At 32.5% G+C, this 57671-nt stretch carries 31 protein-coding genes, 5 tRNA genes and 1 pseudogene (2 of these 37 cut by a window edge); 33 read left to right on the plus strand and 4 right to left on the minus strand.

Going from position 1 to position 57671, the window contains the following annotated elements; all coding sequences use genetic code 4:
* The 30 genes and pseudogenes from D2833_RS01050 to D2833_RS01205 form a co-directional block, all read left to right on the plus strand.
* Window positions 1-265, plus strand: partial view of a cytadherence protein B gene (locus D2833_RS01050; protein ID WP_011113414.1) — the 3' end only. 2501 nt of this gene lie to the left of the window's left edge; the window shows 265 of its 2766 coding nt (coding positions 2502-2766); the start codon falls outside the window, past its left edge; it ends in the stop codon at window positions 263-265.
* 6 nt (window positions 266-271) lie between these two features.
* Window positions 272-2833: a hypothetical protein gene (locus D2833_RS01055; RefSeq protein WP_011113415.1), complete on the plus strand. Its 2562-nt coding sequence runs from the start codon at window positions 272-274 to the stop codon at window positions 2831-2833.
* Window positions 2834-2911: 78 nt separating this feature from the next.
* Complete coding sequence (gene hisS, locus D2833_RS01060; RefSeq protein ID WP_027333204.1) at window positions 2912-4171, plus strand: histidine--tRNA ligase; 1260 nt, start codon at window positions 2912-2914, stop codon at window positions 4169-4171.
* A 9-nt stretch (window positions 4172-4180) separates the two neighbouring features.
* Entirely contained in the window at window positions 4181-5929 is a 1749-nt protein-coding gene (gene aspS, locus D2833_RS01065) for an aspartate--tRNA ligase (RefSeq protein ID WP_027333205.1), read from the plus strand.
* 13 nt (window positions 5930-5942) lie between these two features.
* Entirely contained in the window at window positions 5943-8111 is a 2169-nt protein-coding gene (locus D2833_RS01070) for a RelA/SpoT family protein (RefSeq protein ID WP_011113418.1), read from the plus strand.
* 7 nt (window positions 8112-8118) lie between these two features.
* Window positions 8119-9741, plus strand: a complete 1623-nt coding sequence (locus D2833_RS01075) for a CTP synthase (RefSeq protein WP_011113419.1) — start codon at window positions 8119-8121, stop codon at window positions 9739-9741.
* Window positions 9742-9751: 10 nt separating this feature from the next.
* On the plus strand, window positions 9752-12682 hold the full coding sequence (locus D2833_RS01080; RefSeq protein ID WP_011113420.1) for an MPN396 family protein: 2931 nt from the start codon (window positions 9752-9754) through the stop codon (window positions 12680-12682).
* Window positions 12683-12685: 3 nt separating this feature from the next.
* Window positions 12686-13222, plus strand: a complete 537-nt coding sequence (locus D2833_RS01085; protein ID WP_011113421.1) for an adenine phosphoribosyltransferase — start codon at window positions 12686-12688, stop codon at window positions 13220-13222.
* Window positions 13223-13305: 83 nt separating this feature from the next.
* Window positions 13306-14088 (plus strand): hypothetical protein, encoded by a 783-nt coding sequence (locus D2833_RS01090; protein WP_011113422.1) that lies wholly within the window; start codon window positions 13306-13308, stop codon window positions 14086-14088.
* A 60-nt stretch (window positions 14089-14148) separates the two neighbouring features.
* Entirely contained in the window at window positions 14149-14676 is a 528-nt protein-coding gene (locus D2833_RS01095; RefSeq protein WP_027333206.1) for an MG319/MPN454 family protein, read from the plus strand.
* 18 nt (window positions 14677-14694) lie between these two features.
* Window positions 14695-15174 (plus strand): transcription elongation factor GreA, encoded by a 480-nt coding sequence (gene greA / locus D2833_RS01100; protein ID WP_011113424.1) that lies wholly within the window; start codon window positions 14695-14697, stop codon window positions 15172-15174.
* Window positions 15175-15264: 90 nt separating this feature from the next.
* Window positions 15265-15350 (plus strand) — tRNA-Tyr (locus tag D2833_RS01105).
* Window positions 15351-15353: 3 nt separating this feature from the next.
* A tRNA-Gln gene (locus tag D2833_RS01110) sits at window positions 15354-15428 on the plus strand.
* Window positions 15429-15433: 5 nt separating this feature from the next.
* Window positions 15434-15508: transfer RNA gene (locus D2833_RS01115), tRNA-Lys, on the plus strand.
* Window positions 15509-15517: 9 nt separating this feature from the next.
* A tRNA-Leu gene (locus tag D2833_RS01120) sits at window positions 15518-15603 on the plus strand.
* A 4-nt stretch (window positions 15604-15607) separates the two neighbouring features.
* Window positions 15608-15681, plus strand: a tRNA-Gly gene (locus tag D2833_RS01125).
* A gap of 383 nt (window positions 15682-16064) precedes the next feature.
* A complete protein-coding gene (locus D2833_RS01130) occupies window positions 16065-17459 on the plus strand; it encodes an APC family permease (protein ID WP_011113425.1) in 1395 nt (464 codons plus the stop codon).
* Between the two features lie 143 nt (window positions 17460-17602).
* Window positions 17603-18025 carry a Dps family protein gene (locus D2833_RS01135; RefSeq protein WP_011113426.1) on the plus strand — a complete coding sequence of 141 codons (423 nt, stop codon included), beginning with the start codon at window positions 17603-17605 and terminating at the stop codon, window positions 18023-18025.
* Between the two features lie 361 nt (window positions 18026-18386).
* Window positions 18387-20312 carry an FIVAR domain-containing protein gene (locus D2833_RS01140; RefSeq protein WP_027333207.1) on the plus strand — a complete coding sequence of 642 codons (1926 nt, stop codon included), beginning with the start codon at window positions 18387-18389 and terminating at the stop codon, window positions 20310-20312.
* A gap of 317 nt (window positions 20313-20629) precedes the next feature.
* Window positions 20630-22885: a GA module-containing protein gene (locus D2833_RS01145; RefSeq protein ID WP_011113428.1), complete on the plus strand. Its 2256-nt coding sequence runs from the start codon at window positions 20630-20632 to the stop codon at window positions 22883-22885.
* Between the two features lie 511 nt (window positions 22886-23396).
* Window positions 23397-25422: pseudogene (locus tag D2833_RS01150) on the plus strand (hypothetical protein).
* Window positions 25423-25745: 323 nt separating this feature from the next.
* Window positions 25746-27767, plus strand: coding sequence for an FIVAR domain-containing protein (locus D2833_RS01155; RefSeq protein ID WP_117273949.1), 2022 nt, complete (start codon window positions 25746-25748; stop codon window positions 27765-27767).
* Window positions 27768-27917: 150 nt separating this feature from the next.
* Window positions 27918-28127, plus strand: a complete 210-nt coding sequence (locus D2833_RS04070; RefSeq protein ID WP_117273951.1) for a hypothetical protein — start codon at window positions 27918-27920, stop codon at window positions 28125-28127.
* Entirely contained in the window at window positions 28106-30319 is a 2214-nt protein-coding gene (locus D2833_RS01165) for an FIVAR domain-containing protein (RefSeq protein ID WP_117273953.1), read from the plus strand. Before D2833_RS04070 ends, D2833_RS01165 begins: the two co-directional genes overlap by 22 nt.
* Window positions 30320-30684: 365 nt before the next feature.
* Window positions 30685-32763 carry an FIVAR domain-containing protein gene (locus D2833_RS01170; protein ID WP_117273956.1) on the plus strand — a complete coding sequence of 693 codons (2079 nt, stop codon included), beginning with the start codon at window positions 30685-30687 and terminating at the stop codon, window positions 32761-32763.
* Window positions 32764-33042: 279 nt separating this feature from the next.
* Entirely contained in the window at window positions 33043-35151 is a 2109-nt protein-coding gene (locus D2833_RS01175) for an FIVAR domain-containing protein (protein WP_117273959.1), read from the plus strand.
* Window positions 35152-35476: 325 nt separating this feature from the next.
* Window positions 35477-37864, plus strand: a complete 2388-nt coding sequence (locus D2833_RS01180) for a GA module-containing protein (RefSeq protein WP_117273963.1) — start codon at window positions 35477-35479, stop codon at window positions 37862-37864.
* A gap of 403 nt (window positions 37865-38267) precedes the next feature.
* Window positions 38268-40373: an FIVAR domain-containing protein gene (locus tag D2833_RS01185; RefSeq protein ID WP_011113443.1), complete on the plus strand. Its 2106-nt coding sequence runs from the start codon at window positions 38268-38270 to the stop codon at window positions 40371-40373.
* Between the two features lie 1961 nt (window positions 40374-42334).
* A complete protein-coding gene (locus D2833_RS01200) occupies window positions 42335-44203 on the plus strand; it encodes a P68 family surface lipoprotein (RefSeq protein WP_011113445.1) in 1869 nt (622 codons plus the stop codon).
* A 460-nt stretch (window positions 44204-44663) separates the two neighbouring features.
* Window positions 44664-45107: a dUTP diphosphatase gene (locus D2833_RS01205; protein ID WP_011113446.1), complete on the plus strand. Its 444-nt coding sequence runs from the start codon at window positions 44664-44666 to the stop codon at window positions 45105-45107.
* Between the two features lie 71 nt (window positions 45108-45178).
* Here the strand turns inward: D2833_RS01205 and tsaB are convergent, their stop codons facing one another.
* From tsaB to D2833_RS01220, 3 genes are read right to left on the minus strand one after another with little or no spacing between them, the layout of a single operon-like run.
* Window positions 45179-45754, minus strand: coding sequence for a tRNA (adenosine(37)-N6)-threonylcarbamoyltransferase complex dimerization subunit type 1 TsaB (gene tsaB / locus D2833_RS01210; RefSeq protein WP_011113447.1), 576 nt, complete (start codon window positions 45752-45754; stop codon window positions 45179-45181).
* Between the two features lie 5 nt (window positions 45755-45759).
* Window positions 45760-46695 (minus strand): RluA family pseudouridine synthase, encoded by a 936-nt coding sequence (locus tag D2833_RS01215; protein ID WP_011113448.1) that lies wholly within the window; start codon window positions 46693-46695, stop codon window positions 45760-45762.
* Window positions 46688-47602 carry a signal peptidase II gene (locus D2833_RS01220; RefSeq protein ID WP_011113449.1) on the minus strand — a complete coding sequence of 305 codons (915 nt, stop codon included), beginning with the start codon at window positions 47600-47602 and terminating at the stop codon, window positions 46688-46690. Before D2833_RS01220 ends, D2833_RS01215 begins: the two co-directional genes overlap by 8 nt.
* A 131-nt stretch (window positions 47603-47733) precedes the next feature.
* Here D2833_RS01220 and D2833_RS01225 point away from each other — a divergent pair, with 131 nt between their 5' ends.
* Complete coding sequence (locus D2833_RS01225; RefSeq protein ID WP_011113450.1) at window positions 47734-48315, plus strand: DJ-1/PfpI family protein; 582 nt, start codon at window positions 47734-47736, stop codon at window positions 48313-48315.
* Between the two features lie 1098 nt (window positions 48316-49413).
* Here D2833_RS01225 and D2833_RS01240 read toward each other — a convergent pair.
* The gene (locus tag D2833_RS01240; protein WP_011113453.1) at window positions 49414-50244 is read right to left on the minus strand and encodes an alpha/beta fold hydrolase; all 831 of its coding nucleotides are present in this window, start codon (window positions 50242-50244) and stop codon (window positions 49414-49416) included.
* Window positions 50245-50361: 117 nt separating this feature from the next.
* Here D2833_RS01240 and rpoB point away from each other — a divergent pair, with 117 nt between their 5' ends.
* Together rpoB and rpoC are read left to right on the plus strand one after the other, a co-directional pair.
* Window positions 50362-54534 carry a DNA-directed RNA polymerase subunit beta gene (gene rpoB, locus D2833_RS01245; protein ID WP_117273966.1) on the plus strand — a complete coding sequence of 1391 codons (4173 nt, stop codon included), beginning with the start codon at window positions 50362-50364 and terminating at the stop codon, window positions 54532-54534.
* A gap of 23 nt (window positions 54535-54557) precedes the next feature.
* Window positions 54558-57671: the 5' portion of a DNA-directed RNA polymerase subunit beta' gene (gene rpoC, locus D2833_RS01250; RefSeq protein ID WP_027333219.1), read on the plus strand. The gene runs 756 nt beyond the window's last position; the window shows 3114 of its 3870 coding nt (coding positions 1-3114); it begins with the start codon at window positions 54558-54560; its stop codon lies beyond the right edge, outside the window.

A 57671-nucleotide genomic window follows, 5' to 3' on the forward strand; every position in this document is an offset into this window, starting at 1 on the left:
TTTAGTTTTATCAATCGGTTCAGTCTTTAAATCATTAATTCATTCTTCTAAACGGTTTAAGAGATTATTATCTAATGATAAGAATGAAAAAGAACAAAAACAGATGATGCAAAAGATTTTGAATAAAACAGCCTCAATTAATGATAAGCAAAGCACTAATTATTCTAATCAATCATTTAATCAAGATGATCGTTCACGGGTTAATTTCTCTAACTTAAGAGAATATAAAGCTAAAACCAAAATGATTAGTGAAAATAAATACTAATTAGCAATGATTAAAAAACAACTAAGACAAGTTCAGATCAATTCTCTAGTTAAGATTGTTATCAGTCTTATCTTATCGTTGTTTTTATTTTTAGGTTTCACTCAAACCTTTAATCATTCTTCTAGATCAGATAAATTAGTTAACCAAGCACAGTTAGTTGCTGATAATAATCAGGATTATCAGCAACTAAAAACCGAACAAAATCATTATGTAACTAATAGTAATAACGATTATTTTGTTCTCACCAAAACTGGTGTTGTTAAACTTGATGTTTTTGGCAATGTTTATTATAACTACAGTTTTGCGACCAACTTCATTAATTATCAAACCGTTGATTTTGTTGCTGATAGTTTAAGAGCTGATTATTATTACTTATTGATCAAAAACCCGATTGTTAGTATTAATGGGAACGACTTAAACTCATTAAGTGTCAGTTCACCCGCTTATGTGTTGCAACTAAAAGATGAGAATAAAACTTTAAATGTGCTTAAGACGTTCCAATTAAGTTCTTATCGGTTCTCAAGAAATATTGCGACCTTATACAATCGGATTGCGTTTGAATCAACTTCAAGTAGTTCAAACCTATCAGGGCTATTAGATAAACCAACTAATAGCACGTTATTAAATAATATTTCAGCATATTATGATCATGCGATTAGTAAATTAGTGTTTATTAATAATCGCTTAGGGGTGTTCGGTAGTAATGATCAATTATCCTTATGGTTTTATCTATTTAATATTAATCAAACCAACGACTTTAGTACGAATAACGACTTAAATTTGGTCACAATCTTTCCCCAATTATATGGGACAACCAACCTTAATTGAGCGTTAAATAATATTAGTAATGTTAATCAAGCAACTACAGCACAGTTTGTGATTAACAACATTCGTTTATACACCCCAGCTTACTTCGTAATTGGGGCAAATGTTGTGAAGCAAAATTTAGTTAATCCTAACGGATTATTAAACGCCCAACAAACTGCGATCTATTCATTACATTTAGGGTTAGTGCCAGCACCTATTAGTGCGATTACTAATAACAATCAATTCGGTTATAAGATTAGTGCTAACTACTACAATAGTGATAATCTTAATTATTCCAACCTATTTGTTAGTGGGGTGATCAGTCAAACTAAAGTTGCCCAGATCACTAATAATGTTAATCTTTTTAATGAGTTCTTTAGTGCTTCTCACACAACAAGACTTAATCTATCTAAGATTAATTCTAAGACCCGAACCGCTTATCACTATTCAGTTCAAGAAGATCGTTTTAGTCAAACAAACAATAGTTATCCCAACCTAGTTGGGATCTTAATCATTAAAGATGAGATGTTGGGGTTTTTATACTCAGCTGATAGTTATAATCTGCTCTCACAGATTAACTATTATCTGATTAGTGATGATATCAGTATGGCTGGGTTTGATCTATTAACAACTATCGCACTAAAAGATGGGAAATGATACCTAAGTTTCTTTGATCCAAGACAATCAATTAGTTGGACTAATCAGATTAGTCCAACAATTAGTCAACTTAATAATGGGACATTAGCAATTAACTATACTAAACTGTATCAAGTTAACCAACAAGGATCGATCTTCTTAACCCTAATTTTGGGTGAGCAAGCTTTTTATACTTTAGTAACTCAAAATAATAGAGTAGATCTCAACCTAGTCTTTTATGATCAGAAAACCCAAAGTTTTTCTGATGCCACCTTCTTTAATAACGGTGTGCCTAGTTTTGATAATATCCCAAACTCAGATGGGTCAAAATTATGGGGGATGATTAGTTTTAAACCATCTTCATATTTAGTTAATCAAGATCTAAACACAACTAGTGCAATGAGATTAAGCAATAATAATTTATTGCTTAATAACTTATATGATTACACTCCTGGTGAGATCGATTGAAAACCTAGAGTAGAAGCTATTGCACTAAACGATTCAACCTTAAGATTATCAATCCAATTTCCTTATTTTGATGGGAACTATTACAGTCCCAACCAAAAGTTGGTAAACTTAGCATTCCCAACAATTATCTATGATAATCTTAATGCTTATCCCGTTTATGTTGTGCCAACGATCGTTGTCTCAGCGATCGTGGTGTTTATCTTAGTTGTGGCATTTATCTTCTTGATTGTGTTGCAGATCTTAAAAACCAAAAAGGTTTCATTAGATCTATTTCAGAATGCTAACCGTAAGGTTGATAAACTTAATGATTCAGTTAACATTATCTATGAAAAGATTGAGACCAAATTATACAGCCCTCAATCTGAACCTAAGAAAATAGTTAACAATCAAACCAGACAGATTAATCCACCGTTTAATAACCAAACCGTGCAAATTAATCCCACTAATACGTTTAATCCTAATCAACAACCAAGAAGATATTATCCCCAACACCCTAATCAAACAAGAACTTATCCTTACCAACAAACGACTTTTATTCCCCCACACCAAAGACCCGGATTTAATCAACCAAGAAAAGTTCATCCAAGACCTCAAGCAAATAGTGAACCAACAACTCAATTTGGTTTTTATGATCGAACTAAACAACCCAATCAATAGATTTAATTGAACTAAATAGTAATTTAGTTCTTTTTTTTATAATTATAAAAACCACCGTGTGGTTTTATTCTTAAATTAATGAGTAATAAGCAGATAACCGCTGTAAGGGGAACGACTGATTGGTTTGATCAAGCGATGATTTTATTTAATGCGATTAGTTATAAAATCATCGCTTTATCAGATCTTTATACTTTTCAAAGGATCAAAACTCCGGTTTTTGAACATGCTGAGTTATTTAGTCGTAATCTAGAACACTCTGATATTGTTAAAAAAGAATTGTACCAATTGATTGATCGTTCTGAACGTAAACTAGCCCTAAGACCAGAAGGGACTGCTAGTATTATTCGTGCAGTTAATGAACATAAATTGTTAGATCAAAACCCTTGACCGTTAAAACTTTATTATCTCGAACCAATGTTTCGTTATGAGCGTCCGCAAAAAGGACGGATGCGTGAGTTTTATCAGTACGGGATTGAGTTGGTTGGAGAATTAGATCAACTTGATTATTTGCAAACAATCTTGTTTGCCAAAAAGATCTTAGATACTTTTAACTTTGATTGTGTGTTAAACATTAATTGGTTGGGTAATTTTGCTTCACGCAAGTGTTGAGTTGAACAATTAAATCAGTATTTTAAGCAATACCAAGATCAATTAAGTGAACTGTCAGTTTCACGCTTAGATTCTTATGGGGTGTTAAGAATCTTAGATGATAAAAATGAGAGTAAAAAGGATTTTGTTAGATCAGCACCCACAATTGATCAGTTTATCTCTTTAGAAGAACAAACCCAGTTTAAGCAATTGTTAGAACAATTAGATCAATTGGGGATTAAATACAAATATAATAGTTCTTTAGTAAGGGGATTGGATTATTATTCTGAACTAGTTTTTGAGTTTATTTTAGCTAACAACGACCAAGCTCAAAGCACGTTAATTGGTGGTGGTTGCTATCAAAACTTAATAGCTGAACTAACAAATAAACCACTCAAAGCAATTGGTTTTGCTTTAAGTATTGAACGGTTTATCAGTTATCTAGATGATAAAACCAAAGATTCATTAATCAACCAAGATCAAAAACCAAGATACTTATTAATTAATTTAGTACCCAATAAAGAATTAGCTACACTTAATTTATCCCAAGAACTAATTAATCATAACTATCAAGTTTATTACCAGCACAAGCTTAATAAAGTTGATAAGGCAATTAAGTATGCTTTAAGAGCTAAATTCACCCACCTAATCATTATGGGTAATGATGAATGGAGTAAGCAAACAATGACGATCAAAGATTTAAGTAGTCAAACTCAACAAACAATTAAGTACAAGGAATTTATTAAATAACGATCTGATATGTTAAAACCTTTAGACTTTACTAATCGTAAACCAATTATTGAACTAAAACAAGATCAGTTAATCAACCAAGATGTTGAAATCGTTGGTTGAGTTAAAAACGTTCGCAAGTTAGGTAATTTTAACTTTATTGAAGTGGCTGATAAATCAGCTTTGATCCAAGTGTTTGATCAAAAGAATCAGTATGCCAACCTATCAAGAGAAGATCTTGTTTTTATTAAAGGTAAGTTGCAACTAAAAAAAGTAGCTAACCCCAATCTTGAACTAGGTGATCGTGAACTGTTAATTGATCAATTAACATTGATCTCAAAATCAAAAACGCCACCGTTTTTAATTGAAGATAATACTGATGCACTTGAAGAAGTGCGATTAAAATATCGTTATCTCGATCTAAGAAGACCGGTGTTACAAAAAAATATGAAGCTGCGTTCAGATTTTTTTCTGATCGTAAGAAACTTCTTAACCAGTCAAGGTTTTATTGAGATTGAAACCCCAATCTTATCTAAAACCACCCCAGAAGGAGCAAGAGACTACGTAGTACCTTCACGATTAGGCCCCAATATGTTTTATGCACTTCCCCAATCAGCCCAGATCTATAAACAATTATTAATGATCAGTGGGTTTGAACGGTATTTCCAAATCTCACGGTGTTTTAGGGATGAAGACTTAAGAAAAGACCGTCAACCTGAACACGTTCAGATTGATATGGAAGTTTCGTTTATGTCTAAAGAACAGTTCTTTAAACTGGTCGAAGCAATGTTTATCCATATCTTTGATCGGTTAATGAACGTTAAGATTGAACCCAACTTCATGCGCATGAGTTATGATGAAGCAATGAACCGGTTTGGCACAGACAAACCCGATCTTCGGTTTGGTTGTGAACTAGTTGATGTTGGTGCTGCTTTTGTTGATCATGAGTTTAGCGTGTTCAAACAGTTTGCACTGAAAAACCGACTAAAAGCAATCGTTTTAGATGAAATCTTAATTTCATATAAAGAACATAAAGTGTTGGAAAAATACGCTAAAGATAACTATGCTAAAGGATTAAGTTGGTTTAGTTATGATCAAAACCAAATTATTGATGGGTCAATCAAACGATTTATTAGTAGTGATGATCTAAAAAACTTAGGTTTATTAAATAAAAAAGGCACGATCTTTTTTGTTGGTGATGATGATCTTAATGTGATTAATAAATCATTAGGTGCAGTAAGAAGTCAATTAAATGAACTATACCAATTAGCCAACGAAGATGAGTACAAATTCTTATGGATCGTTGATTGACCATTATATGAATGGGATGATAAGACAAACTCTTATCAATCAGCACACAACTTGTTTACAGCTCCAGAAGCTAAGTATCTATCAACCTTTAATGAAGATAAAGCTAATGCTAAAGCAGCTTCATACGATCTAGTCTTAAATGGTTTTGAACTAGGTAGTGGTGCGATTCGGATTACTGATCCATCACTGCAAAAAGCAGTGATGAGTTCATTAGGTTTATCTGAAGCTGAGATGAATGATAAGTTTGGTTTCTTATTAGATGCTTATCAATACGGTGCGCCCCAACACTGTGGGATTGGACTTGGTTCTGATCGATTATTAATGATCTTAACCAAATCCAAATCGATCAGGGATGTGATTGCTTTTCCTAAAAACAATCAAGGATTTGATCTGATGAACAATTCACCTTCTGAAGCAATTAACCAACAATTCTTAGATGAATTGTATTTAGCCATCAAAGAAAAATAAGAGATCATAAATAATGGATTTTCAATCAGTTAATAACCGCTTAGAAGATTTTAAACAGATCTTAATTAAGAATAATTATTCTGAAGCAAGTATCAAGAAGTTTCTTTCTGCTTTTGAGTTTGCTAAATTCTGACACGCAGATCAAAAGCGTAAAAGTGGAGAACCTTACATCATCCATCCCCTTGAAACCTCAATTAAGTTAGCTGAATGAAAAATGGATGATGATACGATCATTGCTGGGTTATTACATGATTTATTAGAAGATACTAGTGTTGATAAACGTTTGATCTCATCAACGTTTAATAATAACGTACTTGATCTAGTTAAAGCTGTTACTAAGATCTCATCTGAAGCCAAGAAAAACCGTGAGGGCTTATTATTACATAAGAACGAACTAGATTATACGATTAGAGTTTTTAGTTCGATCTCAAAAGATCTAAGACCGATCATCATTAAGATTGCTGATCGGTTTCATAACCTATCAACGATCCAATATCTTAAAAGCGATCGCCAAAAGATTATTGCCCAAGAAACATTTGATATCTACGCCCAAATCGCGGGTAGATTGGGAATGTATTGGATTAAAACCCAATTACTAGACATAACTTTCAAGATCATCAACCCCACCGCGTTTGATGATACGCAATCATTAATTAATGCGCATAAACTGATTAATTCATTAAAATGAATTAATTTCGAACAACAGATTAAAAAGATCTTAGATGGCAACCATCTCAATTATGAACTAACCTCAAGAATTAAGAGCGTTTATTCAACCTACCAAAAGCTTAACTATCGACATAATAGTCAAAATATTAAAAATATCCATGATATTTATGCGCTAAGAATTATCGTCGAAAACGAATTTGATGTTTATCAAGTTCTAGGGTTAGTTCATCTAAACTTTAAATATATCCCTAGATTATTTAAAGATTATATCTGTGCGCCTAAAAATAATCTGTACCAATCAATCCACACAACTGTGTTGGTTGATGGGACTCTAATCGAAGTTCAGATTCGCACCAAAAGTATGGACCGGAATTCGAACTTAGGTTTAGCTTCGCATTGGGCTTACAAACTTAATATTGATATCAGTGAAACTGATGAATATAAAACTGAAGTGCTTAACCGGTTTCAAGTTGATATTTTTAATGAAAAGCGTGCGCGTGATCTTACCTTAATTAAAGATCTAACCAAGGGATCTTTAATTGATGTGTTGGTATCAAATAATAATAAGAACTATTCATTATCTTCTTCAGTTACCGCATTAGAGTTAGCTTACCGGGTTGATCCTAAACAGTTTATCTTCTTAGATAAGATTATGTGCTCAAATGATAATATCTTATTTGATAAGTTATTAGAAGATGGGGATGTCGTTAGTTTTGAATACAGTAATGAGATCAAGATTAATGAAAGCTGGTTAAAGCGGATTAAAAACCCCGCGATTAAAAAAGAATTAATCGCGATTATTGAACAACTCAACCAGTATGAAGATTCTGAAAAAGAGTTCTTAGAGAAATTAAGAAAACATCTCAAGAAGAATGTCATTTCACAAAACGACATTCTAGAACGCGTTAAGATATTAGGCTTTAAACGGTTAAGTGATTATGTTAAATACGTCAATAAGACGAACTTTACTGATAATGAACAATATGATTTTTTTTCAAAAAACTATAACTGAAAAAAGATCTTAAAAAAACTGAAGGTTCACAAACCCAAGTGGTTATTTCTTAACTCTTATTTTAAAGAGATCCCAGGGATCAATTTTGCTAGTATCAAGATTAGTACTTGTTGTTCGATCTTACCTTATATTCCCTCAGCGGGACTGATTCAAAAGAATATTCTTAATGTTCATTCACCAAATTGCAAGAACATTAATAAATTAAATAATGAAAAGATTATAGCACTACATTGAAGCGAAGAAAAGTTAGCTGCTAGACCAAGATTGTTTAGAAGTTATGTCAAACTTCAAGGCGCTTGAAGTGGAAATGTGGTTAATGATATCTTGTTGATCATTATTAACAATAATGCCAAACTATTCTCACTTAATGTCACTAAAGATAAGAAGAACAACACGTTTATGGCAGATCTTGGGATCTATGTCCAAGATATGCGTCATCTAAATTTCATCATGGATGAAATTACCCTAAAAGATATGTCGTTTAATTGAAACTTATTATAATTAACCAATGACTAGTAAAAAGACTAAATATATCTTTGTTTCTGGAGGAGTTTATTCTTCAGTGGGCAAGGGGTTGATCGTTGCTTCGATTGCAAGTATTTTCAAACACCAGAACTTTAAGATCAATATCTTAAAGCTTGATCCCTATCTTAATGTCGATTCGGGAACAATGTCACCATATGAACATGGTGAGGTGTTTGTTACTTCAGATGGAACAGAGACTGATTTAGATCTTGGTTATTACGAACGTTTCTTAGTTCAAGATCTAAATGAACGTTCATCAATCACATCAGGTAAAGTTTATTTTAGTGTGATTAATAAAGAACGCAAGGGTGAGTATTTGGGTAAAACAGTCCAATTAATCCCCCATGTTACTAACGAAATTAAAAGACGGATTGCTCTAGCAGCCACTGATGAGAACAATCAACCTTACGATTTAGTTTTTTGTGAGATCGGTGGGACGATTGGTGATTTAGAATCATTGCCTTTTATTGAAGCAATCAAGCAGATCATTCGCGAAAATGATAAGCACGACACAGCTTTCATCCATGTCGTGCCCATCATTAGTTTATTTAACGGCGAACAGAAAACCAAACCATTACAACACTCTTTAAAAGAGTTAAACAACCTTGGGATTAACCCTGATTTTTTAGTAATTAGATCTAAAGAAAGTTTAGATTTAAAAACCAAGCATAAGATTGCTAGTGCAACCTATCTAGATAAAGATCATATCTTTAACTCTGTTGATTTAAATAATACTTACTTCTTACCAGATTATTTAAATCAACAAAAGATCCATGAAAAGATTGCTAACAAATTACAGATCACGATCGATCCTAAGATCAAATTATCAGCTTGAGATGATCTAGCTAAGAAGATTAATAATCAAAATAACTTAGTAAGAAAGATCGCGATTATTGGGAAATATACCCAATTTAAAGATGCATATCTGTCTTTAATTGAATCGCTTAATTTAGCTGGTTATCATAACCACGTTAAGTTAGAGATCGATTGGATCGAATCATCATTATATGATGATGCATCTTTAGAAGAAGTTAATCATAAACTCAAAGATGTTCACGGGATCATTGTCCCTGGTGGGTTTGGTTCTAGGGGTGTTGAAGGTAAGATTAAGTTTATTCAGGTTGCTAGAACTAAAAAGATTCCATTCCTTGGGATCTGTTTGGGGATGCAATTAGCTTGTGTTGAGTATGCTAGAAATGTGTTGGGGATGACTGATGCTAACTCAAGTGAGTTTAATTCACAAACTACTTATCCGATCTTTAAGATAATGAACCCAGATGATCTTAATTATGGTGGGAGTTTGAGATTGGGTGATTATTTAGTTAGTTTAAAAGATCAAACTTTAACTAAAGCTATTTATCAGCAAGATAGTATTAAAAGAAGGCATCGTCATCGTTATGAGTTTAATAACGATTATCTAAACCAGTTTAATGACGGTGAATTCATTGTTTCAGGGATCTATCTTCAAGAAAACTTAGTCGAAACAATCGAACTAAAAAACCATCCGTTTTTTATTGGTTGTCAGTATCACCCAGAGTTTTCATCAAAGATTACAGCGGCTGAAACGTTGTTTGATTCACTAGTTAAAAAAATCAAAATGTTATAATTTATTAGTTATGAAAGTAAGTTTTGACTATCTCTTAAAAAGCTTTATTATCTCTGTTCTCTTGGTCTTGTCGATCGTTGGGATCACCTTTGGTAGTATAAAAACTGCCGAACTAACCCCAAAGGGTCGTTTTTATAATGGTGATATTAATACCACGATCTATTTTTCACCATATGAGTTGAAAACTGACGAAAATCAAAATAATGGGGTTCAACTTAACCAAACGTTTGATTTTAGTCAGCCAAGAAATGCTGAACAAACAGAATTAATTCCCCAACAAGCTTGAACTAATTTAGCTAATAGTTATAGTCAAAAACTGTTTGCATTAGGGTTTTCTGAAATCAATGTTGCTTTCAACGATAATATCCCCTTACCAGCAAACAACCAAGTTGATCGTTCTTGATTAAATAGTAATAATACCTTACCAGCGTTGGTGATTTCAGTGAATAAAACACTAGAAAAAACTCCAAATGAACGCGAAAGAATCTTTGATGAACGACTAAAAAGAACGATCCAAACTACACTTAATAATCAGTACAACTTAACCCTTGAAACTACTGATGGTTATGTTTTATTAGACAATAATGAGATCATCAAAGATTCGATCAGAGTGATCCAACCAAGTGCAAGTAGTACTAACTCTGGATTAAGTTTTGAAGTTAAGTTAAAAAACAACCAAAAGTTTTCTTCAAATTCAGATAACAGTAATCAAGTTTTAGATTACTTTGTTAATCTGATTCCCAAAAGTTCAGATTATTTCACTTCAAACGGGCAAGGTAGTGTTGAAGATATTAGAAACCGATTGTTCGTTTCAAATAACACAACCGATGTTTTGGGAAATCGAAACCTAGTCTTATGAAATGATAAGTTAGGTGCGCTGAATTATGTTCGTAATATCTTTAATGTTGTGCAAAACTCAAACCAGTGGTTTGCACTAAATAATACTGAACAAGCATTATGAAACTTCTTACATGCTACTGGGGGATATGAGCCTAGTGCTAATGTTAAAAATTTAGTTGCGCCATTCAAGTCAGCTCAAGATATCCAACTAAACGACCTTTATTATATTTATGCTGAACCTAAAGCATATGTGGCTGCAGCTGCTGATGCTAAAGATAAACCAGAAGAGATCACAACCCCACAAGGTTCAAGAAACCCAAGAAGTTCAACGCCAACTGATTTTAGTGGGTTGTTTTCACCGTTCATCTTATATGAACTAAGAACCACTAAAGTTGATGGTTCAGAATCACAACTACTAAATAGTTTATTCCCAACTAATATCACGATTAATAATAATGGTGATGCAGTCTTGAGTTTAACTCAAAGACTAAATAGTTCGGCTACTTATATGAACTTTGATTATAACCAAGCTAATAGTTTGGCCACTCTAATCAGAGAAAGTAGTCCTAATAATACCTTTTATGTTGTTGATAACAGTTCAACAATTAATCAACCATTAGTTAATAAAACATTTATTAATCTAAGCCAATACCAATCAGGGTTCTTAGCGGTTGGGATCATCCTTTTATTCTTATCATTAATCATGATTGTTGGCTTTAAGGTTCAAGGGTTCTTTGGGATCTTTGGTTTGATCTTATCAGCTGTGATCACCTTCTTGATCTATTCAAGATTTAACGCGTTTGTTGATCTATTTAGTTTCATTGGTTTAATTGGGGTGATCATCTTTAACTTCTTGGTGCAGTTATTTATCAATCTCAATTTCAAGCGCAACGTTAGTAATAAGATCTCCTTGCTTGAGTCGTGAAGATTAACCCACAACAAGACCTTTTTAAAAGCAGTCGATCTTTATCTGATCTTATTAGTTATCGGGTTATTCATGTCGTTTATCTCTAAATATGAGTCGCAATCAATTGGGATCTTATTGATCATCTCAAGTCTGATCGGGTTCTTTATTAACTACGGGTTAAGCGTCTTATTAGTCAAGATCTTTAATTCGATTAATAATTTCTCACCAAAATTCTACTTGTACAAACACACTTATAAAAACCTAGAATCAATCTCAGGGAACTTATCAAAAGATGCGATGGCATTTAATGATTTAGTAATCACGATTGATGAACAAGTTGATAAGACCTTTAGTAAGAACTACAAGTATCAGATTATGGACAAACGTTCGTTAGTTGCTTTATTACTTTTTGTTGGTCTGATCATCTTGGGTGGTTTTGCTTTATCTAACTTTATTAACCGTTCATTCTTTATTAATAGCGATAGTTTATATGATTCACTAAACACGATTTTGATCGCTTTAGGATCAACAACCCTAATTGGTTTAGCTTACTTCTTATTAAGATATCAATGAATCGTGATTATTGGTTATCTCTTTTATGGATTAGTTAATTTTGGAATTATCTTAGGTGTGTTATTCTTATCTAGAAATATCGTAAGTAGTGAGTTTGGTTATCTATTCTTATTAATTAGCTTATTTAGTTATATCTATTCGTTAGCCAACTTTGTCTTTGTCACAACTAATTTATATAGTTATTTTAATCTCCAAGAGATCTACCAACCACAATCTGTGAAAAAGATCGTTAATAATACAGCAGTAGCAACAATTGATCTATACTTATATTCAACGATCATCTCAACGGCTGTTTATTTCATCTTCTACGGTTTAAACTATGGTGGTGGGGGACTTAATTTAAATGATGAGTTTAACCAACAATTAGTTTACTTTGGTGTATTTAGTTTATTTAATGTTTCATTAATTAATATTAATGCGATCTTCTTACTTAACCCTTTAATTGGGTTATTGATGATTAAAAAATCAAATACGAACTCAATTTATTGATCAAAAATTTCATTAAAAACCAAACAAGAAGAAAAGAATCTTGATCTGATCGATGAACAACTAGTTGAAGGAATCAACTTGCACAAACGTGCAATTAGAATCGTTTATCAAGAACTTAAAGCCGATAATTAAGATATGAAAACAGAACTTATTGCCCAATTAAAAAAAACAATTATCACCGTTAAGGATTTCCCCAAACCCGGAATCTTGTTTTATGATATCACCCCGATCTTATTAGATCCCAAACTATTTGATCAGGTGATTAGTGTGATGGCTGAAGTGGCTAAGAAATCAAATGCTGATATGATTGCTTCACCAGAATCACGTGGTTTCTTATTTGGTGTGCCATTAGCCAACAAACTTAAATTACCGTTTGTTTTAGTAAGAAAACAAAACAAACTTCCCCGAGCAACTTTTAGTGCTTCTTATGATCTTGAGTATGGTAAGAATAACGTTATTGAGATCCACCAGGATGCGATTAAACCTAATTCAAAGGTGATGATCGTTGATGATTTATTAGCAACTGCTGGAACAGTTGATGCAATCTCAAGACTGGTGAAACAAGCTAAATCTGAAGTGGTTTCATACAGTTTTTTAATCCGTTTAAAAGATCTTGGTGGGATCGATAAATTAGATCAAACTAAACCAATTGATTACATCTTAGAATACTAGATTAACTTATCATGCTAAGCTGATCTAAAACTATTGGAATAAATAATCTGATATAATGAAAAAATAGTTATTAAAGACAAAATATGTTAAATCGACAGTTCATTCCCAACTCCTTCTTACAACAAGAAGTTAGCTTTGTTAAGAAAGCGTTTTTAAAATCCCACCTGTATGCTGGGATCGCTTTCTTATTATCTTTTTTTGCTGCACTAATCATTACCACGATCGCCCAACGAACCGGATTAACTAACTCACTTGGTTTTTTAATCGCTTCAAGTGTGAGCTTAACAGTTGGGTTTTTAATCGTGATTATCTCATCGTTCTGACTGAACGTTTATCGTTCGATGAGGACATTAGTTAGTATCTATCTCTTTTCTTGAGTCTTTCTTACCTTTGGTTTAAGCGGGGTCTTATTATCAGTTGACAATTATAATATCAGAGAGCTAGAAGGAATTGATCTAACCCAAATTAATACCGCGTTATTAATCGTTGGTTTAGTTTATATTGTTACTTCATTATTAGGTTATAAGATGAGTAATAAAGTTGGATTTAGATTAGCTAAATTCTTATTTGTTCTATTTATTGTTAGTACGATCATTATCTTAGTGGTAAATATCGTATTCATCTTTGGGATTAATGAAGGTGTGTTTAGTCTTTATTTCTTATTAATCACAATCTTTAGTTTAGTCTTCTCAGTGCTATCACTAATCTTGTCATCATTTATGACAAGAAAAGTGGCTGAATCAATCCAATTAAGTGATAATGAACAGTTAATTAATAATTTCATTGCTTACACTTCATTCATCTTATTCTTTAGATTATTCATCTTATTCATTGATATCTTAAGAATTATGAGCTATCGCAGATAGAAAATTATCGTTCATTAATTAATCCGAGATAATATAATTTATAAGAATATTGATTAACTTATGAGTAATCACAAACCACCGATTCTAAAAAGATTTTTAGTGAGTTTAGCTTTCTTTGTATTCTTTTTAGTATTACTATTTGGCTTCATTTACTTATTCTTTAGCTTATTGTGATACGACAAAGAATTTAACCCAGTTAAGTTGTATGAAAATTTCTTTTCTAACCAAGCACTAACCTGATTTAAGCGTGATGGGACTTATGAATGGGGTAGGGCTAGTTATCGCGAATTTGCAACGATGTTACCTGACCCAGAAAGCCCGTTTGGTAAGATTAAAAACTTCATCCCGGTTTTATATAATGCTGATAGCTTTCTAGGGACTGATAATAACCAATTAAAAGCTGGCTTTTTTGGTTATTTCATTCCGTTAGGCATTAGTTTTGTAAGCTCATTATTTGTTAGCTTAATCATCTATGCGATCGTAAGAGCGATTGTGCGTTCAATTGTTAAAAGAAATCAAAGAGCACAAAAATTAAAAGCAAAAAAAGCAGTTCAAGCTCAACGACAAGAAGTTAATCCTAATACTTAATTACGAATATAATAGTTTATGGCAAAAACAAAAAAACACTTATTAACCCAAGAAGGGTTAAAGAAATTGCAAGCAGAACTAAGACTTTTAGTTGATGTTAAACGTGCAGATGTAATTAAATTAATTCAAGAAGCACGTGAGCAAGGTGACTTATCTGAAAATGCTGATTATGATTCAGCTAAAGCAACTCAAAGTGAGATCGAAAGTCGGATTACTGAGATTCAAGATATCTTAAATCACTATGAGATCATCAAAGAAGTTGATACGAAAAACAAACGAGTAATCGTTGGTGCTAAAGTAACGATCCACGATCATTCAGATGAATGTAATTATACGTATGAGATTGTTGGTCCCATTGAAAGTGATCCAGCTGAAAATAAGATCTCACACGAATCACCTGTAGCTAAAGCGATCATGGATAAAAAAGAAGGTGAATCGGCTGAAGTGATCGGGATTGAACACCCTTATAAAGTAACGATTAAAAAGATCGTGCTTTAGATTCATTTATTAAGATAAAAAACCAACAGATCCATAAAGTTCTAATCATAGATTTCACAATTTTTATGTTATAATTTTATGGGTAATAATGGGTAGGTAGCGAAGTGGCTAAACGCTTCTGACTGTAAATCAGACACCTTTTGGTTTCGGCGGTTCGAATCCGTCCCTGCCCACCATATTGGAATGTAGCCAAGCGGAAAGGCAATAGACTTTGACTCTATCATGCGATGGTTCGATCCCATCCATTCCAGCCATTTATGACTCACTAGCTCAGCGGTAGAGCATTTGACTTTTAATCAAAGGGTCCCGGGTTCGATCCCCGGGTGGGTCACCATTTTTTATCGCCCAAGTGACGGAATGGTAGACGTACAGGACTTAAAATCCTGGGGTAGCGATACCGTGCCGGTTCAAGTCCGGCTTTGGGCACCATTAAGCGGGTGTAGTTCAATGGTAGAACTGCAGCCTTCCAAGCTGTTAATGTGGGTTCGATTCCCATCACCCGCTCCATTATTGAATCATTTTATGATTATCTTTTAAAACGATTCAATAATTCATATTCCTAAAATTCAAGAGCCAGCACTAAGATTATGTGCTGTCTTTTCTTTATATTAGATAAATTTCAGTTTATTTATTCTTGATTTTTGGTTAAAAAAGCTTGAATAAATAAACTCAAATTTTGAGTAAGTTTATTATTTTAATCGCGTAGGTTGTTAGATGTTTTAACCTAATGTTTTGATTATTTTAGGTCTAGATTGTTTCAGTCAAAAATCTGTCAAACCTACTTAAGGTTTGACATTTTAGTTAACTTAATTAATCTATGATTAATTACTTGTTAAAAATAGTGCGTGTAGATTTTCCCGCTTTTTTCGTTTTTTTAATACAATGCTTTTATGACTAAAAAAACATTTAATGATCGGACGTTTGCCTTACTAACAATTAATTACGTTGTTGGCTTTGGTTTTATTGCCACAATCGTTGATATTGTTAATATTGGCTACTGAGCGATTCTGATCTTATTTTTAACTTCATTTATTGCGACAGCAACTGCGTTTGCTTTTTCAAGATTGATCAGCGCATTTCCAAATGAAACAGGTGGATCAATCTCTTATGCTAAAAAAACTAATTACAAGTTTTTAACCTGTTTTACAGGTTTTAACCAATATGTTCAAGTGCCATTGTTTGCAGCGACTGGACCTTTATTCTTAGTTAGAATTGCAGAAGTACTAACTGCTAATGAAACAACACTTTGGATCGTTCGGGGAGTTTCAATTGTTTTTTATATCAGTTTAGTTTTACTTGTTGTTTTACGAGTAAGAGTATCAAAATGATTTATCTTTGCCACAGCAATTATTAAATGAATCTCTCTAGGGATCGGGATCATTGGTTTGGTTATCTTAGTAGCTAGAAATGCTTCTAATCTTGTTGAGAACTTTAAGAATGTTAAAGATGTTAATGCTTATTTAATTTTCTCAACGATCATCACGTTTATGTTTGCTTTTGGTGGGGTGGAAACAACACCTAATATTGCTAACAACGTACAATTTAATAAGTTCTCTAAAGCTTTAATTATTGCGATCGTAACGATCATTGGTTTTTATACGATAGCTTATATCTTATTCTTAAATTTAAACCTAAATTTAATTAGTGATGGGTTTATTCAAGTTTATAAAACAGTACTAGGAACAACTGGTTTAGTAATCTTTTCAATCTACTTACTATTTTATAATATCTCAAGTACGATGACTAGTACTTTAGCTAATCCAAAAGTATTAGTATCAGCAGCTCAGATCGGGTTTTTACCAAGCTTTTTAACTAGAACTAACCGCTTTAACCAACACCGTAATGCGATTATTACTAATGCGGTGTTAATTATCGTGTCGATGTTTATCTTTACGTTGTTGCCGATGTTCTTAAAGCTCAATACCAATTTCTTTAGAAACGTAATTAATATGGGTACGATTGCTTTCTTATTACAATACGTCCTATCATTCATTACGATCTTTGTTTTGGTTAAACAAAAAAAGATAACCAACATTAGATGGTGAGAACTATTATTCTATGGTCTGGCTGTATTATTTATTCTAGTGCCATCATTAATCTACTTATTCCCATTCTTAGTGGGTCAAAGTTGAACAGTTGAAAACACAATTACAATCGTTACTTATGCCATCTTCTTTCTTGTCTTCTTAATTTACTTCTTTATTGCTAAGCACAAAAACAAGATTAATTTAGAGGCAAAAATCGAAGAACCACAAGAAGATGAGAAGGTTGTAATTAACCAATAAAACCAACAATTAAATGAAAATAAAGGTACGGTTTAGTACCTTTATTTTTTCTTAAAGTTAAGCTTGTAATATGACCGTTGTAGTGGGGTTGGTGCTAGTTAATTTTGTGATAAAATTATACCATCCTAAAAAGGGAAAATAATATGCAAGAGAATGTAAAAGATTTATTAACTCTACAAGCTTCATTGTTTGTATTGGAAACTAAAGTAAGAAACTTTCACTGAAATATCAAAGGTGATGATTTCTTTCCAGTTCACGAAGAGTTAGGTAAACTTTACGAAGAAGCTGCTGATAAAGTCGATTTAGTTGCAGAAAAGATCGTAATGCTAGAAAATACTGCTTATGGCAGTTACAAAGAAGCTTTGAAAAACTCTCTACTTAAAGAAGAAAGCGCTAAGCCAATTTCATCTAAAGAACTGTTTAAGGTGTTACAAAAAGATCTTAAAACGATCTTAGAATTTATTGGTAAGATGCAAAAGATCTCTTATCGTGTTCAACCAATCTTAGATGAAATTATCTTGTTCTTAGATATGTGGTTGTGAAAAGTGACCAAATCATTAGCATAAAAAAAATCAAAATCTTGTTAGGGAATAACAAGATTTTTTTATCTGTTTGTGAGAATAGTTTTGATTATAGCGACGGGTTAGTGCGCTTAAGATTAATTAGGCTTTTTTTGATATTTAAGGGGTTTGAGCATTTTGTTTTCGAAGTAGATCTTGGATTTTGAATTAGCAAAAAATATTGCTCAAACCCTTTGTTTTTCAAAGAAAAAAAGAAAAAGAAAAATAAAAGAAGAAGTTCTTAGGAGTTCTGAGGTTTGGGGTTGGTTTGATCGGCGAAAATAAACGCGATTTATTCCTTAATTGAACTTTATATATTCTTTCTTAATGAATTTGGGTACGTGCAAATTCATTAATTTAACTTTAAGTGAGAAGAAAAAATATTTTAAAGTTTGTTAGTTTATTAGGTATTAGTTCGTTTGTGATGTTGGCAGCAGCTAGTTGTACTTCAACACCAACACCAACACCAAACCCAAATCCTGGTGATGAAGCTGCTGCTAGAGAGTTAACAGCTGCAAGAGCGTCTTTAACAAGTTTATTAAATAGCAAAAACACCAACGTTGAAATGTATGCAGATTATGCAAAAATTCAAAACGCTTTAAAGTCTGCATATACAACAGCTGAACAAACTTCTCAAAATTCATCAGCAACTCTAGAACAAGTTAAATCTGCTACATCAAACTTACAAACAGCAATTGATAAAGCAGCTACTGATAAAAAGAATTTTGATCAATCACATAACGAGCTATTAATGGCTTACAGAAATTTAAAAACTACTGTAAGCCAAAAATCAGCTACTGTAAGTTCATTAGGATTAAGTAATCCTCAATATAGTGCAATCTTAAAAAAAGTTAATGCTTCATATCAAGCAGCTGAAAAAATTCTTAGTGCTAGTCTAGATCCAATTAGTGGTTCTGCTCCTACTCCTAAATCAATTGCACAAGCTAGCAACAGTATTTCAACAGAAACTAATCCAGAAACACTTAAACCATTCAAGACTAATGCAGATATGTTCAATAGCTATCAATTTTATAAATTAGATAGCACAAAATTAACTGATGTTCAGAGCAAAAACACGATGCCTAGCAACTATAGTTTTGTAGGTTATAGTGTTGGTTTAGATAATGCTAATTGAAGCTTTGCTCAAAGAACGGTTTGAACAAATGGTAGTGACACAGGTTCAACTACAAGACTTCCTAATCAATCTGCTGATTCAGTTCAAGCCACTCAACCAGAAGGAGCATCAAACCCAGAAGCTACTGCTACAAAACCTTTAACAGATGTATCATGAATCTATAGTTTAACTGGAACAAATGCTAAATACACATTAAAATTCACTTATTATGGACCAGAAACTGGTTATCTATATTTCCCTTATAAGTTAATTAAACAAGCAGATAGTAATAATCTTGGCTTACAATACAAATTAAATACTGCAGCTCAACCAACACCTATTACTTTTGGTACTCAAGCAAATGCAAGTGGTCCTGCTGCAACAGTTGATAGTATTAATATAGCCAAGGTTATGATTCCTGGTTTAGCTTTTGGTGAGAACACTATTGAATTAAGTGTTCCAGCTACTAAAGTAGCTCCAATGATTGGTAATATGTATTTCACTTCTAATGCAAATAGTGAAAGAACTATTTATAATCAGATTTTTGGAAATACAGAAAGTAATGAATCAAACTCAACAGTTGTTAGTGTTAATCTATTAAAAGGTTATGGTTTGGCAGCTGATTGATCAACATATATTGCTGAATACAGTGGTGCAGGTTTAACATTAAATAATGAAAATAAAGCAGATGAAAAGTATTATTTAATTGGTTTTGTTGGTGGAACAAGTGAACGTAGAATTTATTCTATTACAGAAAACGTTCAGAAATTGCCATCATCAGTAACGAATCAAAATAGTCGTACCTACACCTTTTATGTAAATGCTCCAAAAGCAGGTGCTTATTATATTAAAGGAGTGTTCACTTCAGGGATTAGTAGAGATCTTAAATTCAGTACCGGAGATATGTCTTCTAATAATAATGTAACTGTAAAACAATTGTCTACAGGTAATTATTCTACTATTACATTAAGAACCTTTGATACCTCTGCAACAAAAGGACCTACCCAAGTTACAACTGATTCTACTGGTAGAAAGACATTAACTCTAGTAGAAGGATTAAATAAAATAGTAGTTAGTGGAGCTACTGAAAATATGGGTAATGCTCCAAATTTTGGATATTTAGAATTTATTCTTAATGAAACCCAACCTGAAACTACTAATGTTTCAAATCCATCTTAGTAATAGAAAATATATGTAATCAAGTTCAGTTAGTTAGGTATTTTATATAAGTTATTTTGCTTGTCATTTAACATCAAAATCAATTCGAATTTTGATGTTTTTTTATATTGGGAATTTTTTTAAAAAACATTTCTCTGAATTTGTTATAAAAATTATTAAAACTTTTTATTTTCGAAGAAGAAGAAGTTCTTAGGAGTTCTGGGGTTTGGGAATCCTGTGATCTGCGAAAATTAAGCGGATTTATTACTTACTGAACTTTATATATTCTTAATTGGTGAATTTTTTAATTTTTTAAAAATTTATCAGATCGACTTTAAGTGAAAAGAAAAAACATTTTAAAGTTTGTTAGTTTATTAGGTATTGGTTCGTTTGTAATGTTGGCAGCTGCAAGCTGTACTTCAGCAACTACACCAACTCGAAACCCTGAACCAAAACCAGATCCAATGCCAAACCCTCCTAGTGGTGGTATGAATGGTGGAAATACTAATCCAGGGAATGGCGGAGGAACGGACAATGCTGCACAACAATTAGCAGCTGCTAAAACAGAAGCTAAAGCTGTTATCGATGCTTCGGCGGAATTATCAGATTCAGTTAAAGAAGCATTAAAAAGACAAGTTGATGCAACTACAACAGGACCTGCAGCCAGAGATTTAAAAACTAAAGCAGAAACTCTTGTTTCAACTGTAAAAGCATTAAGCGAATCGGTTACTGCTGCTAAAGCAGTTAAAGAAGATGCACAATACAATAGTTTTGACCCAACTCTTAAAACTACTTTAGAAGAAAAATACAAAACAGCAGTTGGTTTTCTAACAGAAGATTCAAAACTTAAAAATCTAGATGCTTCAAGTAATTTAGACACAACAAAAGCTTCATTAGAATCTTCAAAAACAGATCTTGATGCAGCAGTTGCAGCAGTTAAACCAGAGCTTACTTTTGCTAAAACTAAAGCTAGCGCTGTTAAAACAGCTTCAGAATTAAGACCTCTTGTAAATGAAGCGTTTCTTGCTGAGCTTCAAAAACAAGCAAATGATTTACCTAAAAATGATCAAAGTAAAGCTGATAAATTAGATTCAGAATTAAAATCATTAAAAGCTTCTCTAACATCACTTCAAGATCTAGTTTCTAAAGGCCTTGCAATGCAAGTGGATTATCCACAAAAATACTACGATGCTGACAATAAAGAAGCATTCGATGCAGCTTTACTAAAAGCTTCATCAGTATTTCCAGCATTCCAATGAACAGCTGAATCAATTATGGTTCCTGCTCCAACAGATGGTGCTTTACCAAACCCTAGAGCTTGAACCAAAGCTAGAGAAAAATCAGAATTTGTACTACAAAACTTCGTAATGGCTCCAGCTCAAGCAGCTGCACCAACACCAACAGAACCTGCAGCAGCTGAATCAGCTTCAGTTAGAGTTGCAAATGGTGAAGCTGCTTCACCAGATGGCGCAGCATCAAGAGAAGCACAAAGAACTCCTGCACCAGCTCCAATGGCTGATTTAGCATCAACAGTTTCTTATCTAAAATCATTAAATGACAGCTTAAAAGCTGAAACCGATAAGTTAAATGGTGATACTACAACTAATAAGACAGCATACTACAAACTAGTTGAGGGTCGTACACTATATTGAGACGGGTTTATGCCTAAAATTGTGCTAGATAATTTTGATTCAAGTTGAACAAATGCAAATAATTCAGACAACCAAAATAAAATTAAAGCTTGATTTGGTCACGCAGCAAACTGAGAAGGTTTATCTGATCAACTAACTAAAAAGCTTGGAGCAGAAAGATTTAAAAACGTAAAGCTTACTTTCAAAGAAGCTAGCTTTAGTAGTGATAATATTAAAACTCCAACTGTAACATTTACAGTTGCAGCAAAAGAAGGCTACACTTTAGCTGAAGGACAAGACGCTTCAGCTCAAGAGATAAGTCTTGTGGTTAGAGTTTTATATAACCGTGATGATGAAAGCACAATCCAGCTTCCTACACAAGGAGCTTCATCTTCAGCAGCGCCAAATAATACAATGAAACCAAATGATGATGAGGTTATAAAAAAGGTTAATGTATATCTTAACTACACCGGGCCAAATATTGAGTTAGATGCAGATCTACCAACAGTAGGCGGAAAAGAAAATACTTCAATTAATGGTACTTCAAATGTTGAAGGAACCTTTAATGATAAATTCAAAGAACTATTAGTCGATAATAATCGAATACCAAGAGAATTTCTTAGCACAGTTATAAACTATGTTAATAAATTTGACCATAAATTTAGAGCTCAACTTGTAACAGATAAAAACGGAGTTGCTATAGCTAGCGTTCAAAACGACAAACAACTTAGAATAGGAAATTTAAACGATTTACTATACAATGAAAAAGTATTCTTACAGCAAATCCAAGGAGATACAAAAGCAGTATATTTTGCAGTTAACGGTGTAGGTGATAACAAGTGATTAAATACGTTCCTAATTAGAATTCCATTAACAAAATTTGTTAAGCCTTTAACTACATTTACTGCAACCCCAGCTTCTGCACCAGCTCAAACAGGTTTAGGAACAGGAACAACACAATAAGCTCAAAGCTCACCAATAACTGGCACAACCAAAACAGATGGTAATTCAACTATTAAAACAACAGATTATGGAACAAAAGATGATTAAAGTCAAAGCTCTAATACTGTAATAAAGAAGGAAGTAGAGATTCAAGTGAAAATGGAGAAACTCACTCAACAACCTCTAGAAAGCAATCAAACGACTAGTGAACAAGTTGAGCCTAGTTCTGCAACTGCAAAAATAATATATAAGCGCTAAGTTAGTTACATAAAATTATTAGTCCAGAATCGTTAAAGCGGTTCTGGTGTTTTTTTTGTTCTGTTTAAGTAAGCAATTTAGTTGTTGTATTCACTATATAAAATGGCTAAAAATCTTTAAACATCGAAGAAGAAGAAGAAGAAGAAGAAGAAGTTCTTAGAAGTTTTAAGGCCGTATTTATGGGCGACAATTATGCCGATTTATTACTTACTGAACTTTATATATTCTTTCTTGATGAATATCTTTTTATCTAAGTTCATCAATTTAACTTTAAGTGAAAAGAAAAAACATTTTAAAGTTTGTTAGTTTATTAGGTATCGGTTCATTTGTGATGTTGGCTGCAGCTAGTTGTACTTCAGCTACTACACCAACACCTAACCCTGAACCAAAACCAAATCCTCCTAGTGGTGGCATGAATGGTGGAAATACTAATCCAGGTGGCGGACAAGGTATGATGGATTCTGCAGCTCAAGAATTAACTGCTGCTAGAACTGCTTTAACTAGTTTGTTAGCTAGCAAGAACGCAAATGTTGAGATGTATTCTGATTATGCTAAAATCAAAAACGACTTAACAGCTGCATACACAACTGCTAAATCTACATCAGATAATACAAGCGCCGCTTTAGAACAAGTTAAAAGTGCTACATCAACTTTACAAACGGCTATTGATAAAGCTGCTAGTGATAAAAATGATTTTAATAACCAAAATGCTGATTTAGTTAGTGCATATACATCGTTAAAAGATGCTGTTAAATCAGAAACTACTAATTTAGTAAGGTTTGTCTGATGCAAATTATACAGCCATAAAAGATAACCTTACTACTTATTATGGTAAAGCTAAGAATATTTTAACAGCTACGCTATATCCTGCATCAGGGGAGATTCCTAAAGTTGATGCTGTAAAAGTAGTAAACAATTTTATTACAAATGCAAATAATAATATTGAACAATGAAAAAATAATGCAAACATATTATCTGATAGTTTTTTAAAGAAAACCTTAGATAAACAACAATTAACAAGTAATGCGGAATTACAACAACCTGCAAATTACAGTTTTGTAGGATACAGCAAAGATATAACTGGTCATAAATATAATTTTGCTAAAAGAATTGTTTGAAAACCAAAAATGGGTAGTGGCAGTACTTATGAGCCATTAGAAAATCAAGGCGATTTAACAGAAGTATCATGAATTTATAGTTTAGCTGGAAATGAAACTAAATATAGTTTTACTTTTGCTAATTATGGCACAACTACAGGATACTTATATTTTCCATACAAGTCAGTTAAATCAAGTGATAATGTTGCATTACAATATAAGTTAAATGGTGCTAGTCCGATATCTATCGATTTTAATAACTCAGCAATAATTCCATCTCTAGAAAGTGCTGGTGATGCTGATGGTTCTGAGATGGCTACAACAGCTGATGATAGTAGTCCTGAATCTCAAGTAAAAGCAGAGAAAGCTTCTTCTACAAGTGATGTTTCTACAAGTGCAGTTAACTCAGCGCCAAGCGTTGATCAGATCAAAGTAGCTAAAATTATGTTATCTGAATTAAAATTTGGTCAAAACACCATTGAATTCAGCGTGCCAACAGGTCAAGATAAAGTAGCTCCAATGATAGGTAATATGTATATTAGTTCAACTGATAAAAATGATAATTTAGTATACAATGATGTTTTTAGCAATACTTTAGATAAACAAGATGAACCAACTTCTGTCACTGTTAACTTATTAAAGGGTTATAGTCTAGCAGCTGACCACTCAACATATTTTTATCAATTTTCAAGTTCTAACCGAATGAATGAAAGCAACCCGACTTATTTAGTTGGATATATTGGTGGTCGTGGGAATCGTAATAATCTAAATTCTTCTGTTACTGCTGATAATAAAGTTGCTAGTCCTTCTGTTCAAACATCTAGTAGAACTCTAACGATCTATGTAAATGCTCCTAAAGATGGTCAATATTATATTGAAGGTTCATATCTTACATCAAATAATAGAAACTTAAAATTCACAACAACTGCTACTGCAAATAATTCAATAACATATACTGTTAAAGGAAAAAATAATTGAAATACGCTAGGTACTTTTAATACAGCGAATAATGACGACATTGAAACAAGTGGTTCTTCTAGTAGTGGTCAGACAAACGAATCAAAGACAATAAAATTAAATAAAGGTTTAAACAAGGTTGTTATAACTTCAGTAATGATGAAGGGTGAAAATCCGGGTGCTCCATATATTGGTAACCTAACATTCACTTTAATGAGTCCTGCAATGATGGATGCTAAGAAATAACTGTTGAAAAATTATAAATAAGCGCTAAGTTAGTTATATAAAATTATTAGTACCAGAACCGATAAAACGGTTCTGGTTTTTTTATTAATCAAAAAGATGCAATTGTATATTTGGTTTTAATATAAATATCAACAAAACCTTTTGTTTTCCGAAGAAGAAGAAGAAGAAGAAGAAGAAGAAGAAGAAGAAGTTCTTAGGAGTTCTGTGGTCTGGGGTTGGTTTGATCAGCGAAAATAAACCCGATTTATTACTTAATTGAACTTTATATATTCCTTACTTGATGAGTATGTATTTTTCATACAAATTCATCGATTCAACTTTAAGTGAAAAGAAAAAACATTTTAAAGTTTGTTAGTTTATTAGGTATTGGTTCATTTGTGATGTTGGCAGCTGCAAGCTGTACTTCAGCAACTACACCAACACCTAACCCAACTCCAAACCCTGAACCAAAACCAGATCCGATGCCAAACCCTCCTAGTGGTGGTATGAATGGCGGAGATACTAATCCAGGTGGTGGACAAGGTATGATGGATTCTGCAGCACAAGAATTAGCAAACGCTAAAGCTGCTTTAACCACTTTAACAAATAGCGAAAGTGAAAAAGTTGGATTATACGTTGATTATGCAAAAATTAGTGCAAAACTTTCAGCAGCTTATACTACTGCTAAAAAGGTACTTAATAATTCTGCTTCCACTACTCAGAATATTAATGCTGCTAGAACAACATTAGAAGCGGAAATTGCTGCAGCAGCTAAAGCAAAAACTGATTTTGATGCACAGCACGCGTCACTAGTAGAAGCATATAACAATCTAAAAGAAACGTTAAAAGAAGAAAAAACTAATTTAGATTCTATTGCAAACGAAAATTATGCAGCAATCAGAACTAATCTTAATAGTTTATATGAAAAAGCCAATACTATTGTTACAGCTACTTTAGAGCCTACTACTGGAAATATTCCTGAAGTTATGAGTGTAACACAAGCTAATCAAGATATTACTAATGCAACTTCAAGACTAGTAGCTTGAAAACAAAATGCTGATAATTTAGCTAACAGTTTTATCAAACAGTCTTTAGTTAAAAATAATTTGACTGGAGTTGATAAAGCAAATAATCAGGAGCAACCAGGAAATTACAGTTTTGTTGGTTTTAGTGTTGATGTTAATGGTGCGCAAAATAATAATCGCCCTAATTGAAGCTTTGCTGAAAGAAAAGTTTGGGCCTCTCAAAATACTCCTTTAGCAACTACACCAACTGAAGATGCAACAAAACAAGCTGCACCCTTAACAGATGTTTCATGAATCTATAGTTTAAATGGTGCTGAAGCTAAATACACATTAAGCTTTCGTTACTTTGGAGCTGAAAAAACAGCTTACTTATATTTCCCTTATAAATTAGTTAAAACTGGTGATAATGTTGGTTTACAATATAAGTTAAATGGTGGTGATACTAAACAAATTAACTTTGTACAAACTCCAGCTTCTGGTCCAAGTGATGGTGCTGCTAATGAAGAAGAAACTATGACTAGTCCTGCTGAAATGCAGTCAGCACCAACTGTTGACGATATTAAGATTGCTAAAGTCGCTTTATCTAATCTAAACTTCAATTCAAACACAATTGAATTTAGTGTTCCTACAGGTAAAGTAGCTCCTATGATTGGAAATATGTATTTAACTTCATCTAATTCGGAAGTTAATAAAAACAAAATTTATGATGATATATTCGGCAACACCTTTAATAATGAAAATAATCCAACAGCGATTACTGTTGACCTATTAAAAGGTTATAGTCTTGCTGCTAGTTGAAGAACATATATTCGTCAATTTACTGATTTAACAGGTAATGGCGTACAAACCTCTGACCCTGTTTATTTAATTGGTTTGATTGGTGGTAATGCAAATAGATCAACTGGCGTCCTATCAAATCTAAGAACTTCTCCTGATGTAAATGGTGATAGAAGAACATTTACAATCTATGTAAATGCGCCTATGAATGGTGAGTATTCTATAAGTGGTTCATACCTTACTAATAATGATAGAAATTTAGTATTATCTACATCTAATACTGAAAGCTCTTCAAATCATACTGTTACAGTTACTGTTAAAGGTAAAAATAACTGAACTACCTTAGGTACTTTTGATACATTTGAGATGAGCACCACTAATGGTAATTCTGTTAAAGATATGAAGAAAACTTTGACCTTAAAAAAAGGTCTAAATAAAATTACTCTTGCAGGTGGAACATTACAGAGTAATAACGCCCCTTATATAGGTGATTTAAGTTTTACATTAAGAAATTCTGTTTCTAATACTGATAGTAGTACAAATGCCGTTGAAATGCCTAAATAAATTCTTCACATGAAGATAAACCCGCTAAGTTAGTTACATAAAATTATTAGCACTAGAATTGCTAGAACGGTTCTGGTGTTTTTTTATCTTTAAAAAAGTTGATAAGTAATAACTGTATGTGGTTTCAACTATAAAAACTTATAAAATCCTTTGTTTTTCGAAGAAGAAGAAGAAGAAGAAGAAGAAGAAGAAGAAGAAGAAGAAGAAGTTCTTAGGAGTTCTGGGGTTTGGGAATCCTGTGATCAGCGAAAATTAAGCCGATTTATTACTTATTGAACTTTATATATTCTTACTTGGTGAATTTTTAATCTTTTAAGAATTCATGAGATCAACTTTAAGTGAAAAGAAAAAACATTTTAAAGTTTGTTAGTTTATTAGGTATTGGTTCGTTTGTAATGTTGGCAGCTGCAAGCTGTACTACACCGGTCAACCCAACACCTAACCCAACACCAACTCCAAATCCTGAACCAAATCCAACTCCAAATCCTGAACCAAAGCCAAATCCTCCTAGTGGTGGCATGAATGGCAGAGATACTAATCCAGGGAATGGCGGAGGAACGGACAATGCTGCTCAACAATTAGCAGCTGCTAAAACAGCTTTAACCACTTTATTGAATACCAAAAGTGAAAAAGTTGGTTTGTACTCTGACTATGCAAAAATCAAAGACCAATTAGTAAAAGCTTACACTGCAGCTAAAGAAATTTCAGATAAATCTGATGCAACTTTACAAGAAGTAAATAATGCTAAAACAACATTAGAAACTGCAATTAATGTAGCAGCTACTAGTAAACAAACTTTTGACTCACAACATGCTTCATTAGTAACAGCATACAAAGAGCTTAAGACAGCTATAAGTAATGAAGAAACAACTCTAGCTGCTTATACGCAAGAACAGTTTTCCGGAATCAAAATGCACTTAACTGCATTATATAATGCAGGCAAAGCACTTACTAATAAAACCTTAGAAACGGTTGAAGGGGTTGTGCTTGATACTCAAGCAGTAGTTAATGCTAATACAAAACTTAGAGAAGCAACTAAAGAAGATGTATTAACACAACAAAAGCAAAATGCTACTATGCTAGCTGATAGTTTTGTTAAACAAGTAATTAATAAAACAGATATTGTCAGTACAACTAATATGGCTCCTCAACCAGGAAACTATAGTTTTGTAGGTTATACTGTCGATGTACCTGGTGGAACTGGTAACCAAAATAATACTCCTAATTGAAACTTCGCTAAAAGAATAGTATGAACTAATACAAATAATAAGAACCGCCCTCTTGCTAATCAATCTGAAAATTCAGTTCCTTTAACAGATGTATCATGAATCTATAGTTTAACAGGAGCAGGTGCTAAGTATACTTTAACATTCAATTATTATGGTTCTAAAACTGGTTATCTTTACTTTCCTTATAAGTTAGTTAAAGCTAGTGATGAAGTAGAACTTCAATATAAATTAAACGATGCTGATCCCAAAGCGATAGAATTCAAGAAGAGTTCAGCAACTCAAGCACCTGCGGGTGAATCAGAAACTTTAAGTTCACCAGATCAAAGACAACCAGCAGGATCTACTCCATCGAATCCAGAGAGAAGAGCAGCAGAAAGTTCTGCTGATTCTAATCCAAGAAACCAAGAAAATTCTCAGTCTAATCAAAGCGCACCTGAAACTAGTGCAATGAACGAAACTCCAACAGTTAGTGATATTAATGTAGCTAAAGTTACCTTAACAGATTTAAAATTTGGTAAAAACAAAATCGAATTTAGTATTCCAACAGGCGTTTCTAATAAAGTTGCTCCAATGATTGGAAATATGTATCTAACTTCTTCTAATACTGAAGCTAATAGAGATAAAATCTACGATGATCTATTTGGAAACACATCAGTTCAACAAGAGAATCAAACAGCTGTAACAGTTGATCTATTAAAAGGTTATAGTTTAGCAACTAGTTTTCGAGAATACATCCGTCAGTTTACAAACTTAAAAACTAGTGGTGATATGATGGGAACTTCTCCTACTGTTTATCTAGTTGGATTAATTGGTGGTAGTCAAAGACGTACAGATGATTCTGGAATTACGAATATACAAAACTCTCCTAATGTAGATAATGATGCTAGAACATTCACAATCTATGTGAATGCACCAAGAGAAGGTGATTATTCTATTAGAGGGTCGTATCTTACAAATGCACAACGAAATTTAAAATTCTCAACAAATAGTGGAGCAACAAATAATATGATGAATGATTTGACAATAACTGTCAATGCACAAACTGATTGAAATACACTAGGAACTTTTGATACTGCTAATAATACAAATATTACGAATGGCACTACTACAAACGCTGATGGACAAAATATGCAAAATACTAATAGAACCTTACACTTAAATAAAGGTTTAAATAAAGTTGTCATTAGCGGGACTAATAATAATGATACTCCTTATATTGGCAATTTAACATTTAGTTTACATGCCAATACAACAACTCCTAATTCTAATACAGCAGAAACTAGTGGTAGTCCTTCATCTAATGGTGTTCAAGTTGCTGCTTAATCATAATTATGTTGGTTTAGAACAAAATGATAAAACTGAAAAGTAAAAAAGAAATACTTATATTTGAATAAGTCGCTAAGTTAGTTAAATAAAATTATTAGCACCAGGATCGCTAAAGCGGTTCTGGTGTTTTTTTATTTACTAGTTGGAATTATAGAATCATAGTTGTGGTTGAAGTATAAATATCAACAAAACCCTTTGTTTCTCGAAGAAGAAGAAGAAGAAGAAGAAGAAGTTCTTAGAAGTTCTGTGGTCTGGGGTTGGTTTGATCAGCGAAAATAAACCCGATTTATTACTTACTGAACTTTATATATTCTTTAGATAATAATAGACGTGGTGAACGTAAGTTATTGGCTTAACTTTAAGTGAAAAGAAAAAACATTTTAAAGTTTGTTAGTTTATTAGGTATTGGTTCGTTTGTAATGTTAGCAGCTGCTAGCTGTACTCAAGCTAGCACTCCAACTCCAACTCCAACTCCAACTCCAACTCCAACTCCAACTCCTACCCCAACACCTAACCCTGAACCAAAGCCAAATCCTGGTGGTGGTGACACGAATAATCCTCCTAGTGGTGGTATGAATGGCGTAGATACTAATCCAGGTGGTGGACAAGGCATGATGAATGCTACTAACCAGGAATTAGTGAATGCTAAAAAAGCTTTAAGTGATTTAATTGGTGGAGAATCTAAGACTGTTGAATTATATGCAGACTATGCAAAAATTAAAGCTGACTTGACTTCTGCGTACGCAGTTGCTAAAACGACTTCAGATAGTTCAACATCAACTTTAGATCAAGTTAAAACAGCAACATCAACGTTACAAACTGCTATTAATACTGCTGCTAGTGACAAAGAAAAATTTGATCAACAAAATAGCCAATTATTAATGGCATACAAAGTTTTAAAAGACACTCTTAATAAAAAAGAAGCTATAGTAATGTCATTAAATCAAGAAAAATATAGCGCAATTTTGAGTGAAATTAATGCAGCTTCTTCAACAGCTGAAGAAATCGTTAAACAAACATTGAATCCAGTGAATGGTAATCTTCCAGTTGTAGCTACACTTAATGCTGAAAACACCAAAATCCTAGAAGCAATAAAAGAAGAAAAAATTAATTCAGAAAAAAGTAATGCTGATCTGTTTGCAAATTATCAATTGTATAAATTGGATAGAACTAAATTAATGAGTGAAGGTTCTAATAATACGAAACAACCAGGAAATTATAGCTTTGTAGCTTATGCTAGTGACATAGCAAGTCCAAACTGAAATTTTGCACAAAGAACAGTTTGAACAGCAGATAGTAGAACTTGAACCAGCCCTTTACCTAATAATTCACAAAACTCTGCTCCTTTAACAGATGTGTCATGAATCTACACTTTAAGCGGGACAGGAGCTAAATATACACTAACATTTGATTATTATGGCCCACAAACTGGTTATTTATACTTTCCTTATAAGTTGGCTAAAACCAGTGATAAAGTCGGGCTTCAATATAAATTAAATCAAGCAGATTCTGTAGCGATTCAGTTTAGTGAAGCGGCTGCTACTGCTTCAGCTCCAGCTGAAACAGATGGTAGACAAGAATCAGCTGAAACTACAACTGCTAATGAGAAAGTTAACCCAATGCCATCAGTTAATACTATTAATGTTGCTAAAGTGACTTTATCTAATTTAAAGTTTGGTTCTAACACAATTGAATTTAGTGTTCCAATGGATCAAGACAATATGAATAAAGTTGCGCCAATGATTGGTAATATCTATATTACTTCATCTAATGATGAAGCAAATAAAAAGCAAATTTACGATAGTATTTTTGGAAACACTTCATCACAAACTGCTAGCCAAACATCTGTTAGTGTTGATCTATTAAAAGGATATAGTCTTGCAACTAGTTGAAGCACATATATTCGTCAATTTACTGGTTTAACAGGTAATGGTGTACAAACCTCTGACCTTGTTTATTTAATTGGTTTGATTGGTGGTAGCCAGAATCGTACAGTTGCAAGCGGTCCAATGAATATTAAAAATATTCCTAATATGAATGGCGCTACAAGAACATTCACAATATATGCAAATGCACCAGTAAACGGGAACTATCACATAAGTGGTGCATATTTACAAGGAGCGAATCAAGCAAGAAGTCTAAAATTCTCAACCGGTACAAGTGGCAGTAATAATGAAGTTACAGTCACTGGTTTAAAACAAAAAAATTGAACCACATTAGGTCACTTTGATACTAAGATGACTAGCACTACTGTTTCAGGAACAGGTACACCAATGAAAAGAACTCTAACCTTAAATCAAGGTTTAAACAAGATTGTTGTATCAGGAGTAAACAATGGCGATACACCATTTATAGGTAATCTAACATTTACTTTAGAAAGCAATCAAACGATTAGTGAACAAGTTGAGCCTAGTTCTGCTACTGCAGAAAAGAATATATAAGCGCTAAGTTAGTTACATAAAATTATTAGCATCAAGACCGATAAACGGTTTTGATGTTTTTTATTTAAAAAGGCTGGTAAATTATTTCTGAATTAACTGTAAAAACGAATGAAAGCTTTTGTTTTCGAAGAAGAAGAAGAAGAAGAAGTTCTTAGAAGTTTAGGAGTGTTGGATTGGCCTAGTGAGCGAAAATAAACCCGATTTATTACTTACTGAACTTTATATATTCTTAATTGGTGAATTTTTTAATTTTTTAAAAATTTATCAGATCGACTTTAAGTGAAAAGAAAAAACATTTTAAAGTTTGTTAGTTTATTAGGTATTGGTTCGTTTGTAATGTTGGCAGCTGCAAGCTGTACTTCAGCAACTACACCAACTCCGAACCCAACACCAACACCAACACCAACTCCAAACCCTGAACCAAATCCAATGCCAAATCCTGGCGGTGGTGTAGGTATGTCTGATGGAAATACCAATCCAGGGAATGGTGGTGGCATGATGGGCGACAATCCTAATCCTGGGAACACCACACCAAAACAACAATTAGCAGCTGCTAGAAAAACGCTAACCGACCTACTTGGTACAGAAAATACCAACGTTGCTTTATATGCTGATTATGCCAAAATTCAAAGTACTTTAAGCACTGCTTATATGACAGCTAAAACTGCATCAGAAAATACAAGTGCAACTTTAGATAATTTAAGATCTGCATCAACTACACTACAAGCAGCTATTGATAAAGCTGCTAGTGCTAAGAATGATTTTGATAGTAAAAATCAACCTTTAGTAACTGCATATAATAATTTAAAAACTACACTACAATCTAAAACAACTAGCTTAGAAGGTTTATCTGAAAATAAATATAGTAGTATTAAAAATCACTTAAGTAAACTGTTTGATACAGGTAGTGCAATAACAGCTAAAACATTAGATCCTACTAGTGGTGAAAGACCTAATTTAAAGAAAGTGAACGAAGCTAACAATAGCATTAAAATGGATATTAGTCCTGAATCGTTGAAGAACTGAAAAGATAATGCAGATAAGTTTAACGATTTTGAGAAAAAACCGTTGTCTAAAACTCAATTATCTACAGGAACAGATTCAGCTCATAATCAAGAACAACCAGCAAATTGAAGTTTTGCAGCTTATAGTGTTGATCTAACTAGTAATTCGCAAAATCTACCTAACTGAAATTTTGCTCAAAGAAAGGTTTGAACTAGTGAAGGTCAAGAAGGTGGAAGAACAGTTCTAGTTTCTTCCCCTGTTTCTTCAACTGACGTGTCTTGGATTTATAGTTTAGCTGGAGAAGGAACTAAATATACCCTAAGTTTTGAGTATTATGGTCCTGATACTACATTCTTATATTTCCCTTATAAGTTAGTTAAACAAGCTGATTCAAATTCAGTAGCGCTTCAATACAGTCTAAATAAAGCTAGCCCAAAATTAATTAATTTTCAACCAGTTAGAACAGAACCTGCAAATGCTGATTCAACTACTAATGAAACTACAACTACAGGTAGCAGTGAAAGTAGATCATCTTCTGAAGTTTTAGTTGCTGATGAAGCTGCAACTTCTAATAATGAAATGAATCCTACTCCAACAGTGGATAGTATTAATATAGCTAAAGTGACTTTAACAGGTTTAGCATTTGGACAAAACACTATTGAGTTTAGCGTTCCAACAGATCAAACTAATAAAGTAGCTCCGATGATTGGCAATATGTTTATTAGCTCAAATTCTGAAAGTCAAGAAAAGATTTATAATCAAATCTTTGGCAATACAAGTAATTTAAGCACTGACTCTAGATCTGTAACCGTTGATTTATTAAAAGGGTATAGTCTTGCTTCTGGTTGATCAACATATGTTGGAGAATTTAAACGACTAACTGGAGCAAATCAAACAGCTTCAGATTCACAAACAAGTGCCCCAAGTTATTTAGTTGGATTTATTGCAGGATCTGGACAAAGAACTGTTAATAATGTTAGTAATAGAATTAGAAACCCGAATATAGCAGGACAAAAAAGAACCCTTGCAATATATGTAAATGCACCATCTGACGGTCAGTATGGAATTAGTGGTTCATATATTTCAACAAATAGAACACAAAGATCATTAAAATTCCAAACAGGGAGTGATGATTCTAATTCTGTAACAATTAATGTAACAGCAAAAACTGCTTGAACTGCATTAGAAACATTTGATACAAGTGATACGACTAACAATGTTGTATCAGGCAATATGGCCAAAAGAACATTACACCTTAAACAAGGTCTTAATAAGATAGTTATTAGTGGAACTAATGATACTCCTTATATTGGTAATTTAACATTCACTTTAAATAATAACCCGTTAAGTAATACTGAAAGTGAGACTCGTGAATCAACATAATAATGAATCAAATAAAAAAATCTTTATCTTTGAATAAAGCGCTAAGTTAGTTACATAAAATTATTAGCACCAAGACCGATAAGCAGTTTTGGTGTTTTTTATTTAAAAAGGCTGGTAAATTATTTCTGAATAAACTGTAAAAACGAATAAAAACTTTTGTTTTCGAAGAAGAAGAAGAAGAAGAAGAAGAAGAAGTTCTTAGAAGTTTAGAGGTTTGGGGCTCGTCTGTTCGACGAAAATAAACCCGATTTATTACTTACTGAACTTTATATATTCTTATCTTGATGAACTTGTTCGTTTTACAAATTCGTCAATTCGACTTTAAGTGAAAAGAAAAAACATTTTAAAGTTTGTTAGTTTATTAGGTATTGGTTCGTTTGTGATGTTAGCAGCTGCTAGTTGTACCCAAGCAACTACCCCAACACCTAATCCAAATCCTCCTAGTAGTGGTATGAATGGTGGAGATACTAATCCAGGGAATGGTAGAGGAATGGATAATTCTGCTCAGCAATTAGCAGCTGCTAAAACAGAAGCTAAAGTTGTTATTGATGCTTCAGCAGAATTATCAGATTCAGTTAAAGAAGCATTAAAAAGACAAGTTGATGCAACTACAACAGGACCTGCAGCAAGAGATTTAAAAACTAAAGCAGAAGCTCTTGTTTCAGCTGTAAAAGCATTAAGCGGATCGGTTACTGCTGCTAAAACACTTCAATCTGAAGAACAATACACAAATGTAAGCCAAGATCTTAAAACTACTTTAGAAGCAAAATTAACAGCAGCGACAGAATTACTAGAAGATGGAACAAAACTTAAAAATCTAGATGCTTCAAGTAATTTAGACACAACAAAAGCTTCATTAGAATCTTCAAAAACAGATCTTGATGCAGCAGTTGCAACAGTTAAACCAGAGCTTGACTTCCAAAAAACAAAAACTAGCGCAGCATCAGCAGTAGAAGCGCTAGATACTCTTGTTAACTCAACTCTAAAAGCTGAACTACAAAGACAAGTTACAGCTTTAGATAAAGATCACGCTGCTCAAGCTACAACAATGTTAGAAAACCTAACATCATTAAAAGAATCATTAGAATCTCTTCAAACTTTAGTATCAAATGGTCTAAAAATGCAGGTGGACTACCCAAGAAATTACTATGACGCAGATAACAAAACTGCATTTGACGATGCATTATTAAAAGCTTCATCAGTATTTCCAGCATTCAAATGAACAGCTGAATCAATTATGGTTCCTGCTCCAACAAATGGTGCTTTACGAAACCCTAGAGCTTGAACCAAAGCTAGAGACAAATCAGAATTCAAACTACAAAACTTTGTAATGGCTCCAGCTCAAGCAGATACTCCAACAACAACGCAAACTTCACCTAGCGCGATAGCATCAGCTATAGTTAAAGTTGCGACAGGAACAGAAGAAACTTCAACTATGCAAACTGCTCCTGCAGCACAAACTCCAACAGCTAATTTAGCATCAACTGCTTCTTATCTAAAATCATTAAACGATACTTTAAAAGCAGCTACTGATGCACTTAACGGTGATAACCCTACAACCAAAACTGCTTACTATAAAGCTGACGCTGGTCGTACACTATACTGAGACGGGTTTATGCCGAAAATTGTAACTACAACTCTACCTACTACTGTTGCGCAAATGAATAGAGAATATAATGAATCCCCAACTGGCAGCTATCCTTTTTGAAAACAAAGAAACGCATTAATATTAACTACATGATTTAATCAAAATCAAGATAAACTAAGTCTTGTATCAGAGCAACTGACAAAAAAATTAGGTGAAGAAAAGTTCAAGAATATGACTTTATCAGATCCTAAAATTTCTTGGGATGAATCAGTCATAAAGAAAAAAACTATTTTCACACCAAAAGTAACTTTTACCTTAACTCCTAAAGAAGGCTATAAAAAAGCAGATGATTCTTCTCAAACAGTTACACTAACTATTAGAAATCTATATAAAGAAGCAGATCCAAATAAAAACTTATTTGCAACACAAGGAGCTTCATCTTCAGCAGCGCCACAAAATTCAAAAGTTGATGATGCTAACGTAAAAGCAAAAGTTAATGTTTATTTAAACTACACCGGGCCAAATATTGAGTTAGATGCAAAGCTTCTTCAGGTAGGATCTAAAAATAATACTTCAATTAACGGAACCTCAAATGTAGATGGTAACTTTAACACTAAATTCAAAGAATTATTAGTAAGAGATAACGCTCAAACTTCATTATTACAAGCAATAATTAACTATGTTAACAAATTTGACCCTAAATTTAAAGCTCAACTTGTAACAGAAAAAGACGGAGTTGCTATAACTAAAGTTCAAAACATTAAAGAACTTAGAATAGGAAATTTAAACGATAGCAGCGTATTCTTACAACAAGTTAATGGAGACTCAAGCGCAGTATATTTTGCAGTTAACGGTGTAACCAGCGAAGGTTGATTAAATACTTTCTTAATTAGAATTCCTTTAACTAAATTTGTAAGACCTATAAGCGTATTACAAACTCCAGATCAACAGCAAACTAAAGAAGGTGGTGAAGAAGCAACTCAACCTCAAGATGCTAGATCAGGAACAGCTTCAACAAGTGAAGCTCAATCAGGTCAAAGTAATGAACCAGCAGGTTCAGAAACAGGATCAACACAACAAGCTCAAAGCTCACCAACAACTGGAACAAGTTCATCTTCAAACTAATAATAAAACCAAAAACATGTTTAGAAAGAAATCAAACGATTAGTGAACAAGTTGAGCCTAGTTCTGCTACTGCAGAAAAGAATATATAAGCGCTAAGTTAGTTAAATAAAATTATTAGCCCAGGATCGCTAAAGCAGTTCTGGTGTTTTTTTTATTTAGTTAAGACAAATTGAGTTGTTGTATTTAATATATAAAATAGCTAAAATCCTTTAAAAATCCAAGAAGAAGAAGAAGAAGAAGAAGAAGAAGAAGAAGAAGAAGAAGAAGAAGAAGTTCTTAGAAGTTAGGGGAGTTTGGTCTGGCTTGATCTGCGAAAATAAACCCGATTTATTACTTACTGAACTTTATATATTCTTTAGACAATAATAGACGTGGTGAACGTAAGTTATTGGCTTAACTTTAAGTGAAGAGAAAAAACATTTTAAAGTTTGTTAGTTTATTAGGTATTGGTTCGTTTGTAATGTTGGCAGCAGCTAGTTGTACTTCAGCAACTACACCAACTCCAAACCCTGAACCAAAGCCAAACCCTGAACCAAAACCAGATCCAATGCCAAACCCTCCTAGTGGTGGTATGAATGGCGGAGATACTAATCCAGGTATGGATACTGCGGCACAAGAATTAGCAAACGCTAAAGCTGCTTTAACCACTTTAACAAATAGCGAAAGTGAAAAAGTTGGATTATACGTTGATTATGCAAAAATTAGTGCAAAACTTTCAGCAGCTTATACTACTGCTAAAAACGTACTTAATAATTCTGCTTCCACTACTCAGAATATTAATGCTGCTAGAACAACATTAGAAGCGGAAATTGCTGCAGCAGCTAAAGCAAAAACTGATTTTGATGCACAGCACGCGTCACTAGTAGAAGCATATAACAATCTAAAAGAAACGTTAAAAGAAGAAAAAACTAATTTAGATTCTATTGCAAACGAAAATTATGCAGCAATCAGAACTAATCTTAATAGTTTATATGAAAAAGCCAATACTATTGTTACAGCTACTTTAGACCCTGCTACTGGAAATATTCCTGAAGTTATGAGTGTAACACAAGCTAATCAAGATATTACTAATGCAACTTCAAAACTAGTAGCTTGAAAACAAAATGCTGATAATTTAGCTAACAGTTTTATCAAACAGTCTTTAGTTAAAAATAATTTGACTGGAGTTGATGAAGCAAATAATCAGGAGCAACCAAGAAATTACAGTTTTGTTGGTTTTAGTGTTAATGTAGATACTCCAAACTGAAATTTTGCGCAAAGAAAAGTTTGGGCCTCTGAAAATACTCCTTTAGCAACTACACCAACTGAAGATGCAACAAAACAAGCTGCACCCTTAACAGATGTTTCATGAATCTATAGTTTAAATGGTGCTGAAGCTAAATACACATTAAGCTTTCGTTACTTTGGAGCTGAAAAAACAGCTTACTTATATTTCCCTTACAAGTTAGTTAAAGATAGTGATAAAGATAAAGTAGCGCTGAATTATAAATTAAATGATGAAATGGCAAAAGCAGTTGATTTTAAGACATCATCTTCAGCACCATCGGTCACCCCAGCTCCAGCGATTCCAGCGGCTGCACCTGCAGCGAAACCTGCTGCAGAAGAAGAAGAAACAGCTTCGGCTTCAGAATCTTCTACAAGTGAAACAATGCCTGCAGCTACTACAATGAACGAAGCGCCAACAGTTGCTGACATTAATGTAGCTAAAGTTACATTAACAGGTTTAAAGTTTGGTGAAAACAAAATTGAATTTAGTGTTCCAACAGATCAAACTAATAAAGTAGCTCCTATGATTGGTAATATGTATCTGACTTCATCAGATAGTGATGCTAATAAAAAGAAGATTTATGATGATCTATTCGCAAACACCTTTAATAATGAAAATAATCCAACAGCGGTTACTGTTGACCTATTAAAAGGTTATAGTCTTGCTGCTAGTTACAGTATATATGTTCGCCAATTCAATGAATTAAATATTCAAAATGGCGCTGATATGCCAAAATCTCCAACAGTATACTTAGTTGGGTTAATAGGTAGTAATGCAAGTAAATCAATTAGAGACCTATCAAATGTAAGAACTTCTCCTAACACGGTTAATGCCAATAGAACATTTACAATATATGTAAATGCTCCAAAATCAGGCGATTATTATCTAAGTGGTTCGTATCTTACAAATCAAAATAGAAATATTAAATTCTTAAATAGCAGCTCTGATGAGACTAGTAATAACTCTCTAGCACTAAATGTTAAAGCTCAAACAAATTGAGATACTTTAGGACATTTCGATACATCAAATAATGCGAATATCGTTACTAATAGTGGATCAAGCACAACAACAGGCCAGACTTTAAATTTAAAACAAGGATTAAACAAAATTGTTATCAGTGGAGTAAGTAATGGTAATACTCCTTTCATAGGTAACTTAACATTTACTTTAATGGATAAAACAGCTAGTCCTGTAGCTGATAACACTATTCAAGAAGGATCTAAAGAAGCTAGTTCGAAATAAAAAATTATGTTTTTTAAATCTTTTTTCAAGGATCATGTTTCTGTTTAAACGCTAAGTTAGTTAGATAATAAAATAAAAGTTATTTGTTTTACTCCATGTAAATATGGCATGAAATCTGAATCAAACTTCAGATTTCATGTTTTTTTTATTATCGATAAGCAGATATGAGAGACTAGTAGCTTTTGGACTACTATGCTTATGATCGAACCAGATCTTTTTAAAGATAATAGACAACAATCTCTTCGTAATAAGAAAATTGTCGTTTTTATTAATCTTTAATTTGATGTATGCGCTATATAAATATAAAAAACCCACTCGAAAGGAGTTCGAATGAGTTAAGATAGATTGATTTATTTGTTATTAATGAATTTATATAGCACGACCCTTCAACGAGTTATACATCTATATTATACATAAGATATTTGAGATGTCAACATTTTTTAGTATTTTTTTTTACAAAAACACTGTTAGTTTTAATTAATAGATCTATAAAGTTTCTAAAAACGCACTAACCAAAATGTTTTTACAAACCATAGAACTAGAATTAACTAATTAAAAACTCTTATATTTATTGGGATGGCGAAATAAAAAACCCACTCGAAAGGAGTTCGAATGGGTTAAGATAGATTGATTTATTTGTTATTAATGAATTTATATAGCACGACCCTTCAACGAGTTATACATAAATATTATAACTGAAATTTTTGTTCTGTAAAGTATTTTTTTATAAAAAAATTAAAAAGTTTTTATTTCGCAGCTTAGTTCAACTATCGTTTCCTTTATTTATGAGGATTATAGGTACTAACGATATTTAAAAAGTTAATGTCATTAAGTAAATAAGAAATATAAACAAAACCACTAGTTAAATACAAATCATCTTTTTGTTGAGCAGTTAACTTATTGTCTTTTTTAATAAGTCCAAGGATCTTTTACGTACTAGGTAAATATAATAAAAGATCAAAGCAATAAATAAAACTAGTAATAATACTCCAGAGTCAAGTAAATTCAAAGCTAGACTCTCAGTTTCTGACTTAGAAGTTTCTTTTCATTGTAAAAAATAAATAACACCGAATACAGTCATTAGCATCCCTATAAAAAACGTTATGTAGACAATAAAAGAGACAATAAGACGAATAATTGCTAATTTTTTTAACTGTTGATAATTTTCCATTTTTAGTTAGTCTTGGTAAATTAATCTTATTATGCTAATAAATATTTTTTTTCTAAATGTGTAAAGCTCTAAAATTTTTGAAAAAACTAGATGTTAGTTGTTAACTTTTTAGTCACTTCAGTCTTGTGACAATTTTACATTTAAGATAATTCTAACTTTTGTTCAAGAGATAGTTTGCATTTTGTGGATGCAAAGGTTCAAACCGTTTGAACTTTAACACCTTTTTAATTTCTTGTTTTAATTGACAACTAAGTTTGCAAAAGTGTTTATATGGAATTTGTCTGGCTTTGTTTTTTAGCTTATCAAGAGCAAATGAAATGTTTTTTCGGAGATCGTATAATTCTTTTTTTAATTCAATAAAATGTTTGAATGAATTGTTGTTTACATAAATAAAAATTTTAATATTTAACGGTAAAAATGATAAATTTCTTTTTATTTTTCAGAGTGCATGCACATTTTTTTACTTACTAAAATGTACTTTTGATAATTGCAAATTTTGTATAAAAAGTTTACAAATTAGTTCCAGCTTAAACAGAAACGAATAAAGCGTGATGCCTTAATCCGCAGAGCGTTAAATTCGCTAGTTTAAAAACTTAGACATATTTTAGAAATCGAAGGATTTCTCGTTGTTTTACAAGATTGTGAATAAGAAAACATAAATTGCTTTGGGTAACCAATAATTTAAATATTTGCGTTTTTATATAAACAAATAAATAATTAGTAGTAAAGTAAAAAAGGAAAACCAGGTTAAAGTTAAAAACTAACCTAAACTATAAGATAGGAAAAATTTATGAGAAAAAGAACTAAATTTTATATTTATTCCATCGCAGCTTTAAGTTCTTTGGGAATATTTTTGTCGTCTTGCACTAGAGCGTCACAACCCGTTCAAAAAGGAGAATTTGATGACAAAGTTGTTATTCAGACTGCACAAAATCAATTTTATCCATTAATGTCAGCATTTAGTCAATTGGTTGATCTCTACAATAAACAATTTGCTAATACGCCAGGTTTTTTACCTGTTGAATTACAACAAAGTGAAAAAACTAATGCTACTAGCGAATTACAATTAACTAATAATGTTGTAGGTAGCATTCGTTCTAACTCACCTTTAGTTCCAAATATTATATTAGCTGATCTAAATGCAGCTTATCAGATTAATGGATTTAATCGATTATTAGATTTATCTAACAATCCAATTATCAACGAAAACTATTTTGACAGTGACATTTATAACAACTTCAATAAAATAAGTGGATCTACCCAAAGTAGTGATAAAGTTTATGCAATTCCGTTTAATTTAACAACCACTGACAGTTTAGTATTCAACAAACCTTTAATGAATTTGTTATTTAGTTTAGTGGATCAAGGCGGTGGAACTGTAGATAAGAATTCTGCAACCTACAAAGAACTTCATATGGAAGACTTTATGGAGAAGATTCCAAACAAAAAATGAAAAGATTTGCAGATAAAAAACAACGAAATTTACAAAGGACTTACTGTTGACGATCAAACTTTTTCAAACCTAGAATCAATGTTTGAATTTTCTAAGAAATTTACTGAAGGTTTAGAACTAAAGCAAGCTCGAACAGTTACAGGCCAACAAAGAGATTTAAAAGTATTTATGTTAGATTATGGTCCAAATATTTATCAAAAATATCTGTGATCAAAATTAGGTAATTCTAGAGATTCTTGATTGTGAAATCTAAAATTACAAGACAACCAATTTGATTTAGATTTTTCTAATCTAAGAAAGACAGCTGATCAAAGCACAATTGGAGAAACTTACGATTTCTTTAAGAATAATTACACAACATTAAATTTAAATGATAAGCAGGTTTTAAAATCAATTTATTTTGGAACAGGCGGAACATCTGATTGAGCGTCATGAGATATTAGAAATTTCGATACTGCTTTTGGTATCGCTCCTCACGTTGGATGAAATCAGTCAGTTGTATCTCCTTTTACGATTAGAACGTTTAGAAGCACTAAAGGTGATGTTACCCAACAAGACATTAATAACGCAAAAAATAACTTTGCTTCAGCAGATGATGTTCTGTGAAAAACACAGCTGACTAAATTAGATAAAAATAATTTAAATAAGAACACTTTCTGAATTGGTGGTTCTTCTTTAATTGGGATTTCAACTTCTAGACAAAGAGATGAACAAACCAAAAAGTTCTTAGAGTGATTATTTAATAACGATACTAGAATAGCTGCACCTGATTCTCCGTTTAACAATCAATCAGTAAGTCAGATTTTAAATAGTGTGTCAGCGTATGATTTAACTTCTAAACAAGCTCTATCTACAACAGCTCAACAAGCACTTACAGATACTATAGCTAAAGAACAAGCCGAAGTGGATAAGGTAAAAAATAACCCAACTCCAGAAACTTATAATAATAGCGACTGATCAAGAATTTATTTAAATAAAGGGGCTTTAGCAAGTTTAACGGATTGATTGACATTCAAATCAGAATTAAATAAAGATCCTGCTAACAATTCAATTGCTTTCATTCATACAGATGAAAAAGCAAATCGAATTCTATCTATTCTTAATGGAGCAGTTTCAGGAATTACTAGATCAGCCGATCCAACTAATTTAACTAAAGAAAATCTACTTAGACAGATTAATGATGCTTTAGGAACAGCTGATCAATAAGCTACATAACGTTTAAATAGTTATCAAGTATTTATAACTAAGAAATGCTTGATATTTTTTTATAAATATATGAATTAGAATTTTTACTAAGATACAAATTTAATGAAATTTAGCGGTAAAAACAGTTAATTTTATCAACGAATATTTTTACAACAAAGTTATTTACTGACTATTTTAAAAGCTTATTTAACAGATAAATCAAGTGATTACACTTGTTAATTTAGTGTCACTCATTATTTAACTTTTTTCAAATCAGTTCTTGAAACAATGTAAATTTTTAGTAGTTACTTTAGACAAATTTTTATAATAATATCCTGAAAGACAAAACAGATTAAAGAATTGCAAATAGTTGAACTAATTTCATAACTGTAATAGGTAACATAGTCGGTAAAACTTACTTTTATTAAAAACTTAATAAGCAAGGTCAACTAGTTAGAAATAATAAGAATAGAAAACACAAATGATAACAATCAAATATACAATCGAAAACGATGGAAATTACACGTTAAGAAAAGCCTATGATGGTGATGGCGGATATGATATTCAATTACCAAATGACTTAACCATTGAATCATTAGAAACTAAAATCATTGATACAGGAGTTATCTTTGAATTACCTCATAATATTCATGCCCAGTTTATGGTGCGTAGTTCAGTAGCAAAAAAAGGAATTATCTTAGCAAATACGATAATTGACAGCAATTATCGTGGACATACATTTTTAATAATTACCAATGCTAGCAAAATGACTCAACATTTCAGTGCTGGAGATAGAATTGCAAGCGTAATGTTTATTGATACTAGAACTGTGGATGCAAATATTAAACTAGATAAAGTCACTCCAGATCAAATAAACAAAATAACTACTAGATCTGATAAAGCATTTGGTTCTAGTGGAAAATAAATAATTTATAAAAAATCGGCAAAAAATGCCGATTTTATATTTTTACTGTATCTCTTAGTGATCTTAAAAAATTAAAGAGGATCCTTCAAATAGATTGGTTTAATATTCTCTAGTTCTGTTAATTCGAAGTTTTTGATGTTATTGATTAAGTTCTCAAAAATATCGACGTTCTTAAAGTTTTTGAAAAGTGAAAGATCAGGATTCTTCTTGCATAAATTTTCATACTCTTCATCATCAACAATTTTTAGTATTCCAACGTTTCCACGATAGATACTTACGTATTTTTTATTTGATTTTGCATCAATGCACGAAATTCCTTCTCCATATGGAACTTGGATCTTAAGATTTGAAATCGTATAAACTTCTAATGACGGATCAACAGTTTTCCATGTTTTAGCAATGTTTGTTCCAACTCTCACACCGCTAAATGAACCTGGTCCAAGTGTTAGATACAATTTTCTAATTGATTTCATTTTAATCTTGTGATCTGCTAAGAACTCTTCAATTTTATTAATAATGATATCAACTAAGTTCTTATGTAGCTCGATTGAAGTGTAATAATAGATTTCTTCTTTTTCACTATCAAAGATTGCAAGATTAATCTTATCTAAACAAGTGTCGATAAATAAAGAATATTTTTTTAGCATAGTAATTACTCAAATAGTCCCTTTAATTCTTGATTTAAATCAAGATGAACGTCAAATAGTTTTTTCATAAAGACTTCATCGGGTTTTACTTCAAAAAACAATGATACATTAGTTGTGGGATGAGTTAATTCTAATTGATAAGCATGTAAGAACTGCTTATAATCAGTTCTTTGTTCTCCTTTTACCCCATATAATGGATCATTGATGATATTATGCTTAATAAAGTCCATATGAACGCGAATTTGGTGAGTTCTACCAGTTAACAACTCACATTTAATTAGAGCGTACTTCTTGTTTTGATCAAGTACATAAATCTTAGTAATTGCATTCTTAGGGTTTTTCGTGTTCTCTACCCCAAACTTTAAGTCATGATCTTTTAGATAACCGATTGGCGCATCAATAACAGCCCTTAATTCATTAAACGGATAATGAACAATCGCTAAATAATAACGCTTCATAATTCTTTTAGTTATCTGTTCTTGAATTTTTTCAAGCGCTTTAAAGTTCTTTGTCGCAACAATCAGACCAGTTGTATCTTTGTCTAACCGGTGTGCTAAATAAACCTTTTGTTTCTTGTTATGATACATCAAACAATTTAGCAACGTATCAGGTTCATTGTGAGTAGTTGGGTGAGATAACATGTTGGTTGGTTTATTAACAATAATCAGATCATCATCTTCATAAACGATATCTAACTTCTTGTTAAAAGGTAAGATCTCATTACTAACTTTATTAAAGATACTTTCTTCGTATTCAAGTTCAACAACATCACCAACTTTAAGAACAAAATTGTTCTTATTTACCAGCTTTTTATTAACTTTTACTAAATCATTAAGGATCAAAAATGATGTCTTATTACGAGACAAATTTAGGTTGTAAGTTAAAAAAATATCTAAACGAATTTTTTCACTATCGTTATTAACAAAAGTATGTTTAGGCATTATTCTCTATTTGTTTACAACTTTTAGTGTAATAACACTTTTCATTAAAACGTGAGCAAGCTAAAAAACTAGCTTGTTTGTCATCCACTTTTTTAATCATTTCACTATTACAGATTAGACAGTTTTCTTGTTTTTCTACAGAGATTGGCTTGGCAATATTGATTAGATCAATATAAGCACATTCTTCGTTTGAACAGATCACTTCGTTGCTATTAATCATCATTTGCTGATTACAAAAAACACATTTGTGATCAGCCCAATCGTTTCATTTACTACGTTCTTCTAATGGGATACTTTTTCACCCATGAAGTTGTTTATTAGTTGTTGAAACTGTTTTCTTATTTTTCTTTTTTAAATCTAAGAAGATATCAACTACAAACGTTAAGAAAATTAAAGCAAATCCAGTAACAATACAGATATCAGCAAAATTGAAAATTGCTGATGATCTGAAGAATTGAAAATAGTCTAAAACCGAATTAGTCTCTACAGTTCCATTACTTAAAGTAACTGGTACTGATCGATCAATCACGTTTGCTAACCCTCCAAAAGTGATTAATGGTAATAACACGATTAGTGCTTTATTTTTTGAAAAAATAAAGGTAATTAAGAAGATTATTGTTAATAAACTTTGCAATAAATAAGGTACAGCAGGATTCTGATTAAATAATGAAAAACCAACACCAGAGTTGGTTATTACATTAATTGTGATGAAACCAGTTGATGTGCTGTGCCCAATACCTAGTTTTAAGAAATAATCTCTTAAAACAAAAACAATTAATAAAACAAAAAATCCCATTACAGCTAAAATGGGGTATTTTATTTTGATTAGTTTTTTAGCATTTGCAGCCTTAAACTGTCTGATCAGTGTATCTTTAGTTTTAGTAAGATATCTTTTAAAAGTATACATGTTAAGATTTTAAAATATTTTGATTTTAAAATATATAATTACCTTTTTTATAAATGTTAAAATATTATCAGTATTATGTGAGATAGAGCTACTTTTTTAGACAGTTTTAGCTCTAATGATGGTGATGATAAATGAAAAAAAATATTAAAAGACAAATAAGAATAGCTGCGATTGTTGCCACTGGAGTTGATGATTTAGAATTAATAATTCCAACCGATCTGTGAAGAAGAGCTAGATTTATTGTTGACTATATCTCGATTGAGAAAAAGAATAGTGTTACTTTAGCACAAGGGACTTCAATTAAGTGTGGTTTAACAATTGATAAGTCAAATTTAATGCAATACAATGCGATTTACTTACCTGGTGGGTTAGGTTCAAAGCGTTTTGGTGATGACCAAAAGTTAACTCACTATCTAAGTAAATTTAATGAAAAAGACCAAACAACCCCGCGCTATATTCTAGCGATTAACGAATCACCAATAATTCTTAAAAACCTAGGTCTTTTAGAAGGCAAGAAAGTAGTGGCTAGTAAAGAACACAAAGATGCCATCGGATCAAATTTTGATTCAAAAACAAACGTGTTATTGTCTGACAATATCATAACTGCTCGAGCAACTGGGCACGCAATTGATTTTGCGATCGAAACAGTTAAGATCTTAGCAAGCAAAAAAGAAGCGGACGATTTAGCAAAGATGATTTCTTACGAAAGATAAGAAATCATCTTTTTTTAACCAAACTACTTTTAGAAAGAGCAAAGAGACAGGATTACTAATTCCTTTTAGTTTTTATTACCTTGATGATCTGATTCAGGTCGGTTTTATTAGTATAACGCATAGGAATTAGCAACAGCTTGCATGCTTCTTTGTCGTAACAGGAATAATGAGTTTTCAGATAATCCTTGTGATCGAGCTGCATGTCTTGGAGTAACTTTTCTAGAATCTTATTTTGTTCAATTAAGATTTGACCACCGTTCTTTTAGTATCGAACAAATATTGTGTTGCGGATTCATTATTGTTATTTAATAGTGAATAACCAAACTCATTACCGTTTTTGTGTTTGTTCTTGCGTCTTTGATCCATTTTAATGTATCAGAGGTTGTATATTTTTCGCTGACATTTAATTCTAGATTTTGTCCACAGATGTTTTATTGCAAGAGGATCGTGTCTTAAAATCCAGATAATTCGTGATCTGTTTTTTTTGTCAAAACCATTAATATAGATCCTCTATGGTTTTTGCGGTGCATTAAATCGGAGACTTTAATGGTTTGTATTAAAGATAACAATCCAACTCTTTAAATGTATTAATAATGATTTTAAAGGGTTGGCTTTTATTGTGAGGTGCTAAGTTTTTTTTACATTTTCTAATAGTGATGCACTCTTGTGGTTTTCAAAAAAAAAAAAAAATACTCAGAAGAAATTTATGCATTGGTTGTATCTAACACACAAAGCACAGATATAAAAGAATTTGAAACAATAATCGAAATGATCTTAGTGGGATCAAATATTTTTATTGACACACAAACTAAGATTGGCAAAACAACTTTAAGAGAATCTTGCAAGAAATCCCTTAAGAAAAGCTAGAGAAATATTTCTAGCTTTATTAGATAAACTGTAAGTCAAATGTGTCAAATACTTGATATGAAAGCAATCTCTCATTAATCACAACAAGAACTATTGAGCATAAAAACTATTACAAAACAGAATAGATGAAATCAATAAAATATAGATAGATAATCACCAAATAAAAAATCAATTTTTTCGGTTGAGATAAAAATCAATTTTATTCTGTTTTTGCCGTTAATTTTAAAAATTTTACTTCTCAAAAGTTGGGTCAACACTTTTGATAAAAGTAGACATAATTTTATAGAACTCTTTTGGATGTTCGTAATAAGGTAAATGTCCTGAGTTTTCAATAAAGGCAAATTGAATCTTTGGATTTAATTGCTTAATATGCTCAACTGAATCAGTTGGTATTACGATCTTATCTTCACGACCAAAGATTACTAGCATTGGTTTGGTGACACTACGATAACCTATATCACTTAGTTCACTCATCTCTTCTAAAACCCCAATTGATAATAATGGTTTTAGCATCTCCATATAATCCTTATCTTGGTTGTATTCAGCTACTGCCATCTCATCAATTTTGCCCTGAAATTCCTTAACTGGATCATAATAAAGTACATAATAAAGTTGCTTCATCTCTTCAGGATTATTAGGTACTAACTTTGAGATATTACTGAGGTTACTTAAAATTGATCCGTTAGCTGGTGCTTCTAGAACACTTAATTTAATTCTTTCAGGGATTAAACTATTCATAATTGCAGCCAATCCACCACCCATTGAGTGACCTAATAAGATCACATCTTTTAAGTCGTGTTTTTCAAAATAAGCTTTAATAATTTGGGCAAAATAAGCAATTGATAATTGGTTAGGATCTTGGATCTTACTTTCGCCATGACCTGGTAAGTTTAAAGCATAAAAACTGCAATTATCATAGTACTCTCACAGCCGTCTTTTTATCTTAAAATTTGAACCAAACCCGTGTAAGAAAACAAGTTTATGTTTGGCATTAGGTCTGATTAATTCGATGCTTTCAATTTTAGATAGATCAATTTGGTTTGACATAGTGTTATCTCTCATAAAATAATTTTACAAACTTTTATTTTTATTTTATGTTAATATATTAAAATGCTTTAGGTTATCTACTGTAGATATCATATTTTTAGGTAGTCTAAATCTTTAATTCGGAGTTCATTCGTGAAAAAAAACTCGGCCTTTCATAATACTCAATATTCACCAAAAGTAGTTAGAAGAGACTATTCAAAAGTTCATAACAAATATAACCCCTTAAATTTACCAGGGATTCAAGTAAACGCTTATAAGCAGTTTCTTGAAAAAGAATTAGAAGAGATCATCGGATCATACTTCCCAATCAAATCACCAAACGGAAAATATTCTGTGGAATTCCACGGAATGAAGATCCTTGATCCACAGATCACAAAAGAAGAAGCTAGTGCAGAATCAAAAACCTATGATGCTAGCTTATATGTTAATTTATCTTTAGTAAACCACCAAACTGGGACAGTAAAAAAGATCAGTAAAAAATCAGCTAAATCAAAGGCTGAAGGGATCTATTTTGCTGATATTCCATTGATGACCGAAAACGGAGCTTTCATTGTTAATGGGATTGAAAAGTTTGTTGTTGCTCAGATCGTGAGATCACCAGGTGCTTACATTCTAAATAAGTCACAAGTTAAACTATCTAACTCAAGAAAACGTAACCAAGAAGGTTATATCTGTGAAGTATTCCCTTCTAAGGGAACATTAATGTTGTTCTATATTGCTGAAAACAAAGACTTTGTTCAAGCAGTTGTGCGTGATGTTGGTGGTGAAAGTGCTAAGGTATTTTCAATTACGACATTGCTTAAAGCCTTTGGTTTAAGTGAGATTAAGATTAAAGAGATCTTTAATAATAATGATTACATCTTAAGATCATTAGAATCTGAGTTTTATAATGAAAAACAAATTCTTAATGAAGCTGATATCGCGCAATTAATCCGCGATATCGAATCAGACCGCATTAGCAAAGTTAAATCTTTACCGATTGATCAAAAATGAAAGAACTTAGTTTTAGATTGATACAAACTGAACCAAGAAAAGCAAGAACTACTAAACTCATCTAACCCAAATCCAACTAAGATCGAGTCTTTAAACACCCACATCGGTGTTGTTTTAAGAAAACTAATCTGTGAAAAGGCTGCTAAACACGTAATTCAAGAACTATCAATCTCAACAAGAAGTCTTGATAACGTTTCACAAAAAGAAGAGATCTCTTACCAATCAATCTTATTACAACACTTCTTCCAAAAGAAACGTTATGACCTATCTTCAGCAGGTCGTCACAAATTCGTTCGTAAACTAAGAGTTTCTGAACGTTTATACCAACGAACAATTGCTCAAGATATTAAAGATCTTGATGGTAATGTTGTAATTAAGCAAGGGACGTTAATGCTTAAAGAACAACTTGATTTATTTAAACGTTTATCAAAAGAAAAACGTTTAGATATCATCAAGCAGATCGATTTCATTAACCCAGAACTTAATACGCAATTTACTGATGTAAATACGTATGAAGAAGTTCAGATTTATGTTAATAATGATCTAAGAAATGAAACAACCCAAATTATTGGGATCGATGGATCTAATGAATCGATTGAAACTTTAACTTTAGCTGATCTAATTTCGATCGTTTCATATATTGTTAACTTACCATTCAATATCGGTTTATATGACGATATTGATCATTTAGGCAATAAGCGTTTAAAACTAATTAACGAACTATTAAAATCTAAAGTTCAAACCGGAATGATGCGGATTGAAAAATACATCAAAGATAAGTTACAAACTGCAGATGGTAATAATAAGTTAGCTGATCAAGATGCTGAAAACGATCCTGATTCAGATCTTGGTACTAAGAGTAGTAATGATCTAACTGTGAAATCAGTTATTAATCCAAAACCATTCCAAATCGTGATTAAAGATTTCTTTAACACGCACCAATTAACCCAATTCTTAGACCAACAAAACCCATTATCTGAATTAACTAATAAGAGAAGAATTTCAGCAATGGGTCCTGGGGGGATCTCACGGGAAGACCCTAACTTAGATATTCGTGACGTTCACTACTCTCACTATGGAAGAATCTGTCCGATTGAAACCCCTGAAGGGATGAACATCGGTTTGATTATGTCATTAGCGTTTTATGCGACCATTGATAAGAACGGTTTCTTAATGACCCCTTATCTAAAAGTAGAAAACGGTAAGATTACAGATAAAGTTGAACACTTAACTGCACTAAGAGAAGATGAATATATTATTGCAGAAGCTTCTTCTTATATGGATGTTGCTAAAGATGGAACGATTAATAACGAAAAGATTATTGCTAGATATCGTTCATCTCAAGATCTATATGACCCTAAGCAAGTTGATTATATCGACGTTTCACCAAAACAAGTTGTTTCAGTAGCAGCTTCATTAATTCCGTTTTTAGAAAACGATGACTCGTCTCGGGCTTTGATGGGTGCAAACATGCAACGTCAAGCTACACCTTTACTAAAACCTTACTCTCCATTAGTTGGGACTGGTGTTGAGTATAAGATCGCTCAAGACTCAGGGATGTTAGTAACTGCTAAAAATCCTGGAACAGTTACTTATGTTGATGCAAGTAAGATCACTGTTAAAGGTGAAGATAATAAATCAACTGATTACAACTTATTAAAGTTTGTTAAATCAAATAAGAACACTTGTTATAACCAATCACCGATCGTTGCTGTTGGTGATAAGATTGAAACTAACCAAGCTTTAGCTGATGGTCCATCAATGAAAAATGGTGAGCTCGCACTAGGACAAAACGTTCTAGTTGGTTTTACTACTTGAAGTGGTTATAACTACGAAGACGCAGTGATTATCTCTGACCGTTTATTTAAGGACGATGTTTATTCATCAATTCATATCGATGAATACACGATCGAATGTTTAAGAACTAAAAACGGTGATGAAGAAATTACTAGAGATATTCCAAATATCTCAGAATCAGCTAAGCGCTACCTTGATGAAGAAGGTGTGATTATGGTTGGGGCTGAAGTTAAAGAAGGTGATATCTTAGTAGGGAAAACTTCACCAAAAGGTCAAGTTGAACTAACCCCTGAAGAAAAACTGATCCAAGCAATCTTAGGTGATAAGGTAAAACAAGTTCGTGAATCATCACTAAAAGTACCAAACGGTGGTGATGGGATCGTTGCTGGAATCAAGCGTTTTAGTATTGCTAATGGTGATGAATTAGAAGATGACGTTTTAGAACTAGTTAAGGTTTACGTAGTTCAAAAACGAAAGATTCAGATCGGTGATAAGGTTGCTGGTAGACACGGTAACAAGGGGATTATTTCTAAGATCGTTGCCCAAGAAGATATGCCTCACCTTGAAGATGGAACCCCACTTGATATCTTATTAAACCCATTAGGGGTGCCTAGCCGGATGAATATTGGTCAGATCTTTGAATTACATTTAGGTTATGCAGCTAGAAAGTTAGCTAAAGCTAAATTAATTGAAGCTTGTTTTGATAAGAAACTAGCTGATCAATTAGACACAGTATTTGGTTTAGAAAAATCAAAAACTCAAAGTTTAATTAAAAACCTAGTTGAGCATATGAAATCAATTGGGGTAACTAGTCTTGCACAAACTAAGAACCGCGTTCGTACGATCGATATTGATATCGTACTAAAACAATTAGGTTTAACTTATGATGATTTAGCATTTAAGATTGCCACACCAGTATTTGAAGGTGTGAATATGGAAGATCTAAAAGCAATCATGTCAGAAGCTGGGATCGACCCTGATAAGACTGAAGGTAAGTTTAAACTGATCGATGGTCGAACTGGTGAACCGTTTGAAAAACCAATCTCAGTTGGTATCATGTACATGTTAAAACTTGACCACATGGTTGATGATAAGATTCACGCCAGAGCAGTTGGTCCTTATTCTAAGATTACCCAACAACCACTAGGTGGTAAGTCACAAAACGGTGGTCAAAGATTTGGGGAGATGGAAGTGTGAGCACTTCAAGCTTATGGTGCTGCGCATAACTTAAGAGAGATCTTAACGATTAAATCAGATGACGTTAGGGGAAGAAATATGACCTACAACGCGATCGTTAAAGGGTTAAGTATTCCAGAACCTGGTGTACCTGAATCATTTAAGTTATTAACTAAAGAACTTCAAGGTTTAGGAATGACGCTTAATGTGTTGTATGATGATGATTCAATCGAAAATATTAATAATATCTCTGTAGTCGACGAAAGTCTAGAACCAAAAATCCACGATGCCGAGTTTGACACATTTACTTTGGATGACTACAACGACGATAACTTCTAATCGATAACAGTAATTAAAAAGATATGGATAAGCTAAACAAAAAAAATAAAAATAAACGAATTCGTGGTTTGCAAATCTCGATTGCTTCAGCTGAAGAGATGAGATCTTGATCTCATGGTGAAGTAAAAAAACCTGAAACAATTAACTATAAATCATTAAAACCTGAAACTGATGGTTTATTTGATGAAGCAATCTTTGGACCTGTCAAAGACTTTGAATGTGCTTGTGGTAAATATAAAAAGATCAAACACCGTGGTCGTACTTGTGAAAAATGTGGTGTTGAGATTACTGAATCAATCGTAAGAAGAGAACGAATGGGTCATATTGATCTTGCTGTTCCAGTAGCTCACATCTGAATGACTAAAGAATTACCTTCACCTTCAAAGATCTCTTTAGTATTAGATGTTTCTTATAAAGAAGTTGAAGAGGTAGTTTACTTTGTAAACTACATTATCTTAAACCCGGGGAATTCAAAAAACCCGGTTTTCAAGTTTAAAGAAGTTGTCGATCTATCTGGTAAGGGCTCTAAATCTGCCAGAATTAAGTTACGTAAAGTTTTACGTGAAATTAAAGATAAGCACCAAGCTGATAAACATTCAATCATTTATAAACGCGCATCAGATTATTACAACAAACTAAAAGAGTCACACCTACCGTTTTCAATCGATGAAGTTGCTAAATTCATTGAAACACACACAGGAATTAGATTAGGGATCGGTGCTGAAGCGATCTTAGAACTATTAGAAGGTGTTGATCTACAAAAAGAATATGACTTAATTAATGAAGAATTAAATTCATATTCAAAAGATTTAAAAGCTAATAAAGAAGATCAAAAAGTTAAAAGAGCACTACGTCGTTTAGAAACGATTAAGTGATTAAAAGAATCTGGAATCAAAGCATCTAATATGATCTTAAAAGTGATTCCAGTTACCCCACCTGACACTAGACCGATCATCCAATTAGATGGGGCGCGCTTTACTACTAGTGATATTAATAACTTCTATCGCCGAATCATTATTCGTAATGAACGGTTAAAGAAGATTATTGAACTACGTGCACCTTCTGTTATTCTTAATAATGAAAAAAGAATGCTTCAAGAAGTGGTTGATGCATTATTTGATAATGCTTCAAGAAAAAAACCGATTACTGCAAAAGACAAACGTCCACTTAAATCATTAACTGATCGCTTAAAAGGTAAACAAGGTTTATTCAGACAAAACCTATTAGGTAAACGGGTAGACTATTCTGGTCGTTCAGTAATTGTGATCGGTCCTGAACTTAAGATGTATGAAGTAGGAATTCCTGCTCCTATGATCTTAAAGTTGTTCAAACCATTCATTATTCGCGAACTAATTATGCGCTTTAATGAAGATGGTCAAGAGATCAAACCGATCGCACCAAACATTAAGATTGCTGAACAGATGATCGCCCAAAAATCTGAACGAATTTGGGATATCGTTGATAAGGTAATTAAAGAAAGACCAGTATTACTTAATCGGGCGCCAACATTACACCGATTAGGGATCCAAGCTTTTGAACCTAAGATTGTTGATGGGAAAGCAATCCGCTTACACCCATTAGTAACAACTGCTTTTAACGCTGACTTTGACGGTGACCAGATGGCTGTTCACGTGCCAATTTCTAAAGAAGCAGTTGCTGAAGCTAGAGCAATTATGTTAGCTTCTTGACATATCTTAGGGCCAAAAGATGGTAAGCCAGTAGCTACTCCAACCCAAGATATGGTATTAGGTAACTACTACTTAACCACTGAAAAACGTAATGAAAAAGGTGAAGGGTTAATCTTCTCAGACTTTGATCAAGTAATCTTAGCTTATGAAGCTAAACAAGTATCAATTCACGCTTTAATTGGGTTATCAACCAAATGTTTAACAAAAAAACCATTTGCTAAACAAGGGATCGTAATTACAACTGTTGGTAAAGCGATCATGAACTCAATTATGCCTGAAGAGATGGCTTATCTAAACGATGGTGATAATTTATTAGAACTTGATGAATCTAATATCGTTTTTGCTGGTGAAGATTTCAAGCAAAAACTAGCTAAACGCCCACTTTACAAACCATTCGGCAAAAAAACATTATCTAAGATTATTGAGATTCTTTATAAGAATTTCCCACTTCAAAAAGTGCCACAAGTTCTTGATAAGATCAAAGAATTTGGTTTCAAATACTCAACACTATCATCAACAACAATCTCAGTCTTTGATATCCCAAGATATGATAACAAGCAAGAATACATTACTAAAGCTAATGAGATGATTGCTAAGCTAAAACACATGTATCAAAAAGGATTACTAACTGATGATGAACGTTATACGAAAGTAATTCGTTTATGAGCTGATGTTAAAGATAATGTATCTAGAGATATTAAAGAGATCATTACCCGTCCTGAGTATAAAGAAAACTCAATCGTGGTGATTGCTGACTCTGGTGCTAGAGGTAATATCTCAAACTTCACTCAGTTATTTGGGATGAGAGGATTGATGTCTAAGTCATATAACTATGACCAAAAGATCAAATCACAAGTAATCCGTGATACGATTGAAGTTCCAATTAAACACTCGTTTATTGAAGGATTAACGATTAATGAATACTTCAACTCTTCTTATGGGGCACGTAAGGGGATGACTGATATTGCGATGAAGACATCAAAATCTGGTTATATGACTAGAAAATTAGTTGATGCAGCGCAAGAAGTGATCATTAATGATTCTGACTGTAACACCAATAAGGGAATCGTGGTATCAGTGGTATCAACGATTACCAACTCTTTAGATGGCGGGGTCGTTGAAACTTTAAGTGAAAGAATCGTTACTAGATATACGATCGACCCAATTTATGATGAAAAAACTAAAGAACTATTAGTTGATGCTGATACACTAATTACTAGTGAGTTAGCTGAAAAGATTGCTAAAGCAAACGTAACTAAAGCACTAATTCGTTCACCGATTTACTGCCAATCAACTAAAGGGTTATGTCAGAAGTGTTTTGGTAATGACTTAACTACAAACGACCTTGTTCAGATTGGAACTGCGATCGGGGTGATTGCTGCACAATCAATCGGTGAACCAGGAACTCAGTTAACAATGAGAACGTTCCACACTGGTGGTACGGCAAAT

The sequence above is a fragment of the Mycoplasmoides gallisepticum genome (assembly GCF_900476085.1).
In the GTDB taxonomy this organism is placed as follows: Bacteria; Bacillota_I; Bacilli_A; order Mycoplasmatales; family Mycoplasmoidaceae; genus Mycoplasmoides; species Mycoplasmoides gallisepticum.